The sequence below is a fragment of the Actinomadura physcomitrii genome (assembly GCF_008923205.2).
GTDB lineage: Bacteria > Actinomycetota > Actinomycetes > Streptosporangiales > Streptosporangiaceae > Spirillospora > Spirillospora physcomitrii.
In genome coordinates, this window is sequence record NZ_WBMS02000006.1 from 228,823 (window position 1) to 276,105 (window position 47,283).

At 73.0% G+C, this 47,283-nt stretch carries 46 protein-coding genes and 1 pseudogene; 24 read left to right on the forward strand and 23 right to left on the reverse strand.

Annotated elements, in window-relative coordinates; translation table 11 throughout:
- Positions 1-80: 80 nt before the first annotated feature.
- On the reverse strand, positions 81-2,162 hold the full coding sequence (locus F8568_RS10270) for a S9 family peptidase (protein ID WP_151593279.1): 2,082 nt from the start codon (positions 2,160-2,162) through the stop codon (positions 81-83).
- 175 nt (positions 2,163-2,337) lie between these two features.
- On the opposite strand from F8568_RS10270, the gene F8568_RS10275 reads away from it, so the two are divergent.
- The 4 genes from F8568_RS10275 to F8568_RS10290 all read left to right on the forward strand — a co-directional run bounded on the left by F8568_RS10275 (position 2,338) and on the right by F8568_RS10290 (position 5,841).
- Positions 2,338-3,789, forward strand: coding sequence for a serine/threonine-protein kinase (locus F8568_RS10275; protein WP_151593280.1), 1,452 nt, complete (start codon positions 2,338-2,340; stop codon positions 3,787-3,789).
- Between the two features lie 90 nt (positions 3,790-3,879).
- The gene (gene mshB, locus F8568_RS10280) at positions 3,880-4,779 is read left to right on the forward strand and encodes an N-acetyl-1-D-myo-inositol-2-amino-2-deoxy-alpha-D-glucopyranoside deacetylase (RefSeq protein WP_151593281.1); all 900 of its coding nucleotides are present in this window, start codon (positions 3,880-3,882) and stop codon (positions 4,777-4,779) included.
- Positions 4,780-4,800: 21 nt separating this feature from the next.
- The gene (locus tag F8568_RS10285) at positions 4,801-5,307 is read left to right on the forward strand and encodes a DUF6113 family protein (RefSeq protein WP_151593282.1); all 507 of its coding nucleotides are present in this window, start codon (positions 4,801-4,803) and stop codon (positions 5,305-5,307) included.
- A gap of 15 nt (positions 5,308-5,322) precedes the next feature.
- Positions 5,323-5,841 (forward strand): flavin reductase family protein, encoded by a 519-nt coding sequence (locus F8568_RS10290; RefSeq protein ID WP_328600807.1) that lies wholly within the window; start codon positions 5,323-5,325, stop codon positions 5,839-5,841.
- A gap of 215 nt (positions 5,842-6,056) precedes the next feature.
- On the opposite strand, the gene F8568_RS10295 is transcribed toward F8568_RS10290, so the two are convergent.
- The 4 genes from F8568_RS10295 to rocD form a co-directional block, all read right to left on the reverse strand.
- A complete protein-coding gene (locus tag F8568_RS10295) occupies positions 6,057-7,673 on the reverse strand; it encodes a DHA2 family efflux MFS transporter permease subunit (RefSeq protein ID WP_151593283.1) in 1,617 nt (538 codons plus the stop codon).
- A complete protein-coding gene (locus F8568_RS10300; protein ID WP_151593284.1) occupies positions 7,670-8,323 on the reverse strand; it encodes a PadR family transcriptional regulator in 654 nt (217 codons plus the stop codon). The genes F8568_RS10295 and F8568_RS10300 overlap by 4 nt, the downstream gene beginning before the upstream one ends.
- A 113-nt stretch (positions 8,324-8,436) precedes the next feature.
- Positions 8,437-9,447 (reverse strand): LCP family protein, encoded by a 1,011-nt coding sequence (locus tag F8568_RS10305; protein WP_151593285.1) that lies wholly within the window; start codon positions 9,445-9,447, stop codon positions 8,437-8,439.
- A 76-nt stretch (positions 9,448-9,523) separates the two neighbouring features.
- Entirely contained in the window at positions 9,524-10,717 is a 1,194-nt protein-coding gene (gene rocD / locus F8568_RS10310; RefSeq protein WP_151593286.1) for an ornithine--oxo-acid transaminase, read from the reverse strand.
- A gap of 181 nt (positions 10,718-10,898) precedes the next feature.
- Here rocD and F8568_RS10315 point away from each other — a divergent pair, with 181 nt between their 5' ends.
- The 3 genes from F8568_RS10315 (at position 10,899) to F8568_RS10325 (ending at position 13,355) form a co-directional block, all read left to right on the forward strand.
- The gene (locus F8568_RS10315; RefSeq protein WP_151593287.1) at positions 10,899-11,390 is read left to right on the forward strand and encodes an Lrp/AsnC family transcriptional regulator; all 492 of its coding nucleotides are present in this window, start codon (positions 10,899-10,901) and stop codon (positions 11,388-11,390) included.
- Positions 11,391-11,400: 10 nt separating this feature from the next.
- Entirely contained in the window at positions 11,401-11,880 is a 480-nt protein-coding gene (gene rraA / locus F8568_RS10320; protein ID WP_151593288.1) for a ribonuclease E activity regulator RraA, read from the forward strand.
- 230 nt (positions 11,881-12,110) lie between these two features.
- Positions 12,111-13,355, forward strand: coding sequence for a hypothetical protein (locus tag F8568_RS10325; protein ID WP_151593289.1), 1,245 nt, complete (start codon positions 12,111-12,113; stop codon positions 13,353-13,355).
- 93 nt (positions 13,356-13,448) lie between these two features.
- Here F8568_RS10325 and F8568_RS10330 read toward each other — a convergent pair whose 3' ends face one another.
- Genes F8568_RS10330 through F8568_RS10350 form a run of 5 tightly spaced genes read right to left on the reverse strand, consistent with a single transcriptional unit; the run spans position 13,449 to position 20,922 of the window.
- Positions 13,449-14,024: a TetR/AcrR family transcriptional regulator gene (locus F8568_RS10330; protein WP_151593290.1), complete on the reverse strand. Its 576-nt coding sequence runs from the start codon at positions 14,022-14,024 to the stop codon at positions 13,449-13,451.
- A 43-nt stretch (positions 14,025-14,067) separates the two neighbouring features.
- Positions 14,068-17,949 carry an SAV_2336 N-terminal domain-related protein gene (locus F8568_RS10335; protein ID WP_151593291.1) on the reverse strand — a complete coding sequence of 1,294 codons (3,882 nt, stop codon included), beginning with the start codon at positions 17,947-17,949 and terminating at the stop codon, positions 14,068-14,070.
- Positions 17,942-18,919, reverse strand: a complete 978-nt coding sequence (locus F8568_RS10340; RefSeq protein WP_236008581.1) for an AAA family ATPase — start codon at positions 18,917-18,919, stop codon at positions 17,942-17,944. Before F8568_RS10340 ends, F8568_RS10335 begins: the two co-directional genes overlap by 8 nt.
- On the reverse strand, positions 18,916-20,586 hold the full coding sequence (locus F8568_RS10345) for a VMAP-C domain-containing protein (RefSeq protein WP_151593292.1): 1,671 nt from the start codon (positions 20,584-20,586) through the stop codon (positions 18,916-18,918). Before F8568_RS10345 ends, F8568_RS10340 begins: the two co-directional genes overlap by 4 nt.
- On the reverse strand, positions 20,587-20,922 hold the full coding sequence (locus tag F8568_RS10350) for a CU044_2847 family protein (RefSeq protein ID WP_151593293.1): 336 nt from the start codon (positions 20,920-20,922) through the stop codon (positions 20,587-20,589).
- 116 nt (positions 20,923-21,038) lie between these two features.
- On the opposite strand from F8568_RS10350, the gene F8568_RS10355 reads away from it, so the two are divergent.
- Positions 21,039-21,380, forward strand: a complete 342-nt coding sequence (locus F8568_RS10355) for an MmcQ/YjbR family DNA-binding protein (protein WP_151593294.1) — start codon at positions 21,039-21,041, stop codon at positions 21,378-21,380.
- A gap of 212 nt (positions 21,381-21,592) precedes the next feature.
- Here F8568_RS10355 and F8568_RS50985 read toward each other — a convergent pair.
- Positions 21,593-21,814, reverse strand: a pseudogene (locus tag F8568_RS50985) (alpha/beta hydrolase fold domain-containing protein); the annotation flags it as partial.
- Between F8568_RS50985 and F8568_RS46690 the strand changes: the two are divergent.
- Positions 21,716-22,156, forward strand: a complete 441-nt coding sequence (locus F8568_RS46690; RefSeq protein WP_151593295.1) for a hypothetical protein — start codon at positions 21,716-21,718, stop codon at positions 22,154-22,156. The pseudogene F8568_RS50985 and the gene F8568_RS46690 overlap by 99 nt on opposite strands.
- A 23-nt stretch (positions 22,157-22,179) precedes the next feature.
- Here F8568_RS46690 and F8568_RS10365 read toward each other — a convergent pair whose 3' ends face one another.
- From F8568_RS10365 to F8568_RS10380, 4 genes are all read right to left on the reverse strand, one after another.
- On the reverse strand, positions 22,180-23,652 hold the full coding sequence (locus F8568_RS10365) for a hypothetical protein (protein WP_151593296.1): 1,473 nt from the start codon (positions 23,650-23,652) through the stop codon (positions 22,180-22,182).
- A 115-nt stretch (positions 23,653-23,767) separates the two neighbouring features.
- On the reverse strand, positions 23,768-25,537 hold the full coding sequence (locus F8568_RS10370) for a serine/threonine-protein kinase (protein WP_151593297.1): 1,770 nt from the start codon (positions 25,535-25,537) through the stop codon (positions 23,768-23,770).
- Positions 25,534-26,304: a hypothetical protein gene (locus tag F8568_RS10375; RefSeq protein ID WP_151593298.1), complete on the reverse strand. Its 771-nt coding sequence runs from the start codon at positions 26,302-26,304 to the stop codon at positions 25,534-25,536. The genes F8568_RS10370 and F8568_RS10375 overlap by 4 nt, the downstream gene beginning before the upstream one ends.
- Before the next feature lie 23 nt (positions 26,305-26,327).
- Positions 26,328-26,918, reverse strand: coding sequence for a hypothetical protein (locus F8568_RS10380; protein ID WP_151593299.1), 591 nt, complete (start codon positions 26,916-26,918; stop codon positions 26,328-26,330).
- A gap of 153 nt (positions 26,919-27,071) precedes the next feature.
- Here F8568_RS10380 and F8568_RS10385 point away from each other — a divergent pair, with 153 nt between their 5' ends.
- Positions 27,072-28,025, forward strand: a complete 954-nt coding sequence (locus F8568_RS10385; RefSeq protein WP_151593300.1) for a zinc-binding dehydrogenase — start codon at positions 27,072-27,074, stop codon at positions 28,023-28,025.
- On the opposite strand, the gene F8568_RS50260 is transcribed toward F8568_RS10385, so the two are convergent.
- Complete coding sequence (locus tag F8568_RS50260) at positions 28,012-29,190, reverse strand: alpha/beta hydrolase family protein (RefSeq protein ID WP_151593301.1); 1,179 nt, start codon at positions 29,188-29,190, stop codon at positions 28,012-28,014. The two genes, F8568_RS10385 and F8568_RS50260, sit on opposite strands and share 14 nt — an antisense overlap.
- 155 nt (positions 29,191-29,345) lie before the next feature.
- Between F8568_RS50260 and F8568_RS10395 the strand changes: the two genes are divergently transcribed.
- On the forward strand, positions 29,346-31,250 hold the full coding sequence (locus F8568_RS10395) for a TNT domain-containing protein (RefSeq protein WP_328600808.1): 1,905 nt from the start codon (positions 29,346-29,348) through the stop codon (positions 31,248-31,250).
- Between the two features lie 10 nt (positions 31,251-31,260).
- On the opposite strand, the gene F8568_RS10400 is transcribed toward F8568_RS10395, so the two are convergent.
- Positions 31,261-31,956 (reverse strand): hypothetical protein, encoded by a 696-nt coding sequence (locus tag F8568_RS10400; RefSeq protein WP_151593302.1) that lies wholly within the window; start codon positions 31,954-31,956, stop codon positions 31,261-31,263.
- 66 nt (positions 31,957-32,022) lie between these two features.
- A complete protein-coding gene (locus F8568_RS10405; protein WP_328600809.1) occupies positions 32,023-32,889 on the reverse strand; it encodes a class I SAM-dependent methyltransferase in 867 nt (288 codons plus the stop codon).
- A 115-nt stretch (positions 32,890-33,004) separates the two neighbouring features.
- On the opposite strand from F8568_RS10405, the gene F8568_RS10410 reads away from it, so the two are divergent.
- Positions 33,005-33,349 (forward strand): hypothetical protein, encoded by a 345-nt coding sequence (locus F8568_RS10410; protein WP_151593304.1) that lies wholly within the window; start codon positions 33,005-33,007, stop codon positions 33,347-33,349.
- A 64-nt stretch (positions 33,350-33,413) separates the two neighbouring features.
- Positions 33,414-34,286, forward strand: coding sequence for a crotonase/enoyl-CoA hydratase family protein (locus tag F8568_RS10415; protein WP_151593305.1), 873 nt, complete (start codon positions 33,414-33,416; stop codon positions 34,284-34,286).
- A gap of 90 nt (positions 34,287-34,376) precedes the next feature.
- On the opposite strand, the gene F8568_RS10420 is transcribed toward F8568_RS10415, so the two are convergent.
- Entirely contained in the window at positions 34,377-35,435 is a 1,059-nt protein-coding gene (locus F8568_RS10420; protein ID WP_151593306.1) for a CU044_5270 family protein, read from the reverse strand.
- Positions 35,432-36,052, reverse strand: coding sequence for an RNA polymerase sigma factor (locus F8568_RS10425; protein ID WP_151593307.1), 621 nt, complete (start codon positions 36,050-36,052; stop codon positions 35,432-35,434). The genes F8568_RS10420 and F8568_RS10425 overlap by 4 nt, the downstream gene beginning before the upstream one ends.
- A gap of 291 nt (positions 36,053-36,343) precedes the next feature.
- Here F8568_RS10425 and F8568_RS10430 point away from each other — a divergent pair, with 291 nt between their 5' ends.
- Complete coding sequence (locus tag F8568_RS10430; RefSeq protein ID WP_328600810.1) at positions 36,344-37,240, forward strand: polysaccharide deacetylase family protein; 897 nt, start codon at positions 36,344-36,346, stop codon at positions 37,238-37,240.
- Positions 37,241-37,275: 35 nt separating this feature from the next.
- Here F8568_RS10430 and F8568_RS51460 read toward each other — a convergent pair whose 3' ends face one another.
- Complete coding sequence (locus F8568_RS51460) at positions 37,276-37,566, reverse strand: putative acetyltransferase (RefSeq protein WP_456236958.1); 291 nt, start codon at positions 37,564-37,566, stop codon at positions 37,276-37,278.
- Between the two features lie 70 nt (positions 37,567-37,636).
- On the opposite strand from F8568_RS51460, the gene fdxA reads away from it, so the two are divergent.
- The 7 genes from fdxA (at position 37,637) to F8568_RS10470 (ending at position 43,152) form a co-directional block, all read left to right on the forward strand.
- Positions 37,637-37,963, forward strand: a complete 327-nt coding sequence (gene fdxA, locus F8568_RS10440; RefSeq protein ID WP_151545573.1) for a ferredoxin — start codon at positions 37,637-37,639, stop codon at positions 37,961-37,963.
- 164 nt (positions 37,964-38,127) lie between these two features.
- A complete protein-coding gene (gene dapC / locus F8568_RS10445) occupies positions 38,128-39,213 on the forward strand; it encodes a succinyldiaminopimelate transaminase (protein WP_151593309.1) in 1,086 nt (361 codons plus the stop codon).
- 208 nt (positions 39,214-39,421) lie between these two features.
- Positions 39,422-40,042, forward strand: a complete 621-nt coding sequence (locus F8568_RS10450) for a DUF4178 domain-containing protein (RefSeq protein WP_151593310.1) — start codon at positions 39,422-39,424, stop codon at positions 40,040-40,042.
- On the forward strand, positions 40,043-40,612 hold the full coding sequence (locus F8568_RS10455) for a DUF2617 family protein (protein ID WP_151593311.1): 570 nt from the start codon (positions 40,043-40,045) through the stop codon (positions 40,610-40,612).
- On the forward strand, positions 40,609-41,043 hold the full coding sequence (locus tag F8568_RS10460; RefSeq protein ID WP_151593312.1) for a DUF4247 domain-containing protein: 435 nt from the start codon (positions 40,609-40,611) through the stop codon (positions 41,041-41,043). The genes F8568_RS10455 and F8568_RS10460 overlap by 4 nt, the downstream gene beginning before the upstream one ends.
- Positions 41,044-41,053: 10 nt before the next feature.
- A complete protein-coding gene (locus F8568_RS10465; RefSeq protein WP_151593313.1) occupies positions 41,054-41,479 on the forward strand; it encodes a DUF350 domain-containing protein in 426 nt (141 codons plus the stop codon).
- Between the two features lie 146 nt (positions 41,480-41,625).
- Positions 41,626-43,152, forward strand: a complete 1,527-nt coding sequence (locus F8568_RS10470; RefSeq protein WP_328600812.1) for a polyamine aminopropyltransferase — start codon at positions 41,626-41,628, stop codon at positions 43,150-43,152.
- 63 nt (positions 43,153-43,215) lie between these two features.
- On the opposite strand, the gene F8568_RS10475 is transcribed toward F8568_RS10470, so the two are convergent.
- Complete coding sequence (locus tag F8568_RS10475; protein WP_151593315.1) at positions 43,216-43,917, reverse strand: MerR family transcriptional regulator; 702 nt, start codon at positions 43,915-43,917, stop codon at positions 43,216-43,218.
- Between the two features lie 77 nt (positions 43,918-43,994).
- On the opposite strand from F8568_RS10475, the gene F8568_RS10480 reads away from it, so the two are divergent.
- The gene (locus tag F8568_RS10480) at positions 43,995-45,137 is read left to right on the forward strand and encodes an acyl-CoA dehydrogenase family protein (protein ID WP_151593316.1); all 1,143 of its coding nucleotides are present in this window, start codon (positions 43,995-43,997) and stop codon (positions 45,135-45,137) included.
- 62 nt (positions 45,138-45,199) lie between these two features.
- Here the strand turns inward: F8568_RS10480 and F8568_RS10485 are convergent, their stop codons facing one another.
- Positions 45,200-45,640, reverse strand: coding sequence for a YbaB/EbfC family nucleoid-associated protein (locus tag F8568_RS10485; protein WP_151593317.1), 441 nt, complete (start codon positions 45,638-45,640; stop codon positions 45,200-45,202).
- Positions 45,641-45,810: 170 nt separating this feature from the next.
- On the opposite strand from F8568_RS10485, the gene F8568_RS10490 reads away from it, so the two are divergent.
- Together F8568_RS10490 and F8568_RS49465 are read left to right on the forward strand one after the other, a co-directional pair.
- A complete protein-coding gene (locus F8568_RS10490; protein WP_151593318.1) occupies positions 45,811-46,173 on the forward strand; it encodes a hypothetical protein in 363 nt (120 codons plus the stop codon).
- 39 nt (positions 46,174-46,212) lie between these two features.
- Positions 46,213-47,220, forward strand: a complete 1,008-nt coding sequence (locus F8568_RS49465) for a hypothetical protein (protein ID WP_160573566.1) — start codon at positions 46,213-46,215, stop codon at positions 47,218-47,220.
- Positions 47,221-47,283 lie beyond the last annotated feature (63 nt).

Here is a 47,283-nt window from a genome sequence, read left to right on the forward strand (position 1 = left end):
CCCCTTAAACAATCGTTTTTGTGGGGCGTGGTGGTTTTACCCCCCCCCCAAACCCCCCCCCCCCCCACAACTCAACGAGGTCAGCGGGCCAGGGCGGACTTGAGGTACTCCACCTGGATCAGGAGGAGGTTCTCCGCCACGACCTCCTGGGGGGTCATGTGGGTGACGCCCGACAGGGGCAGGACGGTGTGCGGGCGGCCGGCGGCCAGCAGGGCCGACGACAGCCGCAGCGTGTGCGCGGCGACGACGTTGTCGTCGGCGAGCCCGTGGATGATCATCAGCGGGCGCTCCAGGCCGCCGGCCATCTCGATCAGCGAGTTCGCCGCGTAGGCCTCCGGCTCCTCGTCCGGGTGGCCGAGGTAGCGCTCGGTGTAGTGGGTGTCGTACAGCCGCCAGTCGGTGACCGGCGCGCCCGCGATGCCCGCGTGGAACACGTCGGGGCGGCGCAGCACCGCCAGCGCCGCCAGCCAGCCGCCGAACGACCAGCCGCGGATGCCGACCCGGTCCAGGTCGAGCGCCGCCGGATGCACCCGCGCCGCCTCGATCAGCGCGGTGATCTGGTCCTCCAGCACCGGCTCGACGAAGTCGCCGCGGACCGCGCGGTCCCACACCGGGCCGCGGCCGGGCGTGCCGCGGCCGTCCGCGATCACCACGGCGAAGCCCTGGTCGGCGAGCCACTGCGCCTCGCAGTACGCCCGCTGGACGGCCAGCACCCGCTGCGCGTGCGGGCCGCCGTAGGGGTCCATCAGCACCGGCAGCCGCCCGTCGCCCGGCTTCCAGCCGGTCGGCAGCACCACGGCGGTGCGGATCTCGCGGTCCCCGGCGCGCAGCAGCTCGACCTGCGGCGTGATCACCGGCGTCTCGGCGAGCGACGCGACCGGGTGGATGCCGGACGGCTCGCGCACCTCGACCTCGGTGCCCGGACGGTCCAGCCGCGATCCTGTGACAACCGTCACACCCGCGGCCCGCACCCCGCCGAACACGCCCTGCCCCTCGGTCAGCCGGACGACCTCCCCGGCGTCGAAGGAGTAGAGGTGCACCTCGGTGGGCTCCTCCGACGCCGTGAACAGGATCGACTCGCCCTCGACGCCGAGGATCGAGCGGACCTGCAGGCCGCCCGGCGTCACCGGCTTGCCGCCGATCGTGATGCGGCGCGTGTCGGTCTCGCGGTCCTCGGTGACCCAGACCAGCTCGCCCGTCCCGGTGTGCGCGGGCAGGCCGGGGACGATGTCGGTCCACACCGGGTCGTGCTCGTTGTGCACCAGCGACGTCTCCCCGTTGGACGGGTCGACCCGCAGCACCCGCTGGGACCGCTGGTCGCGCGGCTGCACGACGATCAGCAGGGCGTGCCGGTCCCAGGACGCGGTGACGACGTAGGGGAACTCGCCGCGGTCCCAGGCGACCCCGGTCCGGCCGCCGTCCAGCTTGAGCAGCACCAGCGACACGATCGCGTTCGGGGTGCCCGCCGCCGGGTAGGCGATCTCGGCGGGCGTCCGGTCCGGGTTCGCGGGGTCGGCGATGTGCCAGCGCTGCACCGGCGTCTCGTCCACCCGGGCGACCAGCAGCGTCGAACCGTCCGGTGACCACCAGTGGCCGCGCATCCGGTTCATCTCCTCGGCCGCGACGAACTCGGCGAGGCCGTAGGAGATCTGCTCCGACTCCGGCTGCACGACGGCCCGGTCGTCCGAGCCGTCCATCTCGATCACCCGCAGCGTCCGGCCGGACACGTAGGCGACGCGGCGGCCCGCCGGGTCGGGGCGCGGGTCGAACACCGGCGCCTGCGCGGGCAGCTCCCGGACCGGCCCGCCGTCGAGGTCGGCGACGTAGAGCCGCCCGCCCAGGGTGAACACGGCCTGCCGCATCTCGCGGTCGGTGGCGTATCCGACGATGCCGCCGGCCTGCTCGCGCGCGCGCTCGCGGCGGGCCCGCTCCTCGGCGGGCAGGTTCTCCTCGCCCGGCACGTCCAGCGCGGCCGGGTCGGCGACGAGGCGCTCCTCGCCGGTGCCGGTGCCGAGCGTCCACAGGCAGGTCACCGGGTCGTCGCCCGCCCTCGTGCGCAGGAAGATCGCGCGCGTTCCGTCCGGCGCGATCTGGAAGGCGCGCGGGACGCCGAGGGTGAAACGGCGGGTGCGGGCGCTCTGCCGCGGATAGCTGATGCTCATGGCATTCGAGTCTGCCAGCCCGCGAGCCTCCCCGAACGGCGGCGCGGCGCCGTTGCCTGCCCCTATGATTCCGGGCGGTCATAGCGGCCGGGGAACGGCCCTTGGGCATGGCCCCGCTCGCGTAAGCTCAAGACCTCCCCAAGCTTTTGTCTCGCGGGCGTTGAAGGAGTGGTCCATGCCGGAGCTGCAGCCGGGCGATCCCCGGCGGCTGGGCTCGTACGAGATCGTCGAACGGCTCGGCGAGGGCGGCCAGGGGGTCGTCTACGCGGGCGTCGACGCCTCGGGTAACAGGGCCGCCATCAAGCTGCTGCGCACCGATCTCGCCGCCGACGCGGGCGCGCGCAACCGGTTCGTCCGCGAGGCGCAGGCCGCCAAGCAGGTCGCCCGGTTCTGCACCGCGCAGGTGCTGGAGGCCGACGTCGCGGGCGACCAGCCCTACATCGCCAGCGAGTACGTGCCGGGGCCGTCGCTGTACAAGCAGGTCACCGAGACCGGGCCGATCACCGGCGCGGCGCTGGACCGGCTCGCGATCGGCACCGCGACCGCGCTGGTCGCGATCCACCAGGCCGGGATCGTGCACCGCGACTTCAAGCCGCACAACGTGATCATGGCGCCGGACGGCCCGCGGGTGATCGACTTCGGCATCGCGCGGGCGCTGGACACCGGCCAGACCAACGCGACCAAGGCGATCGGCACCCCGTCCTACATGGCCCCCGAGCAGGTGGCGGGCGCCACCCTCACCGAGGCCGTGGACGTGTGGGCGTGGGCGACCACGATGGTGTTCGCCGCGACCGCGCACCCGCCGTTCGGCGACGACACCGTCGTCGCGGTGATCAACCGGGTGATGAACGAGCCGCCGTACCTGGAGGGCGTGCCCGCCGACCTGCGCCGGCTCGTCGCGGCGTGCCTGGTGAAGGAGCCGGAGCGGCGGCCCACCGCGCAGCAGCTGATGATGGCGCTGATCGGCAGCGGTCCCGGCGGCGCCGGCCAGACCCGGATGGACGACCCCCGGCAGGCGACCACGATGCTCGCGGAGGGCTCCACGCTCGCCGCCGGCGCGGGCGCCGCCGCGGCGTTCGGCGCGCACCAGGGCGGCCCGCCCGGAGGGCAGACGCAGCGGGTGTCGCCGGCGAACTACACCGGCACGCTGCCGCCCGTCCAGCAGCCGCCGTACCGCGGCGGCGGCCGGCACACCGGCTACGACGACTTCGAGCCGGAGCGCCGGTCCAAGTGGCCGATCCTCGCGGGGATCGCGGCGATCGTCGTGCTGGCGCTGGTCGTGGGCCTGTTCATGGCGAACCGGGGGAACGACGAATCCCCGACCCCGGGGACGTCCCCGACCGTCTCGGACTCCTCGTCGGCCAGCGACAGCCCGACCGACGAGCAGCCCACGACGGAGGAGCCGACGTACACCCGCCCGACCCGGCCGAGGCACACGGCGCCCACGCGCGTCCCGACGTCCGAGGCCCCGACGTCCGAGGCGCCGACCAGCGAGGCTCCGACGAGCGAGGCCCCGACCACGCACGGGCCGTCCACCAACCCGACGCACACCTCGGGCGACGGTGACGGCGGCGGCGACGGTGACGGCGGTGGCGGCGGCACCGGTGCCGGAGGCGGCGGCAACTGACGGGCGCCCGCCCGCGGCGGCGAGCCCCGGGTGGCCGGGCGGGCAGGGCGGTCATCGCCGTGCCCGCGACCCCTGAGTAGGCTCGTGACCATGAAGGAGCCGCGGATCCTGTTCGTCCACGCCCATCCGGACGACGAGTCCATCGGGACCGGGGCGACCATGGCCAAGTACGCCGCCGAGGGCGCCCATGTCTGTCTCGTCACCTGCACGCTGGGCGAGGAGGGCGAGGTCATCCCCGATGAGCTGCGCCATCTGGCGTCCGACAAGGAGGACCGCCTCGGCGAGTACCGGATCGGGGAGATGGCGGCGGCGGCCGCGGCGCTCGGCGTGCGCGACCACCGCTACCTCGGCGGTCCCGGCCGGTGGCGCGACTCGGGCATGATGGGCACCGCCACCAACGACGACCCGCGCAGCTTCTGGCGGGCCGACGTCGACGAGGCCGGCGCGGAGCTCGCGAAGATCATCCGGGAGGTCCGGCCGCACGTCATCGTCACCTACGACGAGCGCGGCAACTACGGCCACCCCGACCACATCCAGGCGCACCGCGTCACCCGGCGGGCGTTCGAGCTGGCCGCCGACCCGGCGTTCGACGACGGCCGGGAGCCCTGGCGGGCCGCGAAGTTCTACGCCTACGCCACCCCGCGCACCGTGCTCGCGCGGGCGATCGCGGTGATGCGCGAGGCGAAGCTGCCGTTCGCGCGGGTCGCCGGCCTGGACGAGCTCGGCTCCGGCGTCCCGGACGGGCAGGTCACCACGGTCGTGGACGCCCGCGCGCACCTGCCCGCCAAGCTCGCCGCGCTGCGCGCCCACCGCACCCAGATCACGGTGGCGCCCGAGGCGGTCGGGCCGTTCTTCGCGCTGTCGAACAACCTCGGCCAGCAGGCGTTCGGCACCGAGTACTACATCCTGCAGACCGGCGAGCTCGGCCCGGTCGGCCCCGGCCGCCGCGAGACCGACCTGTTCGCCGGCCTGGACGACGCGCAGGGCTGACCGGCTGGATACGCTGAGGCCGTGGACGAGGACGACGAGGCGCGGGTGAGCCTGGCCAAGGACGGTCTCCCGCCGGGCGCGGCGGGCGGCGCGTCGGTGGCCGGTGACGCGGGCGGCCGCGGCGAGAGCCCGCTGGACGCGCTGGTGACCGGCGGGGCGTACGCGGCGCTGGGCCTGCTCGGCGGGGTCTTCGGCCTGGTCGGCTCGTACGCCCAGGAGTGGACGGCCGGGGACGTGCCGGTCACCTCGATCGTGCTGGTGCCGCTGGTGTACGCGATGGTCCGGCTGGCCGGCCACGGGATGGGCGGCAAGATCGGCGCGGCGGTGCCGGCGGTGGTGTGGGGCGTCGCGGTGATCGTGATGTCGATGCAGCGGCCGGAGGGCGACCTGGTCGTTCCGGGCACGCTCGCGGGGTATGTGTACATCGTCGGCGGCATGGTGGCCGCCGGAATCGCGGTGGCGCGGGTCCCGTCGCCCGGCCCGGCGGGGCAGTGGCTCACCGGGAGGACGGCGCGCACCCGCGGGTAGGGGGATCGCTAGGGTGTGCGCGTTGTGAGCGGCGGCCGGGTGGACCAGAGCGTGGATCCCGGGCTCTTCCGGCGGGTGGCGGGCCGGTTCGCGACGGGCGTCGCGATCGTGACGAGCGTGGTGGACGGCGCCGATCACGCGATGACGGTGAACGCGTTCGCCTCGGTGTCGCTGGACCCGCTGCTGGTCATGTTCTGCCCGGAGAAGATCGCGCGCTTCCACGACCTGGCGCTGGACGCCGGCGAGTGGGCGGTGTCGGTGCTGTCGGAGGGGATGCGGGACGCCTCGCAGTGGTTCGCGACCCGCGGCCGGATGCTGGACGGCCAGCTGCAGGGCTGGGACCACTGCCGGGGCCCCGTCACCGGCGCCGCGATCTTCAACGACGCCGTCGCCGCCCTGGAGTGCCGCACGCACGCGGTCCACGACGCGGGCGACCACAGCATCGTCGTCGGCGAAGTCCTGACCCTGCACGTCCCGTCCCAAGACGCGAAACCCCTGATCTTCTACGCCGGCGCATACCACCGTCTGTGCTAGCCCAGTGGGGCGACCCCCTGGAACCCCCGTTACGACGGACGGGCTGTTTCACGCTCCGCTAGAGCTCCGCGTGAAACAGCCCGTCCGTCGGCGGGCAGGCCCGCTCCGCTCGCTGCACTCGCTCCGCGTGCCCGCCCGTAACGGTGGCTGGGGTTCAACCTGCCGGGGCTGGGGTTCAACCCGCGGAGGCCGGGCTTGCCCCGCCCGGCTGGGGGTCAGCCCTTGACGGTGGCGGGGGCTGGGTCGGTGGCGTTCGATGCAGGGGTGGAGCGGTAGCCCTTCACGCCGAAGCAGGCGGCGGCGCTCGCCAGGACGACGACGATCGGCAGGATCATCGTCGGCTTCATCGCGTGCACGAAGCCGTGCGAGAACACCTGGCCCGCGACCTGCTGGACCTGGTGGACCACGCTCTGCGGGACGTTCGGCGGCAGCTTCTGCTGGGCGCCGGTCTGGCTGGCGCCGACCTCCAGGCCGCCCTTGGCGGCGCCGGCGAAGCCCTTGATGAACCCGGGCCGCACGTCCGGCGGGAGGGCCGCCGCCCGGGTCGCCGCCTCGTCCTTGAGCGAGGAGGCGAGCTGGTTCTGCAGGACGGCGCCGACCGCCGCGCTGCCGAGGACCGAGCCGATCTGCCGGACGGTGTTGTTCACCCCGGAGGCGGCGCCGGCCAGCCGGGGCGGCACGTGGCGGGTCGCCTCGGTGGCCATCGGCGCGAACACGCCGCCGATGCCGAACCCGGCGACGACGAGCGCGGGGATGAACGCGGTCCAGTCCGTCCCGACCTCGGCGGCGAGCACCAGCCACAGCATGCCGAGCGCGTAGAGGGTGAGGCCGCCCATCAGGATGAACTTGCCGCCGATGCGGTCCGACAGCTTGCCGGCGACGGGCGCGAGGAACATCGACACCACCGAGGACGGCGCCATCACGAGGCCGGCCTTGAGCGCGCTGAAGCCGAGGACGGACTGCATGTAGATCGTCATCGGCAGGAACAGGCCGATCATGCCGATGGAGACGGCGGCGCCGACGACGTTGAGGATGGTGAAGTTGCGGTCGCGGAACAGCGAGAACGGCACCAGCGGCTCGCGGTCCTGCTGCGTCCGCTGGTAGACGTAGAAGATCACGAAGAGGCCGAGGCCGGCGGCGATGAGCCCCCAGATGCCCTCGTTCCAGTCGTACTTCTGGCCCTCGGTCAGCGCGAACGTCAGGCAGAACAGCCCGGCGGAGGCGAGCCCGACGCCGGCGATGTCGAAGCGGTGCTTCACGGTGGGGGTGTGGCCGGGCAGGATCGGCACGGCCATCGCCAGCACGAGGATGCCGATCGGCAGGTTCACGAAGAAGATCCACCGCCAGTCGAGGCTGGTCACCAGCAGGCCGCCGATGGTCGGCCCGGCGATGGTGGACACGCCCGCGACCGCGCCCCAGACGCCGAGCGCGGCGCCGCGCCGCTCCGCCGGGAACACCCCGATGATGATCGACATCGTCTGCGGCATCAGCAGCGCGGCGCCGAGGCCCTGCACGGCGCGGGCCGCGATCAGCTGGGCCGGGTCCTGCGAGATCCCGCACGCCAGGCTGGACAGCGTGAACAGCGCCACACCGGCGATGAACAGGTTCTTCTTGCCCCACAGGTCGCCGAGGCGGCCGGCGGTGATGAGCAGCACGGCCAGCACCAGGATGTAGGCGTTGACCACCCAGAGCACCTCGTCCAGCGAGGCGTCCAGCTTGTCGATCATGCTCGGGATCGCGATGTTCACGATCGTCAGGTCGAGCAGCGTCATGAAGAAGCCCAGCGAGAGCGTCAGCAGGATCGCCCACGGGTTTCCGCGCCACTTGGTCATGGTGCCCCCTTGTCGTTGTGGCGTGCGTGGTGGTGGTCGGTGAGGTGCCCGTGCTGGTCGGGCGGGTGGCAGGAGGTCACCCCGGCGTCGCCGGTCCAGGTGAGCCGGCCGGACTCCAGCTCGTCGGCCAGGTTCTCGACGAACTCCAGCTCGCCGCGGAAGCGGTCCATCTTCCATTCCAGGTCGAGGAGCTTGTAGCGTTCCAGGCCGCGCTTGCGGAGCGAGTCGTTGATCGTCCGGTGCCCGACGAGCAGCGCCTCCAGCGCGACGGCGCGGGTCCGCAGCTGCCGGGCGACCTCGGCCTCGGGCAGCAGGTTGATGAACGCCAGGCCGGTGCCGAACAGCGGGAACTCCTCGACGGGTTTGGCGAGCAGCTCGGCGAGGCGGATGTGCGCGGCGTCACGCCCGGCGCTGGTGACCGCGTAGACGGTCCGCTCCGGGCGGCGGCCCTCGCGCGCCGTCTCCAGCGGTTCGATCAGGCCGGCCGACGCGAGCCGCTCCACCGAGTGGTAGAGCGAGCCGTGCGTGACCTTGACGGCCTGGTCGTAGGCGTGGTCGCGGATCCGCTGCTGCATCTCGTACGGGTGCATGGGCCCGCTGCACAGCATGCGCAGCACGGTCAGCGCGAGCGGTGTGAGGGGTCGGGACAAGGTGCGACCTTCTTGGTCGAGTTCGGATTAGTCCACTTAGACTAATCCATCAGGACCTGTACCGTCACATCAGTGTGATGCCCGATTTATCCGCACAGGTCACACGCCTTGTTCTAGCGGACGGTACCGACAGAATTGGCGGCGCCGTTGCGGGCCACGAAGTCGCCGACCCGGTCGGCCCGGACGTCGGCGAACAGCTCGGCGCCCGCGGCCCCGTCCAGCAGCACCACGTTCTGCCCGCCGCGCGAGGCGAACCGGTCGACCGGCGCCGTCAGGTACTCCACCAGCGGCGTCTTCAGCAGCCGCGCGGCCAGCCCGCGCAGCGTGCCCGCCGTCACCGAGTCGTCCACGGTCACCGAGTGCGTCGCGGCCCGGACGAACCGGTCGATCTTCAGCGGGTTGCGGGTGTCGAGCGCCTTGTCGGCGAGCGCGTGCAGGAACGCCTGCTGCCGCTTGATCCGATCGAGGTCGCCGCCGGGCAGGTTCCAGCGCTGCCGGACGAAGTCGAGCGCCTGCACGCCGTCCAGGTGCTGGTGCCCGGCGGGCCAGGTCCGGTGGTGCATCGGGTCGTAAGTGCGCTTCTCGACCGTCACGTCGACGCCGCCGAGCGCGTCCGTCATCTTCACGAAGCCGCCGAAGTCCAGCGCTGCGTAGTGGTCGACGCGCACGCTGGTGAGCTGCTCGACCGTCCGGATCAGCAGCTTCGGCCCGCCGTAGGAGAACGCCGAGTTGATCTTCCCGGAGCCGTGTCCGGGGATCGGCACCCAGCTGTCGCGCGGCAGCGCGATCACCGACACCCGGCCGTCCCGCCCGGACAGGTGCACCAGCATGATCGTGTCGGACCGGGCGCCCATCGACGGCATGTCCGAGCGCCGGTCCGACCCGATCAGCAGCCAGTTCTCGCCGCGGCCCGTCGACACGGGACGGCCGCCGCGCTCCGGCATCGCGCCCGCGATCCGCTTCACACCGTCGTTGTAGGCGTTCTCCAGCAGGTAGGCGCCGCCGCCGAGCAGCAGCAGCGCGCCCGCCGCCAGCACGCCGCAGCCGATGAGCACCCGCCGCCGGCGGCGCCCGGGCCGCTCGTCCTGCTCGGTGGCGTCCTGCGCGGGCGGCTTCTGGTGCATGCGCACACCCTCCCGCCGCGGAAGGCGCGCCCGGCGCGGACAGGCGGTCCAGGGGTGATTCTTTACCGCGCTGGGCTCAGCCCTTGAGGGCCGCCTCCAGCTGGTCGAGCGCCCAGTCGAGCTCGTCCTTCCCGACGACCAGGGGCGGCGCCAGCCGGAGCGTCGTCTCGTGCGTCTCCTTGGCGAGGACGCCGAGCTCCATCAGCCGCTCGCTGACCGGACGGGCCCGGCCGTGCAGCTCGACGCCCGCCCACAGGCCCCGGCCGCGCACCTCGCGGACGAGGTCGGAGGGGAGCCGGCCGAGCCGGTCGTGCAGGTGCGCGCCGAGCGCGCGGGACCGCTCCTGGTACTCGCCGGTCTTCAGCATCGCGATCACCTCGCGGCCGATCGCGCAGGCCAGCGGGTTGCCGCCGAACGTGGAGCCGTGCTGGCCCGGCTTGAACACCCCGAGCACGTCCGCGTCGGCGACGACGGCCGACACCGGCATGATGCCGCCGCCGAGCGCCTTGCCGAGGATGTACACGTCGGGCACGACGTCCTCGTGCTCGACGGCGAACGTCGTGCCGGTGCGGCCGAGCCCGGACTGGATCTCGTCGGCGATCATCAGCGTGCCGTTGGCGCTGCACAGCTCCCGGACGGCGCGCAGGAACCCGCTCGGCGGGACGTTGACGCCGGCCTCGCCCTGGATCGGCTCGATCAGCACGCCGACGGTCGAGGCGTCCATGGCGGCCTTCAGCGCGTCGACGTCCCCGTACGGGACGGTCCGGAACCCGGGCGTGTAGGGGCCGTAGGAGTCCTTGGCGTCGGGGTCGGTCGAGAAGCTGACGATCGTGGTGGTGCGGCCGTGGAAATTGCCCTCGAAGGTGATGATGCTCGCTTCCCCGGCGGGGACGCCCTTGACCTCGTAACCCCACTTGCGGGCGGTCTTCAGGGCCGTCTCGACGGCCTCGGCGCCGCTGTTCATCGGCAGGACCATGTCCTTGCCGCACAGCGCGGCGAGCTCGGTGACGAACGGCCCGAACTGGTCGTGGTCGAAGGCCCGGCTGACCAGGGTGACCCGCTCGAGCTGCCGCTGGGCGGCGGCGACGAGGCGCGGGTTGCGGTGACCGAAGTTGACCGCGGAGTACGCCGCCAGCATGTCCAGGTAGCGGCGGCCCTCGACGTCGGTGAGCCAGGCGCCCTCGGCGTCGGCGACGACGATCGGGAGGGGGTGGTAGTTGTGCGCGCTGTGCTCCTCGGACATCGCCCGCAGCTGTTCGGTCGCCGTCACGACGCTCCTTCACGCGTTCGGTCCGGCCGGTCGGGCCGGGCATCGCCGGGACACCGGGCGGGGACCCGGTGCCGAGGGGGAGGGGACCGGCCGCGGCGGGTGGCCGCCCGGTCCATATCCAGCGTATGTTCGGGGGTTACCGGCGACCAATGACGAAAACCGACTTTGGGGGTGCTGTTTGTTGCGTCTTGACGAGCTGGACCGTCAGATCGTTGCGCGGCTCCTGGAGGACGGCCGCGCCTCGTACGCGCAGATCGGCGACAAGGTGGGGCTGTCGGCGCCCGCGGTGAAGCGGCGGGTCGACCGGCTCCGCGCGGACGGCGTGATCAACGGGTTCGCCGCGGTGGTCGACCCGGCCGCGCTCGGCTGGACGACCGAGGCGTTCATCGAGATCTTCTGCACCGGCGCGACGTCCCCCGAGGAGATCTACTCCAGCGTGCGCGGCCATCCGGAGGTGGTGGCGGCCTACACGATCAGCGGTGACGCGAGCGCGCTGGTGCACGTCCGGGCCCGCGACATCCAGCACCTGGAGCAGGCGCTCGAACGGCTGCGGCGCGAGGACAACATCACCGCGACCAAGACCGCGATCGTGCTGTCCCGGCTGATCGGCCGGCCGACCGACGCCCCGTCCGGCGCCCCGTCCGGCGGGACCGCTCCGGTTACCGGGCAGTAGGCTGCCGGGCATGGACTTCGCGACCGCTGACCTCATCGACGACTTCGGGGACGAGCTGCGCAGCTGCGAGACGCAGTTCCGGCAGTACGGGGGCCGCGCGGCGTTCGCGGGTCCGGTGTCGACGGTGCGCTGCCACCGCGACAACGGCCTGGTCAAGCGGCTGCTGAACACCCCGGGCGAGGGCCGGGTGCTCGTCGTGGACGGTGCCGGGTCGCTGGCGTCCGCGCTGATGGGCGACCTGATCGCGGCGTCCGCGGTGGCGAACGGCTGGGCCGGCGTGGTGATCAACGGGGCGGTCCGGGACGTGGTGGCGCTGCGCGGGCTCGACCTCGGCGTCAAGGCGCTCGGCTCCAACCCGCGCAAGAGCGCCAAGGACGGCGCCGGCGAGGTGGACGCGCCGGTGGCGTTCGGCGGCGTCGAGTTCCGCGCGGGCGACTGGCTCTACAGCGACGAGGACGGCATCGTCGTGGCGGCGCGCCCGCTGCTGTAGAACGGCCGGCGGTGCGTCTGGACCGTCGCGGAGCACGCCGGCAAGCGGGCGCTGTGGGGGACGCTGGAAGACCCTGCAGCACCAACTGAGCCGGTCACCGCGCTCGCCCGCCTGGGCGGACGCCTGGGCGGGCGAGCCGGTTCACACGGCCGATGCAATGGTCATTTGCCTCTCCGTCGACGGCGCGCGGGGTTTTCCGCAAGACGGCCCCGGAAAGATCGCCGGGCGTGATGATCAAGAAACGGAGAGCGAGCGGGCGGCGGCCGGCCGCCATCGCGCTGGCCGCCGGCGTACCGCTGGTGGCACTGGTGGCGTCCGTCCCCGCCGTCGTCCAACCCGGGCACGCCGCGGCGTCGACCGCGGCGCGGGACGCCGCGCCGCGCAGGGCGGACTTCGGCCTGCGCCGCGGCGCGAGCCTCGACCGTCCGCTGCGCGCGCTCGGGGACGAGCTGGCCACGAGCGGCGTCCAGGCGCTGATCAACGGGTCCGGGCAGCGCCGCCTCACCGGCGGCTGCGCCGCGGCGGCCAAGGTGCCCGCCAGGGCGCGCACCTACTGCTTCGACAAGGCCGACTCGGCGACCCGCAAGTGGTACCCGCAGGGCGTCACGACCGTCTCGGACGCGGCGGTGGACGGGCGGTGGGGCGCCGGCCGCCCGATCGTCGTGTCCTGGCACAACGACGGCGCGATCCGGCTCACGTTCGTGAACCCGGACCGGCACACCTACCGGCACGTCCTGCTCGTCTACCCGGCACTGCGGCACGGCGAGGTCTCCTACAGCGACATCGACCTGCACGCCGGCGGCATCGCCTGGTTCGGCGACAAGCTGTACGTCGCCGACACCCGCGCGGGCCTGCGCGAGTTCGACATGCGGCAGATCTTCGACCTCGGCCGCAGCAGGAACGGGTCGACGCGGCACGCGGAGTGGGTCGGCCGGCACGGCGGCAGGTACTACGGCCACGGCTACCGGTACGTCATGCCGCAGACGGGCAGCTGGCAGTACGCGCACGGTTGGGCCGGCGCCAGGTGTGCGGGCCGCGGCGCGCTGCGCGTCTCGTGGATGTCGATCGACCGCACGACCCGCGTCCCGTCGCTCATCGCGGGCGAGTACTGCAAGGAGAGGGAACCGCGCGGGCGCGTCGCGACGTGGCCGCTGCGCAACGGAACCGGCCTGGTCGCCGGGTCCGGACGGGTCGCCTACCCGAACTGGGTCGCGAGGCTTCCCGGCGACCGCGTGCAAGGCGGCGTCCGGGCTCACGGCCACTGGTGGTTCACGCAGAGCCACGGCTCCAGGCGCGGCACGATGCTCCAGGCCGACCAGCGCGGGCACCGCTGGCGGAACCTGTCCAAGCGGACCATCTCCCACGGTCCCGAGGACCTGAGCTGCTACCGCGCCCAGCACCGCGTCTGGACGCTCGCCGAGTCCCCGAACAGGCGCGCTCTCTGGGGCCTGCCCGCCCCGCAGTGCCGCTGGTAACCGACGCCCGGCATCGCTCACCTCCATATTGGATTGAACAGTTCAGAATTCGGCCGTGAAAAAGGGGCGGCTCGCGCCGCCCGCCGGCCCGCCTCAGATGGCCGTCATGGCCGTGTCGGCGATCGCCCGCAGCGTCCGCCCGTCCGCCCCGCCGCGCGCCGCGACCCGCATCCCGCTGATCGCCGCCACCACGAAGTGCGCCAGCGCGCCCGCGTCCTTGCCGGCGTCGATCTCCCCGGACCGCTGCCCGGACTCGATGGCCGTCCGCAGCGCCGCCAGCCGCGTCTCCTGGTCCTTGCGCAGCAGCCCCGCGACGTCCTCGTCGCGCGGCGCCAGCTCGATCATCGAGTTCACCACCAGGCAGCCGACCGGATCGTCCGCCGGGGCCGTCACGGCCCAGCCCAGCACCGTCCGCAGCCGGTCCCGGACGGGCCGCGCCGCGTCCTGCAGCGCCTCCACGATGTTCGCCGTCCTCACCTCCGTGTACAGCGTCAGCGCCTGCGTGAACAGGTCGTGCTTGCTGCTGAAGGTGTTGTAGATGCTGCTGCGCCCGAGCCCCGTCGCCTCGCACAGCTCCTGCGTCGAGGTCGCCTCGTAGCCGCTCTCCCAGAACGCCCGCATGGCGGCCTCCACCGCCCGCTCCTCCTCGAACTGCCTCGGCCTCGCCATGCGCCGACCCTAACACGTTATGGACAGCTCGATCCAATACCTCTCAGTCCGGCTCCGAGAGAGCCACCTGGATCTCCCAGCGCATGTCCCCTTGGACGAGCACGCCTCTCCCCGGCGGGTAATCTTCCGGCGGCGGCGGGGCTCCATAGAGGTCTGCCTCCTCTCCCCGCAGGCTTCCGAGCAGAAGAGTGGGGCTGCGCAGGCGGTGGAGTGCAGCCACCAGAGGCTCCATGGCCGGTCGGGGAGTGGTCGGCGGCTGGGCGACAATGAGATGCAGCCCGTTCGCGGTGAGATCCGGGAGCATGTCAAGGATCGCTTCCAGAGGCTCGGTGCCGCGCGGACGCCCTCTGTCGATCGCGACGATGAACGCTTCCGTCGATGGGAGGAGGTCGAGCGCCTCCCACACGAAGTCGCCGAACGTCTCCGGAGACTCGGTGTATCGGACTCCGCGCTCGACCGGTGAGTCGACCCCGAACTGAGCGGCGAGCGCCCTCACGTACCTGTTGGGGTCGAAGACGAAGACTCGCGACGGCCGGCCGCTGGTCCGCTCTCCGATGCCTTTGATGATCAATCGGACCAGGTTCGCCCTCCCCGAACCGGGCTGGCCGACGACCAGCAGATGGGGGTGGGCGTCGAAGTCCAGGTAGACGGGCTCGCGAGCGCCTTCGCCGACCCCGATCGGAATGCGGTGGTCGTTGATCGGAGGGAGCTCGCTGATGCTGAGCGTCTCCGGCAACCCATCACTCGCGGATCCATCGCCCTCAGTCGGGGCGGTCCTTGGCGGCTCGGCGTCGGGCTGGTCGTCGGTGGGCTGTTCCGGCATGTCGCCGATGAAGCGGAACAGGGCGGCCTCGGACGGCAGAGGGGCAGGGATGAACGGGCGGGGAGCGCGGTCTCCGGTGGACAGGTAGGCCCTGCCCGAGTCGGGGAACGGAAGGCTCGCGCGGCCGAGGACGCGCCGGAGCACGGCGGGCGGCAGGCGGCTCGCGACGATCCGCCAGTCAAGGAGCGGCAGGAAGCGGTCCCAGATCGTGGTGCTCTCGACGGTGGACGACGCGAGGATCACGTGCACGCCGAGGGACGTGCCGCGCTGCGCGAGCTGGAGGAGCGTTTCGCCCACCTCGCGTTTGCTGGACGGGAACGTCAGCGAGACGTCCGCCATCACGACCAGGTGTGGCAGGTCCTCGGGTGACGCGTGGCGCCTGCGCGGGTCCAGTTCGGCCAAGAGGAAGTCGAGGAAATCCCGAAGCGCGCGCGGCCTGCCCAGCAGTTCCTCGCCGGAGTACAGGACGTGCGGGAGGTCGGAGAACGGCTCGCCCAGCGGACGCTCTCCCAGGTCGGCGAAGGCGAACCTCATGTGGGACGGCGAGTACTTTGCGGCGAGCGCGAGGGCGATCACCCGCAGGACATGCCGCCGGGCGTCGTCGTCCCCCGCGACCAGGCCCGAGTTGCCGGCCGCGAGGTCGAGGGACGGCACGGTGAAGGCATTGCCATCGAGGTCATGCCCGATGCTCGGCTCTCTGGGGGTCGAGACGGGCAGTCTCCACGCGTTGGAGAACGCGGCCCCCTGGCCGGCGCCGTTCAGCTCAAGGGCGTCGTCCACCGCGGAGCGGCCGGGCTTCCCGGCGCCGCGGACCCATCTCGCGACCTCGTCGTAGCCCCAGCGATGGTCCGGATCGATGGTCAGCAGGCCCGAGATCAGGCGCCGCCATTCCGGATCGCGGACGTCGTCGAGCTCCGGCGGCCGACCGCGACGACCCAGGTTCTCCACCAGCTCCAAGGTCGTGAAATCGTCGAAAGGCGTCCGGCACAGGAGCAGTTCGTAGGCGATGACTCCGAGCGCCCACCATGCCCCGGGCCTGCCCAGTTCGCCGTTCAGCAGCTCGGGGGCCGCATAGCGCGCGGTGAGCGGCGCCGCGTCCCGCGTCCGGCGTGCGAGGGGTGCCGCGCCGCGCACGTCGCCGATGACCAGCTCGTAAGGGTCGCGCGATCGGACCAGGACGCTCGCCGGCTGCAGGTCGGTGTGGGTGAGCCCGAGGCGGTCCTGCCAGAACTGCAGGCATTCGGCCAGGGACGCGAGGATCTGGCGCCGTTCCCGGTCGTCGGTGGGCGGCGCGTCCTCGTGGATCAGCTTGTCCAGCGAGCCCTGCGGGCAGTACTCGTGCGCGTACCAGCCGACCGTGGCGCCGTTTTCGACGTCGACTTCGCCGTAGCCGTAGATCTGTGCGAGGCGCGGCCCCGGCTCGATCAGGGAGCGCAGCACCGTCCTGTCCTGCTCGCTCCAGCGTTCCCGGAGGATCTCGACGACCGCGAATTCCCTGTCCAGGTACTCGTCGTCCGGCCTCACGAGGTACGCGGTCGCCCACGGGCCGGTGAACAGCACCCGGACCGGCTCGTAGTCCGCGCGCAGGGCCGCCGGGAAGCCCGGCACGTCCGGTGGCGACGGGACCAGGGCGGTGGCGGTCTCGTCGGTGAGGAGGGCGAAGTGGTCGGTGTCGGCGGTCAGGGTGACGGGGCCGGCGGTGGTGGCGAGGAGGGCGCGGAAGGTCTCGGCGGTGCCGCCGGCGCGCCGCTCGATCTCGGCGGAGACGGCTTCGAGGACGCGGCGGGTGTGCTGCGCCTCGGGGCGCGGGAGGGTGTCGAGGAGGGCCTCGCGGGCGCCCGGGACGAACTCGTAGCGGACGTCGTCCAGCGGCCGCAGCAGGCCGCTGAGCAGGACCTCGGCGAGCCGGCCCGGGTCGGAGCCGCCGAGGACGCCGTGCTGGATCAGCCGCATCACCGGCAGGGACGGGACGGAGACGGCGACGTGCGCGGCGAGTTCGGCCGCGTCGGGGGAGGCGGTGCGCAGGAAGCGGCGGACGCGTTCGGCGACGGGGACGTCGCGCGGCGCGGGCGCCGGGCCGGACGGGCCGGACGGCAGCGACGCGATCGCCGCGGGCTGCGGGCCCGCGCCGGACACGAGCCGCGCCCAGGCGCCGAACCAGCGCGGGGTGACCTCCAGGACCGGGACGGGCACGCCGGGCGGCGCGGCGCCGTCGAGCGGGGTGAAGCGGAGGGCCGTGTTGGGGCCGCCCGGCCGGGGCAGGACGGCGCGGCCGGGCGTGGTGGGGGCGGCGGTGCGGCGCCAGAGGCTCTCGGCGAGGGGCTGGAGGATCGCGGTGGGCCCCGTCTCGGCCCAGCGGCGGACGGCGGGTGCGGCGCGGCCGTTCCACCAGTGCGGTCCGGAGCAGTCGCTGAGGAGGAGGACGGCGTGCCGTCCGGTGGCGTCCTGGACGGTGCCGGGGGCGCGCGGGGGTGCGCCGGGAACGGGAGAGACGCCGCCGGTGGCGTCGAGGTAGGCGACGCCTACGTTCTGGAACGCGCCCTGCCGCAGGAGCACCTCGGCCAGCTCCCGGGCGAGGGGCCGCCACAGCCGCATGGTGGGGCCGGTGTCGACGACGAGGGTCAGCGTCAGCCACCGCTCGGACTCGGGGACGAGGACGGGCGTCCACAGGCGGGTGTCGGCGATGCGGTCGGCAGTGGCGTCCTCGTCGAGTTCGCGGCGGTGCCGGGACGGGACGCGCCGTTTCACCGGCCGGAGCGCGCGCTGCACGCCGAGCGGGTCGGACAGCATCGGCGCCGTCGGGACGAGCACCTCCGAGGCCGCGCCGGCGGACGGCGCGGCGCCGGCGGCGGGCAGGGGATGCAGCGCGGAGCGGGGCTCCGGGGCGGGTTCGGGCGGCGCCTGCGCGGACTCCTCGCCATCGGGTCCGGCCTGCGGCGGAGCATCCTCCTCCGCCCGGGGCGGGGCAGGGGCGCCGGGCGTCGGCTCGTCCCGCGCGGGGGCGATGTGGCAGGCGAGCCAGAGCATCTCGCTCAGTTCGCGCGCGTCCGGGGCGTCCTGCGGGGAGACCTCGCCGAGGACCTCGCGCAGGCGGTCAATCATCGTCCATCGGGCCGGTGAGGCGCCGCATGATCCGGTCCGCGAGCGCCTCCCGGTCGTCGGCGTCGGCGTGCCGGCACAGGTAGACGGCGTTGAGGAGCTGGTCGGTGGCGAGGGTGCCGGACGCGGACCGCTCGAAGAACCGGCGGACGAGGTCGTCGCTGCGGTCGGCGAGGTCGCCGAGGTGCTCGCGGACGATCGCGGACAGCTCGGCCTCGTCGGCGGGCTGCCGGAGCTCGACGGTGACGCAGCGGCGCAGGAACGCGGGCGGGAACTCCCGCTCGCCGTTGCTGGTCATCACCACCAGCGGGAACGCGTTGCACCGGACGGTCCCGGCGGTGACGGTGACCCGGCCGCCGGGGCCGTCGGCGGTCATGACGTCGGCGGACGGGTCGGCGCGCCGCGCCAGCTCCGGGATCTCGTACTCGCCCTTCTCGAACACGGTGAGCAGGTCGTTGGGCAGGTCGATGTCGCTCTTGTCGATCTCGTCGACGAGCAGGACGCGCGGCCGGGCGTAGGGGAGCAGCGCGGTGCCGAGCGGGCCGAGCCGGATGAACCGGCCGATGTCCTCGTCGGACGCGGGCGCGCCGCCGTCGCGGGCGGCGTAGAGGCGGGTGAGCGGGTCGTACTGGTAGAGCCCGTCGCGGAGCGTCGTCCGGCTGGTGATGGGCCAGTGCAGGACGGGCCCGAGGCCGAGCTCGTGCGCGACCGCGTACGCCAGCGTCGACTTGCCGGTGCCGGGCGGCCCGGTCACCAGCAGCGGGCGCCGCAGGTACAGCGCGGCGTTGACCTGCTGGACGGCGTCGTCCGACGGCCGGTACGTGGTGGCCTGGTGGGTGTTGCCGGACCCGCCGGACGGCGGCGGCAGCAGCGGCCCGCCGTCGAACGCGCGCCACGGCGGGGGCGGCGGCAGCCGGTCGATGCCGTCGTGCCGGCGGCGGCCGCCGGTGTAGAGCAGCCAGTCGGGCATCATTCCTCCATGGCGAGCCGGGGGTCGGCGGGCAGCCGGGACGGGTCGTCCCACAGCAGGGTGAGGTCCCGGCCGCAGTGCGGGGTGTCCTTCGGGGCGAGCAGCGCGTCCCGGCGCAGGCCGAGCGCGATGTGCGGGAGTTCTTCGGGGCGGGCGTCGCGGACGGCGGCGGCCAGCGCCTCGCCGAGGCGATGCCCGGGGCAGTCGTCGTGGGCGGGGTCGTTGCAGGTGGTCCGGGACCACAGCATCACCGGTACGCCGTTGCCGAGCGCGGCGGCGAGCCGCGTCTTGGACGGCGGGGTCTGGTAGACGAGGGCGCAGTGGTCGGGGTTGGCCTCCAGCCAGTCCTGGAAGGCGGCGGCGGTGCGGTGGTCGTCGCACGCGATCAGCCGCGGGTCGGTGCGGCCGCGCTCCTCGAGCAGCCGCCACCGCCGGTGGGCCTGGTCGCGCCGGATCGAGCCGGGCCGCAGCCGCTTCACGTCCCGGACGACCAGCGGGTACCGCCGCATCGGCGTCTTGTCCTCGACGTCGATGTACCAGCGCTCGAACGGCCTGCCGAGCCAGCCCTCCGGCACCGCGAACTCGATCATCCACCGGCCGCCGACGAGGGCGCGGCTCGCGCGGGCCACCTCGTCCTGGACGGCGCCGCGGACCTTGCCCTCCGGGACGCGGACGGTGGCCTGCGACGTCTGGTCCGCCTCGTCGAACCAGGTGTGGACGGTGAGGTCGTACTCCTTGGGGAAGGTGGCGTGCTCCAGCCGGACGATGACCGACGCCGGCGGGGGCTCCTCCTGCGCGGGCCCGGCCGCCGGGAGGTGCAGCCGCAGCCAGGCGGCGAACTCGGGCCGCCGCTGCTCGGGCAGGTGCCGGCCGAGCGCGCCGAGGTAGCGGGCGAGCCGGTCCTCCGGGAAGCCCTCGGCGACGTAGCGGACGGACGCCCACGCGGAGCCGAACCGCTCGCGGGGGCGGCGGCCGACGACCCGTTCGAGGTCGGCGGCGAAATGGTCCTCGAACGCGACGCCGTCGAGCAGCCGCCGCAGCTCCCGCCGCGCGTCCGCGGACAGCCAGCGAAGCGGCAGGACGTCGTCGAGGCCCTCCCAGTAGGCGCGAAGACGCGACAGCGGGAGCATCCAGCCGAGGCCGGCCCGGCCGCCGCGCAGCTCGGCGCCGGTCACCATGCCGATGACCCCGCCGGTCGCGATGTCGTACACGGCGGACCCGCTGAACCCCTTCTCCAGCGGCGCGCCGTCGACGGTCCGGATCTCCCACCATTCGTTGCGGGTCAGCAGGTGCGGGCCGGTCGTGACGGTGGCGTGCCGCTCGTTGCCGTCCTTGCGGGCGGGGAACCCGTACACGCCGAACTCCCGGCCGCCCGCGGCGAGCGCGTCCACGCCGGCGGGATCGGCCAGCACCGCCGGCTCGTACCCAACGGGCTCGGCGAGCTCCAGGACCGCCACGTCGCCGAGGTCGCGGGCGCCGCGCCAGCCGCCGGACGCGACCACCCGGGCGGGCAGGTCCTCGGCGAGACCGGGCAGGCCGACGCGCGGCTCGTCCTGCCCGGCGACGGTGTGCGCGCAGGTCAGCAGCCGGGTCGGGGTGACGAGGAAGGCGGCGCCGAGCTTCCCGCCGGCGGGGGTGCCGACCCAGGCGCGCCACTGCCAGTCGCCCACCTACTCCTCCACGGCGGCGGCCTTCGGCTCGCCCCAGGTCATCTTGACCTTCAGGTGGCCCTCCAGGGCGGTCTTCGCGATGACGGCGCCGGCGGCGGCGTTCAGCTTGACCCCGAACTCCAGCTCGACCGCGTCGGGCTTGAGGTCGCCGCCGCGCAGCGCCGCGAGCGCCGCCTCCGCCGCGTCCCGGACCTGCTGGAAGGAGTCCTCGAACTTGGCGGCGGCCTTGCCGATCAGGTCGCCGCCGCGGGAGACCTCCGCCATGCCGGGCTCGTCGTCGTCGCTCTCGACGACGATGCTGCCGTGCTCGGTCTGCCAGCGCACCAGTTCGTTCACGTGTCCCCGCCCCTCGACGTCCATGAGATCGCGCCGCCCCGCCAATGTAAACGAGATCATCAAGCGCGGGCCGGGCGACGGTGATACTTTCCCGGCGACGGCCACGGGAGGGCAACGTGATCACGGTCGAGCAGGTGCGGGCGCTGGCGCTGACGCTGCCCCGCACGTCGGAGCACCTCATCAGGGACCGTGTGAAGTTCCGCGTCGGCTCGATCGTCTACGTGGCGTTCTCGCGGGACGAGACGGTGATGGGGTTCGCGTTCCCGAAGGAGGAGCGGGCGGCGCTGGTCGCGTCCGAGCCGGACAGGTTCCGGCTGCCCGGCGAGTCGGACCTGCGGTTCAACTGGGTCGAGGCGTGGACGGCGGCGCTCGACGAGCCCGAGATGCGCGAGCTGGTCATGGACGCGTGGCGGATGGTCGTCCCGAAGAAGGTGGCCGCCGCCCGCCTCGGCTCATGAGTCTGATGGGGTGAGCGCCGTGCGGAGCGAGCCAGTGCCGCGTGGTGCGCCGCGCCAGCTCGGTGCCCGGCGCGGACGCCTCGAACAGGTGCCACGCGCCCGGCACGTCCTTCGTCTCCACCGGGACGCCCGCCTCCGTCAGCCGCCGCGCGTAGTCCAGGGCCCTCGTCGCGCAGCGGGTCGAGGCCGCAGGTCAGGACGTAGGCGGGCGGCAGGCCGGACAGGTCGCCCGCGCGGGCCGGGGTGGCGTAGGGGGAGACGGGCCCGGGCGGGAGGTAGGCGTCCCACATGGCGCGCAGCTTGGCGCGGTTGGTGAAGCGCGGGTCGGCGATCCGGTGCGCGGACGGCGTGCCGAGCCGGTCGTCCAGGCACGGGATCAGCAGCGTCTGGAACGCGATGGCGGGGCCGCCCCGGTCGCGGGCCGCGAGGCACAGCGCTGCGCCGCTGGCTCGCGGACCCCGGCGGTCCGCGGATCGAGACCCGCGACCCCGCGCAGCTCAAACTGTTCTTCGCCGACCTCGCCGACCTCGCCGACCTCGCCGACCTCGGCGACCTCGGCGATTCCCGGCGACGTCGTCGCGCTCGCCCGCGAGCAGGCCGCCCTGCACCGCCGCTGGCTCGCCGACCACCGCGGGCGCCGCGCCGCCCTCGACCCGTCCGACCAGGTCAGGCTCACCTCACGGGCCCGCATCCTCAAGCTCGGCATCATGCACGAGCAGGCCTATGTCGAGTTCTGGGAGCACCTCGCCGAACACCCCGACGACCTCGACCTCTAGCGCGGCGGCGGACGCGGCGACCGTCACGCGCCGGCCGGCTGGACCTGCGCGTCCTCCGGCTCCGCGGGCGACGCCTCCGGCCCCGCCTCCCCGGCCCCGCGACGCCCCCACGCCAGCGCCGCCGCGAAGCACGCGAACGGAACCGCGGGCAGCATGTACCGGTAGTCGAAGTCCACCGTGACGGGCGGCACCGCCAGCAGCGTCACCGCCGCCGCCCACAGCAGCGCGATCTCCTTGCGGCCACGCCGCCGGAAAAGCCCCGCGAGCCCCGCCAGCAGCACCGCGCCGAGCATCGTCCCCCGCACGAAAACCTGCTTCTGGTAAGCGCGCAACCAGCCCGCGAACGGACCGACGATATGCGTCCTCCCCGACCCGTGCTCGTAATCGCGGACCACCGAGACCCGGTCCCCGCCCCCGACCAGTGGCAGCGGCTTCTCCCCCTGCGCCCACGGCCGCGTCGGGAAGTGGTACCGCGCCTCCGTCCCGACCGTCGGATAACGGTGCCGCTTCCACGAGAACGTCCGCACGAAGAAATCGTAGGAAACGGTCTTCACATAATCGAGCGGCTGCGTCCGGATCGCCCACAACGCGAACTCCTGCGCCTGCTCGTTGGTCTTCTCGTCGAACGGCTTCCCGTTCGTCCACCCCGTCGGCGAGTTCTCCACCCAGATCTGGTGCGACGCCGCGGGACGCCCGTCCGGCGACCCGTACGGACACAGATGCGCCAGCTCCGGCGGCGGCGCATGCCGGTCGCAGTCCGCGAACGTCGACGTCCGACCCCACAGGAAGATCCCGTCCACCCCGGACATCCCGAACCGGCCGTAGTCGGAGTGGAACCACACCGCGTACCCGCCCACCGGCAGCACGAACGCCGCCGCCAGCGCCGCGAACGACGTCCACCGCGCCCGCCGCAGCAGCAGGTACAGCAGCGCGATCAGGAACAGCGGCGCCCCCACCGTCCGGGTGACCGCCGCGACGCCCAGCAGCGCCCCCACCAGCCCGGCGCGCCGCCACCCGCTCGCCCCCGGCCGCGCCAGCAGCAGCAACGCCCCCAGGATCAGCACGGTGAACACCGTGTCCGACAGGACCAGATGCTCCAGCTCCGCCTCGTAGGCGTCCAGTAGCAGCGGAGCGACCGCCAGTGCCGCCGCCCACCGCCGCACCCCGAAGTTCCGGACCAGCGCCGCATACCCGACGACCGCGATCCCCACGATCGCCGCATGCTGGACCGCCGTCACCAGCGCCAGGCTGTGGAACGGCCTCAACCCCCACAGGAACAACCCGTAACCGGACGGCCGCAGCGGGTGCGGGAACGGCCTGTCCGCGATCCGCAGAAAGTCGAAGCTGTCGTTGAAGAACAGCGCCGGCGGGAACCCCAGCACCACGAGGACCCGCAGCACGACCCCCGCCGCCAGCAGCACCGAGAACAGCCGGTTGCCCGCCACCGCGGCGCGCACCGGCTCGAACCTCAGGCGGCCGACAAGAGCGGAGAGCAACACCGGGACCCTAACTGTGGACGACGGCGCCACGATAGCGCCTGCACCGCACCCCCCCCACAACGATCACCCGCCTCACCCCCGCCCCCCGGACCAGCCCACATGTCCCGCCCGTTCAGGCGTCCAACACCTGGATCACCGGCAGCCTTCCCTGCGTGAACGCCCCGGCCGCCTCCGGTGAAACGGGCTTCCCGGCTTGGGTCAGGTTGGTGAGCTTCACGGGTGCGAACGGCGTGACCAGATACTTTCCCGGCTCCAGAAGTTCAGGGCCAGGCAGCAGGACCGTCCGTGTTTCGGTCCATCGGCTCGCGTAGGCGCACTCCGACCGGTTGAACGGCTGCGACTCTGCTGCCCTTTTGTAGTCGGTGGGCAAGTAGACTCCATCCGCCTTCTGCGGAAGTCGATTCCATTTCTCCGGTGGCGCCTTATAGAAGCCGATATAGGATCTCGCCTTCAAACCGAGTTGAGCGGTGTCCTCGCCGATGGAGAAGTTGTACTCCTTCGTTTTCGGCGGCTTGGCCTTGTCGCCCAGGCATTGACGGCTGCCGTCGGGCAGGTAATAAGCGGCGCCGACCGTGCGCGCACGGAACCGCACGACCAGCCGCAACCGCGTGCCTGGCTTGGCGCGGGCCGGCCTGACCGAGATTTTGAAGTCCATGTAGGGAGTCTCGGCGGCGGGCATGTACGGCTGGCCGAGCAGCGCCCCCGGGCGGGTGAAAGCCGCGTGGAGGGCGCCGTGGCTCACCCCGCCGACTCCCGGCCCCGGCCAGAAGAACCAGGCGGCTGTAGCCGCACCGACTCCAACGGCGGCGATTCCTGTGGCGCCCTTCGCCCCGCCCACCTTGGAAAGCACGCCCTTGGCAGTGGAGGCGCCGCTCTTGGCCGCGGTGTCCGCAGAGACCGCGGCCTGCATGTATCCCGCTGCGGCGTGACCCGTCACACCGGAGGCGAGCGCGCCCACGCTTGTGGACGACGCGCCATGAGTGACCAGCGCACCGCCGAGGATGGCCAGCGGGACGGCCGCCCCTACGGTCGCCACTACCGCACCGAGCGCGACGATCCCTCGCCGCTCCCAGTCGGGCCCGTATTCACGGGCGGCGAGCGCTTCGAGTTCGCTGACGAACTCATGTGCGTTCCAAGCGCGCTCTGCGGGACTCTTCGCCAGACCGTGCTCGACCAGCGAATGCAGGGCCTCGGGTACCTGGTCCAGGGGGACGGGTGCTGTGGCGTGCTGCGCTCGGAGCGCTTCCACGGTCGTCCCCTGGAAGGGCTTCTTGCCGGTGACGCATTCCACGAACACGCAGGTCGCCGCGTAAAGGTCCGTCGCCGGAGTGGCGGGCTGACCCTCCCACTGCTCGGGTGCCATGTAAGCGGGCGTTCCGGCGCGGTCTCCCTGCCCGGTCAGGACGGCGATGCCGAAGTCGATCAGCTTGCTCTGCCCGTTGTCCTGGACGAGGACGTTCGCCGGCTTGTAGTCGCGGTGGACGACGCCGACCGCATGCGCGGCCGCCAGCCCGAGCAATGAGCCCTTCATCAGTGTGAGCGCGGCCTCGGGTGCCAGCGGCTCGTCTTGAGCGTCGAGCACATGGCGAAGTGATCGTCCTGGAACCGCTTCGAGGACGATCACGGCTCCCCGCGGCGATTCCACGTAGTAGAACAGCCGCGCCACGTGCGGATCGACCACGCGTCTGAGCAGTTCGGCCTCGCTCCGGAAGGTGTCCCGGGCGACGGTGCGGCCGAGCATGCCCGGAGCCAGGTACTTGATCGCTACTGCGGGGCCGCCCGTCTGGTGGCGCGCGAGGACGACCGCGCCTTGCGCTCCTGAGCCGAGTTCCTTGATCCGGACGTAGCCGGGTACCTCCCAGCCGGGTGATGCGTCCGTCACTGGCCCGTGGTGGTCTGGATCTCACCGACCACCAGCGGCGTGACCGCGGAGGGCATGGCTTGCTGCCCGAGGTCGTCGCCCGGCAAGTCGCAGTCCGCGCCCTCGCAGGACCACGTGACGTTCCATCGGATGGTGGCGGTGATCTGGTACGCCCCGCCCGGCTGTCCGGCGGACGATCGCTTGTAGGTGTAGCCGCAGGCCTTGCCGTCCTGGCTGCCCGCGTTGTCGCAGGTGTGCGTGGCTTCCCCGAGGTCCCAGGTCACCGTTGCGGGCTCACCCGTCAGCTGCACCGTCTGAGCGCCCACGGTGATGGGCTCGGTCTTCACGACGTCGAAGCCGTCGACCCACAGGGACGTCCGCAGGCGTACGAAGGTCTTGCCCTTCGGAGAGGTGTGCACGATGGGGACGGGGAACGCCGCGGCGGCCTGCGCCTGAGCCACGAGGTCGGCCGTGGCCGGCTTCGCCGGCGCAGGCGGCGCCTGGTTCCCGGGCACCTGGACGAATCCCTCGCCCTGGTTCGGGTTCAGGCCCACCGGATCCGGGGGCGCAACGGGGCCGCTGTCGCCTCCGCCGGAGTTCCCGCCTGATCCGCCTCCGCCCCCCGGCGAGCCGGGCTGGTGGACGGTCCCGTTGCAGCTGCCGGTGTTCCCGCTGAGGTGGCAGGGAGCTGCCTGTGCGGGGATGGCCGTGAGAAACGGCGTGACGAGGGCGGCGCCGGTGAGAGCGCCGATCGCCGTGCGGCGGCGGCCGGGGGAGTAGGGAGACATCACTTGTCCTTCCCTGCGGACCGTCAGCATGCGCGGTCCCGGACAGTGGCGGCGACCTTCCAGGCGCCGGAGTCGTACTGGACGGTCGTCCGGTAGATGAACGATCCGCCCGGTACTTCGCCTGTTCGCTTGCCCGTCTTGGCCGAGTAGCGGTAGCCCGCGAGGGTGTGGACGCAGTCGATGACGTAGACCTTCGATCCGTCCTTCGACTGGGCGTAGACGCGGGGGTTGAGCGTGTTGGCGAACCGCCAGATCTCGCCTTTGGACTTGGTGGACTCGATGTCCTTGGTCAGTTGGGCGAGGAGGGGGTCCATGGCGACGGCGGGGAGGGCGCTGGGGTCGTTGGTGGCGTAGGCCTGTTTGTACGCGGCCTGGTAGGCGCGGTAGCGGTCGATGACCGTCTTGTAGAGCTGCGCGGTCGGCACGGCGGACGGGGCGGGCGCGGTGGTGGCGGGGCCGGGGCCGGCGGTGTCGAAGGTGCCTTCGGGCTTGAGGGCGCCGGACGACGGGTGGGACGAGCCGCAGCCCGCGAGGAGGGCGAGGGGGACGGCGGCGAGGGGGAGCGCGGCGCGGCGGAGCCATGGCGGGGAGGAAGGTACCAACCGGGCGCGCATCGCCATCCCTGAGCGGCAGCCGACAACGGGGCGGAATACGCGCGAAAGCTTACAGAGATGGGTGTGGCGAGAAAAGGGATTCGTTGCGGACGGTTGACCTCGATCTTGGTCGAGGTTGCAGGCTGGTGGGACGAACCGAGAACGGAGGGTGCCGTGCGCGCGGTGTGGTTGAGGGAGTTCGGTGGTCCGGAGGTGCTGGTGCCGGGGGAGGCACCGGATCCGGTGCCGGGCGACGGGCAGGTGCTCGTCGCGGTGGAGTACGCGAATATCACCTTCGTGGAGACCCAGATGCGGGCGGGGACGGGGCCGCAGCCGTTCGCGCCAAGGCTCCCGATGATTCCCGGGAACGGGGTCGGCGGGACGGTGGCGGCGGTGGGGCCGGGTACCGATCCGGGGCTGGTCGGGCGGCGGGTCGTGAGCAGCCTGAACGGCAGCGGCGGTTACGCGGAGCTGGCGGTGGTGGACGCGCAGGGCCTGCTGGAGGTGCCGGACGCTTTGGGCTTGGACGAGGCGGTCGCGCTGCTGGCGGACGGGCGGACGGCGACGCTGATGGTGCGGGCGGCGCGTCCGGTGAAGGGGGAGCGGGTGCTGGTGGAGGCGGCGGCGGGCGGGGTCGGGACGCTGCTCGTCCAGCTCGCGAAGGCGGAGGGCGCGGTGGTGGTCGCGGCGGCGGGCGGGCCGCACAAGACGGAGACGGCGCTGCGGCTCGGTGCGGACGAGGCGGTCGACTACCGGGAGCCGGGCTGGAGCGCGCGGACGGGCCCGGTGGACGTGGTGTTCGACGGGGTCGGCGGGGACGTGGCGCGGGAGGCGTTCACGCTGCTCCGGGCGGGTGGCCGGATGGTCGCCTTCGGGTTGGCGAGCGGCGAGCCGGCCGACGTCCCGCAGGAGGCGGCGGAGGCGCGGCGGGTCGCGCTGATCCGGCCGAAGCCGTCGAAGGAGGACCTCCGGGACGCGGCGGAGAGCGCGCTGCGGGAGGCGGCGGCCGGACGGCTGCGTCCGGTGATCGGGCAGCGGTTCCCGCTGGTGAACGCGGCGGACGCGCATGCCGCGATCCAGTCGCGGGCGACCACGGGCAAGACGCTGCTGGAGGTCACCGCACCTTAGCGAGGAAGGCCCGGAGCGCGGTCTCGTAGGCGGACGGGTCGACGTTCCACGCCTCGGTGTGGTCGCCCTGCGCGGTGATGTGGGTGACCATGCCGGGCGGGGCCGTTCGGGCGAAGGTGAAGGCGGGGCCGTTGGCGACGGTGGCGTCGTCGGCGGTGGTGAACAGCAGGGTCGGGGTCCGCAGCTTGGGGGCGTAGGGGCGCTGGTCGTAGTCCTCGAGGTCGATGCCGATGCGCCGCTCGAGGACGGTCTTGGCGAGGCCGGTGACGAACGGCGGCAGGTGGCGGGCGTCGCCCTGCTTGTCGAGGGTGGCGTTCCAGTCCATGACGGGGGAGTCGAGGACGACGCCGCGGACGAACGACGGGTCGTGCCGCAGCGTCGTCATCACCATCGCGCCGCCCATCGACCATCCGTACAGGACGACGCCGGTGGCGCCGTTCGCGCGCGCGTACGAGACGGCGGACGCGACGTCGTGCCATTCGGTGTCGCCGAGGTGGTTCCGGTGGTCGCGGGACTTGAGCGCGCCGACGTCGTTGCGGTAGGCGATCGACAGCATGGGCAGGCCGAGGCCGTGGACGGTCCGCATGGCGCGGAACGTCTCGGCCTTGTCGGCGTTGCGGCCGTGCACGGCGATGACCCAGGTGCTCTTGGGGGACGATCCGGGCAGCAGCCATGCGGGCATGGCGCCGAGCTCGGACGGATAGGTGACGTCCTGGAAATCGAGCCCGAGCGCCGAGCGCGGGTCGCCGGAGTAGACCCAGTGGTCGATGCCGGCGGCGGCGCCCTTGGTGAGCGTCCCGTGGGAGACCGACAGCACCTTCCGGACGACGTGGTCGTCGCCGCCGCCGACGACGGGGCCGAGCAGGGCGCGTCCGCCGTGCTCCCAGACGAGCGCCCACGTGCCGGGGCGCTCCGTCTCGGGTTCGCGGGGGAGGGTGACGGTGCCGCCGGCCGCGTCCTCGATGGTGAACGGGTACTCGGCGGAGTGGTCGACCTCGGTGGCGACGCCGGCGAAGTACCAGCCGACGCCGCCGACCGCCGCGCACAGCAGCACGGCGATGGCGGCGATCGTCGCCATCAGGGCGCGGGCACGGCGGCGGCGCCGCGCATCGGCCGGCCGGCCGGGCGGCGCGGGGACCGCTGATTCGGGGGCATCGGTGGACACGACATGGACGTTAGCCCACGTCCCGGTGGGCTCCGGGCGCCTCGACGGCCATGCCCCCGAGCGTCGGCGACCGCCGGGTCACGCCGCAATGGACCGATCCGTGCGGTTAACCTGCCGCTCAGGTTCCATCGGGATCACATGGGGGGGACGCGCGGGTGACGGGGCAGAGCGAGCGGATCGCGGAGATCGAGGAGCGGATCGTCCGGTTCGCGCGGCAGACCGCGCCGCCGAACTGGCGCCGCATCGACCTGCGGTGCGCGGCGACCGTGGTGGCGAGCGACGTGACGCTGACGATGCTGACCGGCGAGAACGCGGTGGTGCCCGCCGAGATCGTCCCGGACGAGCTGTCGGCGCTGCTGATGGACCTGCGGCGCGCGCACTACCTGTCGGAGCAGGGCACCTGGTTCTCGATGCTGGCGATCGTCGAGCCCGCCGCGTCGCTGTTCCTCTACAACGACGAGTTCGACCCCGAGTGGGACCCGCCCGCGCCCGTGGAGGCGTGGCGCCGCGACCAGATCGTGATGCCCCGGGACGGGGCGAACGTGCCGGGCTGGCTGCGCGACCGGATGGACGGCCGGGAGCCGTCGGAGCCGACCGGGCCGCCCGCGCCGTCCCCGCTGGACCCGGTCGAGCAGACGGAGTTGCTGACCGGGCCGTTCACGGTGCTGGTCGCCGATCACGCGCCGCCGTTCTGGGAGCGGATCTCGGGCCACTACCAGGCGGTCGGCGGGCATGTGGAGTTCCCGCCGATGGCGCTGCGGAAGGCGGACGGCTCGACCGCGTCCTGGGCGCCGCCCGCCGCCGCGGCCGGGCTGCTGGACCGGCTGCGGGCCGGGACGCACGCGTCCCAGGGCTCCACCTGGTCCCGGATCGACGTCGAGGTCGTGTACGGTGACGGCGCCGTGCGGTGCCGCGCGCGCTTCACCCATGACGAGGAGCCGCGCTGGGAGTCCGAGCCGTCCGCGGACGACGTCCGGCGCGAGCTGGAGCGGCTCCCGCGCCGCGACGTCCCGGAGTGGATGGCGCGCCGCCTCGGCCCGGCGCCCGTCGCGCCGCCCCCGCCCACCCGCTTCGAGAGCCCCGTGCGGAAGGCGCGGGTGTTCGACCGGGCCGGGACGGACGGCGGCCCGCCCGAGGTGTCGCGCCCGCCCGTCCCGCCGGACGAGACCGAGCGGGTCGTCCGGTACCTGGAGGACGCGCCGACCGTCATGGCGGCCCGGTCCAGCGCCCCCGACCTGCTCGACCCGTCGCGCGGCGAGCGCGTCCCGCTGACCTTCCACACCGACGGCGCGTGGGTGTGGTCCGGCGCGGTCGGCTACTACCTGCGCGAGCACGGCGTCCCGCCGGAGCCGGACCTCGTCGCGCACATCCGCGCGCGCCGGTTCGCGGTCCCGGCCGTCGGCGACGACGCGATGGACGCCGCGAGCGCCGCCGCGATGGGACGCACCGCGCCGCGCGGCGTCCGGACGGAACCGGAGCCGGAGCAGTGGCTCGCGCTCCTGCAGAACCGCCTGGACGCCTTGCAGGTCGACCGCGCGCACTACCGGCTCCGCGGGGAGGAGGACGGCGCGTGGTGCCTCGTCCGGGAGAAGGCGGGCTGGACGGTCTTCCGCCTCGTCGACGGCGCGCGGACCCGGCAGGCGGCCTTCGCCGAAGGGGAGCAGGCCGCCGCGTACCTGCTCGGCAGCCTGCTCATGGCGGTGCCCCAGCAGCAGACCATGGAGATCCCGAAGATCCAGCCGCTGAAGGGGGAGCCGCCGCTCTCTCTCTTGCGGGACCGCCAGATCACCGAGCTTCCCGCAGGAACCGAGGTGGACCGCTACGGCGGCCACGGCGGGAACACCGCCTACGCCGCGCGCACACCGTTCGCGCAACGTTCGCTTCCCGCCGACTGGCAGCAACGCGAGTACCACGTGTACCGGCTACTGCGCCCTATGCAGGTCCTCACCGGTACGGCGGTGCCGTGGTTCGAGCAGCCCGGCGGCGGCACGGCGTACGTGTTCGAACGCTCGATCGCCTATCTCCTGGCCGACGGCACCCTCCTGGAGGTGCACGACTGAGCCCTGGCGCTCAGGAGGCGCCGATGGCGGCGACCAGGCCCAGGGCCAGCGTCAGGTCGAGGTGGATGAACGTCTCCAGCTTCGCGCCCGGCGGGACGTCCGGGTCCGCGGCGATCTCGTCCAGGACGGCGAGGGCGGCCGGGCTGTCCAGGTCGTCGCCGAGCGCCGCCTCGGCCCTGCGGGCGTGGTCGCGGTCCATCGGGCGGCCAGGGGAGCGCGCCCACCCGGCGACCAGGCTCCGCCATGCGTCCAGCCGCGCGGCGGCGGTCATCAGCCGGGACGCCGTCAGCTCGAGCGGGTCGCGGTAGCGGACCTCCAGCATCGCCAGCCGCGCCGCGAGCGGGTCCATGCCCGCGTCGGCCAGGACCGGGTGCCAGTCGCCGCTCTCCGGCGGGACGAGCACGCAGGGCGCGCCGGCGTCGACGTTGGTCGACGAGGCGATGTAGAGGTCGGCGTCCGGTGGCGGCGCGTCCCAGCCGAGGAGCTCGAACGGCGCGATGTTGTAGTCCGTCCAGTCGCCGTCGCGGACGGACAGGTCCGGCGAGCACGCCACCGGGACCTCGCGCCCGGCGCGCTCGCCGATCCGCCGCAGCAGGTCGGCGACCACGAGCGCGCGGTGCCCGGCCCCTTCGAGGACCTGGACGCGCAGGACCCGCCCGGACGGCAGATCCTCGGCCTGCCCGGTGCGATGGTCGTAGATCCGCATGCCCCCAACCCTAAGCAACCCGCGCGAACCGCCCCGCTTCCGGCCCCCGGCCGGGCGGGCGGCCCGTCAGCGGGCCGGCCCGTCGTGCGCGCCCGCCGAGGCGGGCGCGGGTCCCGGCGCGGGTGGGGTCTCGGCGGCGGACGCGGCCTGCGGGTTCGGCGGGACGGGCGGTGCCTCGGGCATGGGCGGGGCGTCCGGCTTGCGGACGGCCGCGAACCGCAGCCGCACGTAGTCGGCGACCCAGCCGGACTCGCGGCGCAGCGCCGGCGCGGCGAGGTCGTTCACCCGGGTGAGCAGCGGCTCGACCAGTTCCGGCGGGACGTCGGCGAGCGCGCGCGCGGCGTAGGCGCGGACCCAGTCGGCGGCGCCGTTCGGGCCCTCGGTCATCTGGCTCGGCCGCTCGGCGTGCTCCAGCAGCCGCAGCGAGAAGCCGGCCTCCTCCAGCTTCGTCGCGTACTCGGCGGGGCTCGGGAAGTACCAGGGCAGCTCGGGCTCGCCGAGGCCGAAGACCCGCCAGGCGGTCTGCATCGCGGCGACCAGCTCGGCGCAGTTGCCCTCGCCGCCGAGCTCGCCGACGAACCGGCCGCCGGGCCGCAGCGCCGCGTGCACCTGCGCGATCACCGCGTCCGGGTCGCGGGTCATCCAGTGCAGCGCGGCGTTGGAGGCGACGGCGTCGCAGACGTCGGTGATGGTGAAGGTGTGCGCGTCGCCGAGCATGAAGGAGATGCCCGGGTTCAGCGCGCTCGCCTGGGCGACCATGTCCGGGTTGCCGTCGATGCCCAGCACCTCGGCGCCCCGGGCGGCGATCTCCGCGCTGAACGCGCCGGTGCCGCAGCCGAGGTCGATGATCCGTTCACCGGGCTGCGGGTCGAGCAGGTCGACCAGGGGCGCGCCGTGCGCGGAGACGTACCCGAAGGCGGAGTCGTACGTCACGGCCCAATTCACTGTCGTAATTTATCGGACATGGCTTCGGCGGGTGCGCGGTTCCCCCCTCCCAAGGCCGCCGGGTGACCCGCGTCACCTGGGCGCGTCCCGTATCGTCGCGGCCATGAAGAAGCCCGATGTCGTGCGGATCGTCGGCACCGAGCGGCCGGACGGCCTCGCGCTGCGCACCACCGGGCTCATCGAGCACGGGCTGCCGGAGCTGAGCGCGGACGGCCTGCCGCCCTACCTCGGCCAGGGCTGGGCGCGCGTCCTCGGCGAGGCGGCGCGCGTGTTCGCCGCGAGCCGCGACTACCCGATGGAGCTGACGCTGCCGCCGGACGTGCCGGTCCGGCTCTGGCCGGACCAGAACGGCGCGATCATGCTGCTGCCGCCCGCCGGGCACGAGGGCGGCCTGGACGAGTGGCGCCGCGACGTCGTCCTGCGCATGTTCCCGGAGGCCCGGATCTGACGCGTGCCCGCCCGAGTTCCTAGAATCGCATTCGGAAATCAACCGGCGCGAGAAGGGGACGCACGTGGCCTACGCCGAGATCGAGTACGAGGTTCAGGACGGGATCGCCACGGTCACCCTGAACCGCCCCCACAAGATGAACGCCTACACGTTCACCATGCGCAGCGAGATGCTCGACGTCTTCGACCGCATCGATGCCGACGACGACGTCCGCGCCGTCGTGGTCACCGGCGCGGGCCGCGCGTTCTGCGCGGGCGCCGACCTCAGCGGCGGCGGCGACACCTTCGACAAGGAGAGGTCGAAGGACATGTTCGCCGGCGAGGACGACGTGCTGGAGGACGGCACCCCGCGCGACGGCGGCGGCACGGTCGCGCTGCGCATCGCGCGCTGCCTCAAGCCGGTCATCGGCGCGTTCAACGGCGCGGCGGTCGGCGTCGGCGTGACGATGACGCTGCCGATGGACGTCCGGCTGGCCAGCGAGAAGGCCAGGTTCGGGTTCGTGTTCGCGCGGCGCGGCATCGTCACCGAGGCCGCGTCGAGCTGGTTCCTGCCGCGCCTGGTCGGCATCGCGCAGGCGATGGAGTGGGCCGCGACCGGCCGCGTGTTCGACGCGCAGGAGGCGCTCGCCGGCCGCCTCGTCTCCCGGGTCCTCGCGCCCGAGGAGCTGCTCCCCGCCGCGTACGCGCTGGCCCGCGAGATCGCCGGCAACACCTCCGCGGTGTCGGTCGCGACGATCCGCCGCCTCATGTGGTCGGGCCTGTCGGCGCCGTCCCCGTGGGACGCGCACGCCGCCGACTCCCGCCTGATGGCCGAGCTGGGCGGCGGCGCCGACGCCGTCGAGGGCGTCACCTCGTTCCTGGAGAAGCGGCCCGCCGCGTTCCCCCTGCGCGTCAGCAAGGACCTGCCGAAGAACATCCCGGACTGGCCCGTCCGCTGACCCTCGGCGCGGTCAAGCGCGCGGTCCGGGTCGCACGGACAACGGTGCGCCGCCCTCGCGCGTGGGTCCGCGAGGGCGGCGCACCGTCCGTCAGGGCCGCTGCCCGGCGCGGTCGACGATCGCGGCCACCTCGACCGCCTGGTCGCCGAGGGCGCTTCCGGCGGGGATGTCCGGCGCGTCGCCGCCCCGCACCCGCACCCCGGGGGGGTTCGGGAGGTGCCGGGCCTTGGTCGCCACGATCCGCCGCCCGCGGTAGTCGTACGTGCCGGGCGCCAGCACGAACTCCTCACGCGTCCCGTCGGGGCCGGTACGGGAGACGGTGGTGCCGGGGCGTCCGAGCGCGTCCTTCGTCCCCTCCTTCACCTGCACGCCCGGGATGCGGGCGAGCGCCCGGAAGATGGCGGCGCGCCCCGACGGCGGTGTGGACGGGCCCAGCCCGAGGAAGTCCGCCAGCCGGCCGAACACCCACTGGTCGCGGCCGTCCTGGCCGGTGTAGAGCCGCCCGCCGTTCTCGGCGTTGTAGGTCTTCGCCCGCTGGTCGATCTTCGCCAGCAGCGCGGACGGGTCGTGCGGGAGCGCGCGCAGGTAGTCGTACCACTGCGAGGGCGAGCGCTCCTCGCTGTCACCGTCCGGTTTCGTCTGCGAGACGATCAGCCGCGGCTTCTTGCCCGGGCGGGCGTCGTACGCGGCGCTCTCCCGGCCGTCGAAGCGCACCCACTCCTCCTTGTGCCGCAGGGAGGACGGGGCGTTCTTCTGCATCACCTGGTACGTCCGGGTGTAGACCCACTGGTTCGGTGCCGGGCGCTGGTCCGGCCGGCTCGCGACGGTCTTCGCGGCGCGCTCCAGGATCTGCGTGGCGCTCACCGGGCGTGCGGCGATCGGCGCCGGAGCGGAGTCCTCGCCGTTCAGGGCGACCGCCGCGACGGCCGCCGCCCCGGCCACGGCGACCCCCGCCGCCAGCCCGATCTGCCACTTCGGAAAGCGGAGGCGACGCCGGTCGCGCGCCTCCGAGCTGCGACGGCCGCCGGTTGCCGGGCCGTTCTGGCCGAGGGCCTCCCGGACGAGCCGGTCGCGGCCGTTCGCCAGCCGGTCGGTGTCCGGCTCGCGCACCTGCGCGCGGAACGCGGCCAGTTCCTCGAGGTCGTTCATTCGCCCGTCCCTTCCTGGACGTCCGTCGGGTCGGCGCCTCCGAGCGCCTCCCGTACCTTCCGGCGGGCCCGGTGCAGCCGGGACCGCACCGTCCCGACCGGGATCGACAGCGCCTCGGCGACCTGGTCGTAGGTCAGGTCCGCCCAGGCGACCAGCAGCAGCACGTCCCGGTCGCCCTGCGCCAGGTCGGCCAGCGCTCCGGCGAGCGGCCGGGAGGCCGCCGCCGCGCTCACCCGTGCGTCCACCCGGTCCATGGCGTCGGTCACCGGGTCGGCGCCGGTGCGGGCCAGCGCCCGCAGCATCCGCGTCTCCGCCCTGCGGTGCCTGCCGACGAGGTTCGCCGCGATCCCGTACAGCCACGGCCGCGCGTCCGGGCGTGCCCGGTCGTAGCGGTCGCGGTGCCGGAACGCGGCCAGGAACGTCTCGGCGACGACGTCGTCGGCGGCCTGGTCGCCGAGCCTGCGCGCGACGTACCGGTGGATGGACGGCGCGTGCCGGTCGTACAGGTCGGCGAAGGCCTCGGGGTGCCGCCCGGACCGTTCGATGAGGCGTGCGTCGTCCTCCGGCGGTTCCGGGTCGCGGTCCGGTGGTGCCGGCGCGCGTTGACTGAGGGTCATACGGCTCCGTCCTCTGCGGTGGGTCCGTGCGGGGCGCCGCACGGTCACCCGTCATCACCCGCAGCGCCGCCGGGAGTTCACGGCCGCCGGGAAGTGCCGGTGAAGGGACCGGAGGGCGACACTTCCCTCACCCGGGGTGGCGCCGAGGCCCGGTACCGGCCGCATGATGGGGGCTGCGTCCCCCGTCGCGCCCCCGAGGACGATCCCGACAATTCGGACCTTGGCGACGTGTGTTGCGAGTGAGGCGCAGGGTAAGAAGCGGCCCGAGGCAACGCGTTACGGGGGTGCGTGGTGCGGACCAGGAAAATCGCCATCATCGCGGCCGGTCTCCTGCTCGCCTCGGGATGCGGCCACGCGGAGAAGAGGCAGGCGCGGACCGCCGGTCACCGGATCGCGGCGGGGAAGGCGGCGGGGATGAAGGCGCGGACGGCGCCGCGCCCGCAGCGGCCGCCCGCCCAGCGGAAGATCGACTGCGACAGGCTGAGGTGCGTCGCGCTCACGTTCGACGACGGGCCGGGCCCGTACACCGACGGGCTGCTCGACGTCCTGAAGAGGCAGGGCGTGCGCGCCACCTTCTTCCTCATCGGGCAGCACGTCCACGGCTTTCCGGCGGTCGTGCGTCGCGAGGTGATGGAGGGCCACGAGATCGGCGACCACACCTGGGACCACGCGCAGCTCACCAAACTGTCGACCGCCGCGGTCGGGGCGCAGATCCAGCGCACCCAGGCCGCGATCACCAAGGCGTCCGGCGGGGTGAAGCCGACGATCACGCGCCCGCCGTACGGCGCGACGAACAGGCGCGTCGGGCAGGCCATCGGGATGCCGCTGATCCTGTGGAGCGTCGACACCGAGGACTGGCGCTACCTGAACACCGCGCGCGACACCCGCGTCGGCATCAAGGAGCCCCGGCCCGGCGGCATCATCCTGTTCCACGACATCCACAAGCCGAGCGTGAAGGCGATCCCGGCGGTCATCGCGGGCCTGAAGAAGCGCGGCTTCACGTTCGTCACGGTGTCGGAGCTGTTCCAGAACCGGCGGCTGCAGCCCGGCCGGACCTACTCCGAGCTGCTGCCGCGCAAGACCGCGTCGCCGGCCCCGGTCACCGCCAGTCCGCCGCCGGCCGGGTCTCCGGCCGGTCCCGCGCCGAGCAGGTCCGGCCCCCGGCCTCAGCAGGCCGAAGGCGACTGAGGGACGCCCCGGCCACGCGGCCTCGTCGAGCGCCGTCAGACTCCGCGGCGCTTCGGCGGAGGCATCGGCGGGACGACCTTGCCCGCCACCACGATGTCCTCGGGCACCTCGACGAGTTCGCCGTTGCGGCGGCGCACTTGGAGCGTCTTGTTGGACCAGGATTCGAGTACGCCCACCACGTCGCTGTACTCTCCCGTTGGCAGACGACGGCGCAGCGAGACCCGCTGACCCACGTCCGCGCTACTGATGGACACCACCAGGCGCGCGGCAAAGCGGCCAGACATGTGAGGACCCCCATGTCGAATCGACTGCGCGGTGGTGGCCATACTATTCACAGCGAGCTTGCGGTGAGCCGTGACGTGCGGCGGGGCCGGAAACCCGAGAGGAGTCACTGACGTGACCTACGTCATTGCGCAGCCCTGCGTGGACCTGCTCGACAAGGCATGCATCGAGGAGTGCCCGGTCGACTGCATCTACGAAGGGAAGCGTCAGCTCTACATCCACCCGGACGAGTGCGTCGACTGCGGTGCGTGCGAGCCGGTTTGCCCGGTTGAGGCCATCTACTACGAGGACGACGTCCCCGACCAGTGGAAGGACTTCTACAAGGTGAACGTGGAGTTCTTCGACGACCTGGGCTCGCCCGGCGGAGCCTCCAAGGTGGGCAAGATCGACAAGGACCACCCGATCGTCGCGGCGCTGCCCCCGCAGAGCCAGGAAGACTGACAGCGGGCTGAAACCGGCCAGGGCGGGTCGCGACCTTTCGGGAGCGTCCCGGCCGACGGTCATCGCGGTTCGACGCGTCCGGGCCGTGGTCTGCCGCACTGCGCGGAAGGCCACGGCCCTGGTGATTCGGGGCGCCCGCGCGTCCCGTCGAGGAGGGCTGGGTCTTGTTCACGCTGCCGGACTTTCCGTGGGATCGGCTGGAGCCGTACAAGAAGCGCGCCGCCGAGCATCCGGACGGCATCGTCGACCTGTCGGTCGGCACGCCCGTGGACCCGACGCCCGACGCCGTCCGCAAGGCGCTCGCCGAGGCGTCCGACGCGCCCGGCTACCCCGCCACCTACGGCACGCCCGAGCTGCGCGAGTCGGTCGCGGGCTGGTTGCGCCGCCGCGCCGGCGTGGCCGGTGCCGACCCGGCCGCGGTGCTGCCCGTCATCGGCACCAAGGAGCTGGTGGCGTGGCTGCCGACGCTGCTCGGCGCCGGCCCCGGCGACAAGGTCGTCTTCCCCGAGCTGGCGTACCCGACCTACGACGTGGGCGCCCGGCTGGCCGGCGCGGAGCCCGTCGCGACGGACGGCCTGCTGAAGCTCGGCCCGGTCCGGCCGAAGATCGTGTGGGTGAACTCGCCGTCCAACCCGACCGGGAAGGTGCTGCCCGCCGAGCACCTGCGCAAGGTCGTCGCGTGGGCGCGCGGGCGCGGCGCGCTCGTGATCAGCGACGAGTGCTACCTGGAGTTCGGCTGGGACGACGAGCGCCCGCCCGTCTCGATCCTGCACCCGGACGTGTGCGGTGGCTCCCACGAGGGGCTCCTCGCGGTGAACTCGCTGTCCAAGCGCTCCAACATGGCGGGCTACCGCGCCGGGTTCGTCACCGGCGACCTCGCGGTCGTCAAGCGGCTGCTGGAGGTCCGCAAGCACGCGGGCATGATCGTCCCGGCGCCGGTGCAGGCGGCGATGGTCGCTGCGTTCGACGACGACGCGCACGCCGACGAGCAGCGCGCCCGCTACGCGCGGCGCCGCGCCGACCTGCGCGCCGCGTTCGAGAAGCACGGCTTCCGCATCGACCACTCCGAGGCGTCGCTGTACCTGTGGGCGACGCGGGACGAGCCGTGCTGGGAGACCGTCGGGCACCTGGCCTCGCTCGGCGTCCTCGTCGGGCCCGGCGAGTTCTACGGGACGGCCGGCGCCCGGCACGTCCGGATCGCGTTCACCGCCACGGACGAGCGCGTCGCCGCGGCCGTCGCCCGCCTCTGAACCTGCACGGTTCCCAACAGGCGCGCGCCGCGTCCGGGGACCGTGGTTCCCCGTACTTCCGGATCCCGGGCCCGCCGTCTCGTGTCCGGGTTTTCCGTATGAAACCGGATGTTCCTTCATTACGTCTGATCGCGATATGGGCGTAAGCGGCCACAGTCGGTAGGATCCGCTGGTCTCCGCCCTCCGGGATCGCCGAATCAATGGAGGTATGTCCGTGAATGGGACCGTGCTGGCGCTCGTGCTGGCACTGATCGTCCTCGTGGTCGTGCTCGTCGTGGTGCTCGTCGTGGTGCTGTCGCGGCGCCGCTCCGCGCCGCCCGCGCCCGCGGCGCCCCGCGACCCGTTCGCCCCCGAGCAGAGCGCCGCCGGCGACCCCCGCACGCTGAAGGCCGGCGACATGGTCGAGTACCTCGGCACCCGCTACTTCGTGCGCGGCTCGCTGCGGCTGCGCGAGGGCGGCTTCACCTGGTCCGAGCACCTCCTCGACGCCGACACCATCGAGGGGCAGAAGGTGTGGCTGTCGGTGGAGGAGGACCCGGACCTCGAGGTCGTCTTCTGGACCGAGTACGACATCGGCGACCTGCGGCCCGGCGACCGCACCGTCACCGTCGAGGGCGTCGAGTACCGCCGCGACGAGCACGGCACCGCCGACTACACCAGCGAGGGCACGACCGGTGTCGGCGTCCAGGGCCGCGTCGAGTACGTCGACTACGAGGGCCCGCGCGGCCGGTACCTGTCGTTCGAGCAGTACGGCGGCGGCCAGTGGGAGGCCGGGCTCGGCGAGCGCGTCCCGGACGGCACCATGACGATCTACCCGGGCAGCGGCTGAATGCGGACCGTCCTCGACACCCCCTACCGGGACGCGCGCGCCGACGGGCTGTCGTTCGCGCTCGGCCTGCCGCCGCTGGACGCGCTCGCCGTCCTGCCGGTGGAGCGCGGCGGGCTGACCGTCCAGTTGCGCCTGCTCGGCGCGTCCCACCAGGTGATCGCCGGGCCGCTCAGCGAGACCGTGGCGTGCCTGCCCGGGGACGGCGGCGAGCCGCTGCCCGGCAGCGCCGCCACGACGCTGCCCGGCTGGGCCTACGACTTCACCGCGACGACCGCGGTGCACGCCGACGACGCGGCGTTCGCCCGGGCCGTCGACGCGGTCTGCGCGCGGCTCGCCGACCGCGGCGACGCGCTGACCGGCGCGTTCCCCGGATCCCGGCACGCCGTCACCGCCCTCGCGCTGGAGCACCCCGGCGTCCCGGACGCCGCGAACGTCGGCGGCGGTCCGGGCGAGCAGAACTTCGAGCAGAACCCCGAACGGCGGGCCGGCATCGGCTGGCGGACCTGGCACGCCTACCCCCAGACCCGGGAGATCGTGATGACGCGGAGCCGGTTGGTGAGACCTACATGAACAGCACGCACCGGGCGGCGGCCGGCGGGGCCGCCGCCGTCCTGCTGACCGTGACGCTCGGCGGCTGCGGCCAGTCGCAGCAGTCGTGGATCGGCAAGAAGTACCACAAGATCGGATACAACACCTTCCAGGCGTCGCAGCCCCCGCGGACGGTCGCCTCTGCGATCAACCGCAAGTTCAAGGCGATCGACCAGGTCGACGACCTGGCCCGGTACGGCTCGGGCGGCGGGGTGTTCCTGCGCTACCCGAAGCTGGTCGTCGGCGTGACGCCGTACGGCAGCGGCAGCCACATCACCATCGACAAGCCGTCCGGCGGCTACAACCGCTACTACTCCCATGTCGGCCACCGCTGGAGCGCGCCCGGCAGCGGCGGCTGGAACAAGCACGGCATCGCGTCCTTCCGCGGCGGCGGTCCAGGGTCGGGCAAATGAGGAGCAACGCATGAACGACATGGCGCATGACATCGGCGCGACCTTCGCCTACGGCGCGGTCGGCATCGCGCTGATGGCGATCGGCTACCTGGTGGTGGAGGTGACGACGCCCGGACGGCTCGGCCACCAGATCTGGGGCGAGGGCAACAAGGGCGCCGCGCTGCTGCTCGGCGAGAAGCTCCTCGGCGTCGGCGCGATCGTCACCACCGCGATCGTCACCAGCGACAACGACCTGAGCGACGGCCTGATCGACACCGCCGTGTACGGCGCGATCGGCATCCTGCTGATGGTGGTGGCGTTCTACTTCCTCGACCTGATCACGCCGGGCAAGCTGGGCGCGACACTGGTGAACGGCGACGCCATCCACCCGGCGGGCTGGGTCGTCGCCGCCGCCGACATCGCCGTCGCCGCGATCGTGGCCGGGGCGGTCTCCTGACCTCCCGCGACACCGACCAGGCGCCTCCGCCGCCCGCCGCGGCGGAGGCGCCCGCGCCGGACGCGCCCGCGGCCGGCTCCGAGCCCGGCTCCGAGCCCGGTTCCGGGCCGGGCGGCGGGGCGGGACGGCTGGGGGCGCCCGCCCGGGTGGCGCGGGCGCTGATCCTCGCGGCCGTGTTCACCTGCGCGGCGTGCGGCCTGGTCTACGAGCTGGCGCTCGTCGCGCTCGGCAGCTACCTCGTCGGCGACTCGGTCACCCAGGCGTCGATCGTGCTGTCGGTCATGGTCTTCGCGATGGGCATCGGGTCGCTGCTCGCCAAGCCGCTGCAGAAGCACGCCGCCGCCGCGTTCGCCATCGTCGAGGGTGCGCTCGCGCTGGTCGGCGGCCTGTCGGTGCTCGCGCTGTACGCGGCGTTCTCCTGGCTCGACCTGTACGTCCCGGCGCTGGTGGTGGTGTCGTTCGCGGTCGGCGCGCTGATCGGCGCGGAGATCCCGCTGCTGATGACGCTGCTGCAGAAGATCCGCAGGCAGGACGCGGGCAGCGCCGTCGCCGACCTGTTCGCCGCCGACTACGTCGGCGCGCTGATCGGCGGGCTCGCCTTCCCGTTCGTCCTGCTGCCGACGTTCGGGCACGTCAAGGGCGCGCTGCTGGTCGGCGTCGTGAACGCGGTCGCCGGCGTCGCGGTGGTGCTGTGGCTGTTCCGCCGCCGGCTCGGCCGCCTCGCACGGGTCGGGATCGGCCTCGGCATGGTGGCGGTCCTCGCCGTCCTCGGCACGACGTACGCGCTCGCCGACCGGATCGAGGTGACCGCGCGGCAGGCGCTGTTCCAGGACCCGATCGCGCTGGCGAAGGACACCCCGTACCAGGAGATCGTGATCACCCGGAAGGTCACCCTCGCGGGCATCACCGACCTGCGCCTGTTCCTGAACGGCGACCTGCAGTTCTCCTCGGTGGACGAGTACCGGTACCACGAGTCGCTCGTCCACCCGCTGATGTCCGGGCCGCACGGGAACGTGCTGATCCTCGGCGGCGGCGACGGGCTGGCGCTGCGCGAGGTGCTGCGCTACCCGGACGTCCGCAGCGCGACCCTGGTCGAGCTCGACCCGGAGATGCTGCACCTCGCCCGCACCTACGGGCCGCTCGTCGCGCTCAACCACCGCTCCTTCGAGGACCCGCGCGCGCACACCGTCAACGCCGACGCGTTCACCTGGCTGCGCGGCCAGACCCGCCGGTTCGACGCCGTCATCGTCGACATGCCCGACCCCGACGACGTCCCCACCGCGAAGCTGTACTCCGTCGAGTTCTACGGCCTGGTCAAGCGGGTCCTCGCGCCCGGCGGCCGGATGGTCGTGCAGTCCGGGTCGCCGTACTTCGCGCCGAAGTCGTTCTGGAGCATCGAGAAGTCGATCGCCGCCGCCGGGCTCGCCACGACCCCCTACCACGTGGACGTGCCGAGCTTCGGCGACTGGGGGTTCACGCTCGCCTCGCCGACCGCGAAGCCGCCCGCGCTCGGGCTGTCGCCGGACGCGCCGCCGCTGCGCTTCCTCGACCCGTCCGTGCTGCAGGCCGCGTCCGTCTTCCCCAAGGACCGCCGCTCCCGCGACGTCGGCGTCAACACCCTCGTGCACCCCCGCCTAGTCCAGTACGAGGGCCAGGAGTGGAAGGACTCCTGACGCCACGTTGACTTGTGGCGTGTCGTGGTTAAGCGGCCGTCCATAACCACGACACGCCACAAGTCAACGGTCGGTGGAGGTGCGGATGGCCTTGTTCACCGCGTGCTGGAACGACGACACCAGCGACTGGATCATCAGCGGTTTGAGCTTGCCGGCCAGCTCCATGAGCCGGTCGCGCTCCTGCGGGGAGCGGCCGCTCTCCCGGTAGGGGCGGACGACGGTGTCCTGGAAGACCTGCTGGAGTTCGGCCGCCAGCGCGGTGGTGTGGCGTTCGACGGCCGCGTGCGAGGCGATCAGCGTGTCGAGCGGCAGGGGGAGCGCGGCGAGTTCGGCGCTGGCGCCGAGCAGGGCGGGCATGACGACCCGGACGGTGTCCGCCGCGATGCTCTCCACGACGCCGAGCGCTTCGAGGCGCTTGAGCGTGTCGTCGTCGAGGTGGCGCCCGGCGCGGCGGTCCAGCTCGTGCCGGTCGACGTCCTCGGGACGTTCCGGCGCCCACGGCGACAGCAGCGCCCGCTGCAGCGCGAGGTCCTCGGCGGGCGCGTCCAGGGGGATCTTCCGCAGGTGCTTCTCGATGGCGGCGAGGGTCAGGCCGAGCGACTGGAGTTCCCGGACGAGTTCGAGCCGCGCGAGGTGGTCGGGGCCGTACAGGCCCGTCCGGCCGCGCAGCCGGGGCGGGGGCAGAAGGCCGCGTCCGGCGTAGAACCGGACGGTGCGGACGGTGACCCCCGCGCGCGCGGCCAGCTCGTCGACGGTGAGATCCATGCCGCTCCTCCTGACGTGACAGTGCCAGTGTTACATTGATTCTGTATCAGTACGCACTTACCGAGGGAGACCGCCGGATGGCACGGGAGATCTTCACCGCGGAGCACGAGGCGTTCCGCGACATGGTCCGCGCCTTCATCGAGAAGGAGATCGCGCCGTACCACGAGCAGTGGGAGAAGGACGGCGTCGTCTCCCGCGACGTGTGGCTGGCCGCCGGCCGGCAGGGGCTGCTCGGCATCGACATGCCCGAGGAGTACGGCGGCGGCGGCAACCCCGACTACCGCTACTACGTGATCATCAACGAGGAGTTCGCGAAGGCCGGCGTGCACGGCCCCGGCTTCTCGGTGCACAACGACATCAACGGCGGCTACCTGCGCCAACTGTGCAACGACGAGCAGAAGGCGCGCTGGTTCCCGGGGTACTGCTCCGGCGAGATCATCACCGGCATCGCGATGACCGAGCCCGCCGCCGGCTCCGACCTGCAGGGCATCAAGAGCACCGCGATCAGGGACGGCGACCACTACGTCCTGAACGGCTCCAAGACGTTCATCTCCAACGGCATCCTGTCCGACCTGGTGATCGTGGTCGCGAAGACCGACCCGTCCGCCGGGGCGAAGGGCGTCAGCCTCCTCGCCGTCGAGCGCGGCATGGCGGGCTTCGAGCGCGGCCGCAACCTCGACAAGATCGGCATGCACGCGCAGGACACCGCCGAGCTGTTCTTCGACAACGTCCGCGTCCCCAAGGAGAACCTCCTCGGCGAGGAGGGCATGGGCTTCATCTACCTGATGACGAACCTGGCCCGCGAGCGGCTGTCCATCGGCGCCACCGCGATGGCCGCCGCCGAGTCGGCGTTCGAGCAGACCCTGGAGTACTGCAAGACCCGCGAGGCGTTCGGCCGCCCGATCGGCAAGTTCCAGCACAACCGGTTCACGCTCGCCGAGATGAAGACCGAGCTGACCGTCAGCCGCTCCTTCACCGACGAGTGCATCGTCAAGGAGAGCAAGGGCGAGCTGTCCGCCGACGAGGCCGCGATGCTCAAGTACTGGAACACCGAGCTGCTGAAGCGCGTCGTGGACCGCTGCCTCCAGCTGCACGGCGGCTACGGCTACATGACGGAGTACCCGATCGCGAAGGCCTACCAGGACGTCCGCATCCAAACGATCTTCGGCGGCACCACGGAGATCATGAAGGAGATCATCGGCCGCGGCCTCGGCGTCTGACCCCCGCCGCGGGCCGCCGCGCCGTCCCGTCCGTCCGGGCGGGACGGCGCTGGAGCCGGGGTTCAGAAGGCCCGGCGAACCTCGTTGAGGTCGTCGTGGTGCTCGTCGAACCGGCGCCGCGTCGCGTCGCCGATCGCGCCGACCTTCTCCAGGACCGCCTCGGTGTCCACCTTCGCCGGCAGCCCGGTCGCGGCCATCAGCTCGGCCACCATCTCCTGCACGCGGTCCCGCGCGTCGTCCTGCGCGGCGCCGATCGCCTCGATCAGCGACTCGGCGAGGGTCTCGCTGTCCATCCGCAGCGCCCGCGGGTTCAGCGCGATCCGCTTGATCCGGCCGGACGAGTCGACCGTGGCCTTGATCAGCCCGCCCGCGGCCTCCCCGGTGGCCGTCAGGTTCACCATCTCCTCCGTCGAGGCGGAGAGCCGGCGGAGCGCGTCGTCGGCCTGCGCGGCCAGCCGGTCCACGTCCTCGGGACGGAAACGCGCGGGGTCGAAGTCGAGCATCGGATTCCTTCCGTCGGATGCCGTCGGTAGGGCAATCCGAGCAACCGAAGATGTCGCGCGGGAGAATGAGCGACCAATTATTCATGTTGATCGACCGACGCGGGATAGAAAGATCATCGGAGTCGGGGAATTTCCTGCCGCCCGTCGCCGCGGTGCGGTAGCAAAGGGTCATGGCACCCGGTGGACAGGAAAAATACGTCACTTCCCAGGGCATCGAGAGGACGCGGCGGCAGGTGCTGGACGAGGCCAAGCCCCTGTTCCGCGGCATCCGGGACGAGGTGGACGATACCGACGTCGGCGGCGTCGCGTTCGGCGTGGTCGGCCTGGCGTTCCTCGCAGACGCCTACGCCGCCGTGCAGAACGACATGCGGCGTTTCATGAATGACGCCATGGAGGTGATGGATGAATGGGGCGAAGCCCTCGAAGGAATCGAACGGGTATGGCGTGCGGCTGAGGACTACAGCACTCCGAAGGTCGTCCACGGACCGGGCGGACGGGACGTGAGAATCACCGGCCCCGCCGTCTACCAATGAGCCGGGCCGACGCGTCCCGCCGGATCAAGGAAGAATGAGATGACCACTCCCAACCAGCCGCCGGACCCCCGCATCGCCTGGGGCCGCCCCCCGGCCACCCCGCCGAACCCGGCCACCCCGCCGAACCCGGCCACCCCGCCCAATCCGGCCGCCCCGCCGAGCCAGGGCGCCCCGCCGAGCGGCCCGGCCACCCCGCCCCGCCCGTCGGCGCCACCGCGCCCGGCCGCCCCGGCCTCCCCGTTCCGCCCGGCCACCCCGCCGAGGCCGGTCCCGCCGAGGCCCACCGTCCCGCCGCGTCCGACGGTCCCGCCCGCGGCGACGGCGGCCAAGCCCCCGCCGGGCGGCGCGACCGCGCTGGTCGAGGACGCGCTCAAGAGCTGGCGGCAGGTGGCCCGCAAGGAGCCCCTCATCGTCATCGCGATCGCCGCGGCCGCGGTGGGCGTCGCGAACGTCCCCGGCATGTACCAGGCGGCGTCGAACTGGCGCGCGCGGATCTCCGGCGACCTCGACAAGCCGGCCAACCAGATGATGCGCGGCCTCCAGACCGACTCCGGCAAGGACTGGATCGCCGACGACCAGGAGGCGTTCGCCAAGGCCGTGGACGAGTTCATCCGCCAGCTGGAGACCTGCCGCAAGTACGCCGAGGCGTGCGGCGGCGCGGTGGAGAGCGTCGCCAAGGCGTACACGTCGTACTGGACGGCGCTCGGCGACATGGCCGTCGCGATCCTGCCGGCCTTCCTGTCGCTGTGGGCGCTGCAGCGGGTCCCGTACCCGCCGACCAGCATCGGCGCGCGGATCGCCGCGACCACGCTGGCGCTCGCCGTCATCGCCGCGGTCGGCAACCTGGTGTACGGCCTGACGCAGTTCCTGAACGCGGCCAAGAACATCATGTCGACGCTGCTCGCGGGCGGAGCCGTCGTGCAGCTGCGGAACCTCAAGCCGTCCGGCGCGTCGGCCATCGAGTTCACGGACGCGAAGATCGACTGGTCGCCGCCGTCCACGTACAAGGAACCCCGCCGCACCTCCCCGACCCCCTACGGCCGCTGACCCTCCGTCGGCGTTTGTGGGGGAGGCCGGTGGGCGGGGCGCCCCCAACCCGACGCTGTAAGA

Excerpts from the sequence above, each read along its gene's own strand:
- F8568_RS10270 (WP_151593279.1), bottom strand. The coding sequence starts at position 2,162 with ATGAGCATCAGCTATCCGCGGCAGAGCGCCCGCACCCGCCGTTTCACC.
- F8568_RS10275 (WP_151593280.1), top strand. The coding sequence starts at position 2,338 with ATGCCGGAGCTGCAGCCGGGCGATCCCCGGCGGCTGGGCTCGTACGAG.
- mshB (WP_151593281.1), top strand. The coding sequence starts at position 3,880 with ATGAAGGAGCCGCGGATCCTGTTCGTCCACGCCCATCCGGACGACGAG.
- F8568_RS10295 (WP_151593283.1), bottom strand. The coding sequence starts at position 7,673 with ATGACCAAGTGGCGCGGAAACCCGTGGGCGATCCTGCTGACGCTCTCG.
- F8568_RS10305 (WP_151593285.1), bottom strand. The coding sequence starts at position 9,447 with ATGCACCAGAAGCCGCCCGCGCAGGACGCCACCGAGCAGGACGAGCGG.
- rraA (WP_151593288.1), top strand. The coding sequence starts at position 11,401 with ATGGACTTCGCGACCGCTGACCTCATCGACGACTTCGGGGACGAGCTG.
- F8568_RS10325 (WP_151593289.1), top strand. The coding sequence starts at position 12,111 with ATGATCAAGAAACGGAGAGCGAGCGGGCGGCGGCCGGCCGCCATCGCG.
- F8568_RS10330 (WP_151593290.1), bottom strand. The coding sequence starts at position 14,024 with ATGGCGAGGCCGAGGCAGTTCGAGGAGGAGCGGGCGGTGGAGGCCGCC.
- F8568_RS10335 (WP_151593291.1), bottom strand. The coding sequence starts at position 17,949 with ATGATTGACCGCCTGCGCGAGGTCCTCGGCGAGGTCTCCCCGCAGGAC.
- F8568_RS10340 (WP_236008581.1), bottom strand. The coding sequence starts at position 18,919 with ATGATGCCCGACTGGCTGCTCTACACCGGCGGCCGCCGCCGGCACGAC.
- F8568_RS10375 (WP_151593298.1), bottom strand. The coding sequence starts at position 26,304 with ATGTCTCCCTACTCCCCCGGCCGCCGCCGCACGGCGATCGGCGCTCTC.
- F8568_RS10380 (WP_151593299.1), bottom strand. The coding sequence starts at position 26,918 with ATGCGCGCCCGGTTGGTACCTTCCTCCCCGCCATGGCTCCGCCGCGCC.
- F8568_RS10400 (WP_151593302.1), bottom strand. The coding sequence starts at position 31,956 with ATGCGGATCTACGACCATCGCACCGGGCAGGCCGAGGATCTGCCGTCC.
- F8568_RS10410 (WP_151593304.1), top strand. The coding sequence starts at position 33,005 with ATGAAGAAGCCCGATGTCGTGCGGATCGTCGGCACCGAGCGGCCGGAC.
- F8568_RS10420 (WP_151593306.1), bottom strand. The coding sequence starts at position 35,435 with ATGAACGACCTCGAGGAACTGGCCGCGTTCCGCGCGCAGGTGCGCGAG.
- F8568_RS10425 (WP_151593307.1), bottom strand. The coding sequence starts at position 36,052 with ATGACCCTCAGTCAACGCGCGCCGGCACCACCGGACCGCGACCCGGAA.
- F8568_RS51460 (WP_456236958.1), bottom strand. The coding sequence starts at position 37,566 with ATGGCCACCACCGCGCAGTCGATTCGACATGGGGGTCCTCACATGTCT.
- F8568_RS10450 (WP_151593310.1), top strand. The coding sequence starts at position 39,422 with ATGTCCGTGAATGGGACCGTGCTGGCGCTCGTGCTGGCACTGATCGTC.
- F8568_RS10455 (WP_151593311.1), top strand. The coding sequence starts at position 40,043 with ATGCGGACCGTCCTCGACACCCCCTACCGGGACGCGCGCGCCGACGGG.
- F8568_RS10460 (WP_151593312.1), top strand. The coding sequence starts at position 40,609 with ATGAACAGCACGCACCGGGCGGCGGCCGGCGGGGCCGCCGCCGTCCTG.
- F8568_RS10465 (WP_151593313.1), top strand. The coding sequence starts at position 41,054 with ATGAACGACATGGCGCATGACATCGGCGCGACCTTCGCCTACGGCGCG.
- F8568_RS10475 (WP_151593315.1), bottom strand. The coding sequence starts at position 43,917 with ATGGATCTCACCGTCGACGAGCTGGCCGCGCGCGCGGGGGTCACCGTC.
- F8568_RS10480 (WP_151593316.1), top strand. The coding sequence starts at position 43,995 with ATGGCACGGGAGATCTTCACCGCGGAGCACGAGGCGTTCCGCGACATG.
- F8568_RS10485 (WP_151593317.1), bottom strand. The coding sequence starts at position 45,640 with ATGCTCGACTTCGACCCCGCGCGTTTCCGTCCCGAGGACGTGGACCGG.
- F8568_RS10490 (WP_151593318.1), top strand. The coding sequence starts at position 45,811 with ATGGCACCCGGTGGACAGGAAAAATACGTCACTTCCCAGGGCATCGAG.
- F8568_RS49465 (WP_160573566.1), top strand. The coding sequence starts at position 46,213 with ATGACCACTCCCAACCAGCCGCCGGACCCCCGCATCGCCTGGGGCCGC.